Here is a 57671-nt window from a genome sequence, read left to right on the forward strand (position 1 = left end):
GCCGCTTATCCACATGATTGGCATAACCCTTACTTGTACTTGGCCCTTTAAAATTGCATTGATAAATACAGGAGCCACAGCAAATGGGTTTCTCGCCCAACTGAAACGCCGTGGCGGTGTGGATACAACCAAGAAAAACCCCCAAGCCGAATATACCTATCAAGGGCTTTTTTAGTTTATTTTGCTTTAAATTCATAAATTTACTCATATATTATTAAACAAGTAACGAATAGCAGCAATTAATGCTGCTAGAGGTTAATTATCGCTCTATAACTTATTGCGTCAAACCTCTCAGCAAATATAAAATGTGTAGGTTGCTTATCATCGCCCGAACAGCGATTATCCCCAGCCATGGGTCAGATAGAGGAATACGTCAGATGGCTATAGAACGCTGTGGCTGGGTCACATCAGATCCACTCTATATCGCTTATCACGATAACGAATGGGGCATTCCGCAGAGAAATAATCAGGCGCTGTTTGAGATGCTGTGTCTCGAAGGGCAACAAGCCGGACTTTCCTGGATAACCGTGCTGAAAAAACGTGAACACTATCGCCAATGTTTCTATCATTTTGATCCCATACGGGTGGCGAAAATGGGGCCAGAAGAAGTAGAAAAACTGATGTTGGACAGCGGTATTATCCGCCATCGCGGTAAAATTCAGGCCATTATTACCAATGCCCAAGCCTATCTGGCCATGGAAGCCAGCGGCGAAGATTTTTCGCATTTTATCTGGAGCTTTGTCGACGGTGAGCCAAAAATTAATCATTGGTGGTGTTTAGCGGAGTCGCCCGCGACCACGCCAATTTCCGATGCCATGTCAAAAGCCCTCAAAAAACGTGGTTTTAAGTTTATCGGCTCCACTATTTGCTATGCATTTATGCAGGCCAGTGGCCTGGTGAACGACCATCTGGCGAGCTGTTTTTGTCATCCGGATAATACGGTAAAATGATAAGAGCTTACCAACCTGACGATCTCGAGTCTTTGATGCAATTGTGGCTGACCAGTACAATTGCAGCACACCCTTTTATTGCCGAGCAATATTGGCACGAGAGCGCCGCATTAGTACGAAATACCTATCTTCCCGCGGCGCGTACTTGGGTATATTTACCACAAGATGTTCACCCGCAAGCCGTTGATGGCGAAAACACCATCGCTGGATTTATTAGTGTCCTCGAAGAACAACTGGTAGGCGCGCTATTTGTTGACCAATCCTATTACGGCAAAGGAGTTGGCAAAATACTGATGAATTATATTCAGCAGCACTATAACGCGCTAACTCTGGAGGTTTATCAACAAAACCACCGGGCTTATCACTTTTATCGTAAACAAGGTTTTATTGTTACTGATCTAGACCACAATGCGGAAACTAAAAGCATTATTTTAACCATGCACTGGCAACGACCATAAATATAAAACCCCGCCAATAATTCATATTACCCCCATCACATAAAATATATTTCCATTCTATAAAAAGAATAAAAAACAAATAGAAAGAAAATTAAATGACTTATTTAATCTCTATTCTCTATAGTGGCAATTGAGTTTATAAAATTTAAATTCCACCCAATGATATATGCGAGGCCATTATGTGTAAAAAATATAATTTACTCTTATTCCTCTTCTGCCTAACATCTTCACCCTTGGTGTATTCTGAGTTAGTCACATCATTTGACTATGCCACCCCACTCATAGACAACAATACAACCGCAGCCCCAATAAACGCTGCTGATAAAGTTATGTACTCTACACATGTCAAAAATAATTTATTGAATTTTAATGTGGATGAGTCTATAGGGGAAACACTATATTCCCAGCCAAAATCATCAACACCGGTTTGTTTCTACGTCGAAGATAATTTCCAAGGTGAGTCTTTTTGTCTGACGGTGCCGGAAGAAATTGATCTTTATAATATCAAAGATAACCATCTCAATGACAAAATATCTTCCATTAAAATCCCAAAGAATGTACAGGTCACTATTTATAAAAATGATAATTTTAACGCTCCCCACTATAATCTCACCGAGTCCGTTGACCTGACATGGTTAAAAAAAATGGACATGGTCGGCCAGATTAGCGCGATTAAAACTTTCAATTCCCCCGGTTTTTGCACTCAAGATTGCGTGGTGATTAAAGAAAATAAAATAGAATTAAATAATTTACTGGGAAAATACGATTCAGAATTTGGTGAAACAAATAAATTTATATTAATGAATATCGACATTAATAACGATAGCAATTTTGGTGTGGGGTTTATTCATTATCCACAAATCATTGTGGCTGGTAAAGATCTATTTTTCTATGCTGAAGATAAAAGTGAACCATTTAATATCAGGATAAGTGAAATTGCTGATAATATCTCTTTATTATTTAATTTAAATGGGAAACAACTGGGATTTCAATATATTGAAGCCAAAGGAACGGCCCCACTTAATACCCCACTTTGGATTAACACTCGATATTCATCAGAATATTTAACTGATTTATACATCGCTAATGGCATTCCTGATAATGACCAAGGAAATATGCCAGAAAACACCCCGTTATTGATGGTGAATAAAATCATTATGGCAATAAATAAGCACTCTCATCGTGATAAACGCGGAGTTTTAGGAATAGCTGGCTGTGTTGGTATCCCGCTGCTGGCCATTTATAATTTGGTGATTCAGGGGCACTGTAATCAACTTGATAAACTGGTTGGGGCGGATGAATTCTCTCACCACGATGGCGAGGGGAAAACATTAGTCGTGGCCGGTTCAGCAAAGCCCCTTCCGCCAGTAAAACAGACCACCAGCACGTCATTAGCTAAACCAGAACCCGCCATGTTAGTTTTAACACGCCTCGATACTCACCTACATAATCAGGCGGTTACGTTACCAGCTGCGGCAAAAACCTGTAAAACCTCGATAGGGGAAATCCTCTCCGCCCGCTATCCCCGTCAGACAGGAATACGATGTGGGTCTAGGCTGTCTATTCTACTGGCTGATTTTACATTCCTTTTTGGCGAAAATTTATTGACTTGGACAACCGAACATTTAAGCCAAGTTCTACAGAATATTAGGGATCATGGCACGACTGGTTATGCGGTATCTGACCAAGTAACAGAATCCAGATTGGTCGAAAGAGTGCAGACAGCCATATCTGATTTGGGATTTGCCCCATTGACCACCATGTTGGAGGAAGCTTTCAATTATGCATTATTAAATTATGCCCGCTATTTTATACATAATGAAAACCAAGAAACTTTTGCCACTCCCCAAGCAGCGCAAAGCCTCCCATTAGGAGATTATGTATTACCTTTAGCAACCTATATTCACCCAACAGAGCCACCATCCCCGCTTATTAGGGATAACAACGAATGGATTAGACCAGAAGGTGTGTATTTTGAAATTACCGTTATTCCTGGTGGCGATCAGCATATCGCCACAAATTTAACGGAGGAGATAGTTGAGGTGATTAATGATTGGCGGATATTTTACAATCAAGTTGAATATCAAGCAGATAATAACAGCACACCATTAACGAGCCACGACCGGACAATCTATGCCGCCAGAATAACCAGTAATATGCTGTATCACATGTTAACGGACAACTCTGCTGACTATCAATTTGTCGTTGTTAAACTCAAGGGGAAAATTGTGAGTGTGTTAGCCTCATTAAATGACGCCAATAATGAGGATAGCTATATTAATTTCTCTGTTACTCACCCACAGTATGTATTAAATCCTCATGAAAATGGCAGTGTTCGAGGTGCAGGAACCGCAGCAGTCAGAGAGTTAGCTCGATATCTAAAAGAAAAAGGTAAAAAAACCCTCAGCTCCCAGGTTATTTCACAGCCCTCAGCAATTGTGAAAAAAAAGCTGGGTTTCCTACATAAAGATGAACTCTAAATCCACCCTGTGTCGGTATTCATACTGGCACAGGGTTATTCCTTATTCTTATTCGACAGCAACGCGATATACACAGCGGCGTGAACCCGAGAGTATATGCTCAGTTCGCTCAACCGGTGCTTGTAATACCTCACGGAAAACATCTAATTCCGCACGACAAAATCCCTGGCAGCTAGTTGCCGCCGCGCAAATAGGACAATGGTTTTCAATCAGTAATATCGAACCATCGGCCTGAGTTTGGCACTCAGCCATATAACCCTCCTGAGAGCGAATCGCCACCAGCCGGGCCACCCGGTCACCAATATTATCGGCACCTTGCATTGCCAGGCAATATTGCTCACGAGTTTCCTGCTCACGGGTATCTATCAGTAAATTAAGGGCTTCTTCGCCTAATTTGCTTCGCACCATTCGCAATAACTGTACCGTTAACTCGCCATGGGCATCGGGAAAGCGCGCATTTCCAGCTTCAGTAAGTTGCCAAAGTTGAATAGGCCGCCCAACACCTTTTGCCTGCGCGAACGCCACCACCAGCCCATCTTTGGCTAACTTTACAAATTGTTGGCGTGCTGCTTCCCCAGTGGTGCCGAGGATTTTTCCTGCATCAGTGGCCTGCAATGGGCCGCGAGTCTTCAGCAACAGTAGCAGGCGTTCAGCAACAGACTGCGGCTGACTGGTTGAATGATCAATATTCATATCTTTCCCAGCATCATTGGTGCAATTTTGATGTTTGATTGCCAGCATAACATTTTACAAGCATATGCTTGACTTATTATCAGTGACTGGCCTAAGTTATTCCAAGAATTAACTTGTTTAACTTTAACGTAACAGTTAAACCAACTCAATAACCAGATTTTTGGCAGGATAAAAAACGTGATAATGAATGATGCAAGCCGATGGAGTGATTTGTTCTCCGGCAAAAATGCGGCTTTTGCTATAGCCCTGTCGGGTGGGGTGGTGTTGCACGCCATCAATATCTATATCGCCACGACCATTTTACCGTCCGTCGTGCTGGAGATTAATGGCCTGAGTCTCTATGCCTGGAATACCACTCTGTTCGTCACAGCATCCATTCTCGGCTCCGCGCTTTCGGCGCGCTTGCTCAGTGGCTACGGCCCGCGCAGTGCTTATCTGTTAGCTTCATTGACCTTTATGTTGGGCAGTGCCTTGTGTGCTATGGCACCCAACATGCCCCTGATGCTGGTGGGCCGCACAGTGCAAGGCTTGGGGGGCGGCTTCCTGTTTGCCCTCTCTTACGCCATGATTAATCTGGTATTTCCACAATCATTATGGCCGCGAGCTATGGCGCTAATTTCTGGGATGTGGGGGGTTGCGACCCTGATTGGCCCAGCTATTGGCGGCATATTTGCTGAAATGAATGCCTGGCGTTTTGCTTTCTGGACATTACTGCCCATTACCCTGATTTATGCCATTTTCACCTGGCGCATTCTGCCTGCGGGAAAATCAGCCAATACTGCGGCGTCAGTGTTGCCAATCACGCAATTAGTGTTATTAACCGCGATTGTGCTCACCATTTCAGCCAGCAGCATTGCCAATAGCGGCTTGATTAACATGATTGGCATGGCGGTGGCGATACTATTGCTGTTGCTATTATTGCGCATAGAATCCCGCGCCAGCATCCGCTTGCTGCCACAGGGGGCTTTGCGCCTTAATTCGCCTTTAGCGGCGCTGTACCTCACCGTCTTATTGCTGGCGATCGGCATTACCTGTGAAATTTTCGTGCCGTATTTCCTACAAACTCTGCATGGTCAGTCTCCACTGATTTCAGGCTATATTGCCGCCACCATGGCGGCGGGCTGGACACTTTCTGAGGTCATGAGTGCTGGTTGGAAAAAATCTGGCGTGCGTTTGGCGATTATCAGCGGCCCAATTATTGTATTGGTGGGCTTAGTTGCCCTGTCTATTCTGATGCCAACCGGCTCACAGGGAAGCTGGCAACATATGGCCCCCATCGCCATTGCACTGACGCTGGTCGGTTTTGGTATTGGTTTTGGCTGGCCACACTTACTGACCCGGATTTTGCAAGTGGCCGCAGAGGAAGATAAAGATATCGCCGGGGCTTCGATAACCACAGTACAAATGTTTGCTACCGCCGTGGGTGCCGCGATGGCGGGTATGGTGGCTAACCTTTCTGGCCTCAATATCCCCGGTGGGGTCATGGGGGCGGAAAATACCGCTCACTGGCTGTTTACTCTGTTCGCCATTGCGCCAGCGCTGGCCATTATCACTGCGCTACGCTGTGCCAAGATTCCCTCACCCCCTTATTCAGTGCCAAACCCCGCCCACAGCGAAACTCCCTAAATCGCAGCAATCGGCCTGCCAGCGCAGGTCGATTTTTTCATGAGCCGTAACATTATAAGGATGATTATCACTTGATCCTGTTGTACTGGTCGCTGGTATGCTGATTCTAAATCTCTTTTGTCGTTAGCTAACGGAGTTTGTGATGAAACCCTCTATCGTGCTGTACAAAAGTATTCCCCCCGATCTGCATCAGCGTTTAGCGCAACATTTCACCGTAAACAGTTTTGACGGTTTAACCCCGGATAATCAGCCCGAATTATTAGCCGCCCTGCAAAAGGCCGAGGGGCTAATCGGCGCGGGCGGTAAAATTGATCAGAATTTTTTGTCATTAACGCCGCACCTGCGGGCCGCCTCAACCATTTCTGTCGGTTATGACAATTTTGCTGTCGATGCCCTGAATCAGCGCGGCATTGTGTTGATGCACACGCCAACGGTACTGACCGAGACCGTGGCAGACACCATGATGGCCCTGGTGCTGGCCACCGCGCGCCGGGTGGTAGAGCTGGCTGAGCGCGTGAAAGCGGGCGAATGGCAAGAAAGTATTGGTGATGACTGGTTTGGGGTAGATGTTCATCACAAAACTATCGGTATTCTTGGTATGGGCCGCATTGGGATGGCGCTGGCCCAGCGCGCACATTTCGGCTTCAATATGCCCGTGCTGTACACCAGCCGCCGCCCACATGAAGAAGCTGAAAACCGTTTTGGCGCTCGCCGCTGCTCATTAGATACTTTACTGGCTGAAGTGGATTTCCTCTGCATCACTCTGCCGATGACCGAGCAAACTTACCATATGATTAGCCGTGAACAACTGGCGAAAATGAAATCCAGCGCAATCTTGATAAACGCGGGCCGAGGGCCGGTGGTGGATGAGCAGGCGCTGATTGCCGCACTGCAAGATGGCACCATTCATGGCGCGGGGCTGGATGTCTTTGAGCAAGAACCTCTGCCGCTAGATTCGCCATTGCTCAAATTACGTCAAGTCGTTGCGGTTCCACATATCGGCTCTGCAACTCATGAAACGCGTTATAACATGGCCGCCTGCGCCGTCGATAACCTGATTGCCGCACTGACCGGCACAGTGACAGAAAACTGCGTCAACCCGCAAGTGTTGAAGCCAGCATAAACACGGCCATCATCCCATTGGCCTGCTTGCAGGCCAAATTCCCCTCCTCCGCAGGCCTCCTCCCGCTAAAAATAGCCCAGGGATGAGGCGATTTTTTCACCTTCTGGCACGCTGAGATGCATAAAATTCGAATCAATTCTCAGACCCAAGGAAGATGCGCCATGAAATCTTTAATGCTCCCTTTGCTGCTCATCATGCCGCCCGCAGCAATGGCGAACTGGTCACTGCCCCATTTCCCGGCTTTTACTGAACAAGATAGCGGAGTTTTCCTGAGCAGCAGTGAGCTGACCAAAGGGGAATATTTGCTTAAATTTTATCAAGATAAGCAATGCTGGCAGCCCACTGGGCCAGTCAAGTTGAATCAGACATTTTCACTGCAACCCTGCCAAAATCAGGCCGAAATCCAATGGCGATTGTTCCGCGATGGCCAATATCAGGTGCGTATTGATACCCGCAGCGGCACACCCACACTCACTCTGAGCATCAAATCGCCGGTGGCGGAAGCTGTCAAAGTTGTGGCGCACAGTTGCCAGCGCTGGGATGGCAAGCCGGTGAGGATTGATGTCAGTAACACTTTTGCTGAAGGCGAAATGGTGCGGGATTTCTACTCCGGCCAAACGGCGAAAGTTTCCCTCGGTAAAATCACATTGCAGCCCAGCCCCGCGAGTGGCGGTTTGCTCCTGCTAGAATCGGCGCAAACCCAGCAAGCAGCGCCTTTCAGCTGGCAAAATGCCACGGTGTATTTTGCACTGACTGACCGCTTTAAAAATGGCAATCCAGACAATGACCACAGCTACGGCCGTCATGCTGATGGCCTGCAAGAAATTGGCACTTTCCACGGCGGCGACCTGGCCGGGCTAACAAAAAAACTTGATTATCTCCAACAGCTTGGCGTCAATGCGCTCTGGATAAGCTCCCCGCTGGAGCAAATTCATGGCTGGGTGGGTGGCGGCACTCAGGGGGATTTTCCCCATTATGCTTATCATGGTTATTATGGACTTGATTGGTCACGTCTGGATGCCAATATGGGCACCGAGCAAGACTTGCATAACCTGGTTGACCAAGCCCATAAACGCGGCATCCGTATTCTATTTGATGTGGTAATGAATCATGTGGGATATGCCACTCTGGCAGATATGCAGAATTACCAATTCGGGGCGCTGTATCTACAAGGTGACCAATTAGAAAAAACACTGGGCAAAAACTGGACTGACTGGGCCCCGGGTAAAGGGCAAAATTGGCATAGTTTTAATGATTATATCAATTTCAGTGATAAATCAGCTTGGGAAAACTGGTGGGGTAAAAACTGGATCCGCACGGATATTGGCGATTATGACGCCCCCGGCTATGACGATCTCACCATGTCGCTGGCATTCCTCCCGGACATCAAAACAGAATCGACTCACCCCAGCGGGCTCCCCGTGTTTTATCGCCACAAACCGGATACCGCGGCGCGCGAAATTGCCGGTGCCACACCGCGTGATTACCTCACTCATTGGTTAAGCCAATGGGTTCGCGATTACGGTATTGATGGTTTTCGGGTTGATACCGCCAAGCATGTGGAAAAGCCGGCCTGGCAACAACTTAAGCAACAAAGCACTGCGGCCCTGGCGGCCTGGAAAGCCGCTCACCCTAATCAAGCTCTGGATGATTTGCCATTCTGGATGACCGGGGAAGCTTGGGGGCATGGGGTGATGAAGAGTGATTATTACCAAAATGGCTTCGACGCCATGATTAATTTTGATTTTCAGGATCAAGCTAAACAGGCACTGACTTGTTTCTCATCCATTGACGGCACTTATCAACAAATGGCTGATAAACTGCAAAATTTCAATGTATTGAGCTACATTTCATCTCATGATACCCGGCTGTTTTTTAAAGATGATGCCCAACAATCACTGACAAAACAGCAACGTGCGGGCGATCTGCTGCTACTGGCCCCGGGGGCAGTGCAGATTTTCTATGGCGATGAAAGCGGGCGAGAATTCGGCCCCACTGGCTCCGATCCCTTGCAAGGAACGCGCTCGGATATGAATTGGCATGAACTGGCAGGTGAAAAAGGCGCGCTGTTGGCGCACTGGCAAAAAGTCAGCCAGTTCCGTGCCCGCCATCCGGCAATTGGCGCAGGCGAGCAAAAATCGCAACAAACTGCTGATTACTATGCTTTTAGCCGCCAACATCAGGGCGATAAAGTGCTCGTGGTGTGGGTTGGGGACCCAAAAGAGTAAATCAGCTTATTATTTTGCAATAACAACCCCTGCCGATATTTTCACGCGGCAGGAAGAAATATTTCCACATTGCGTCCGTTTTTATCTGCGAGTATGGTAGTCGTTTACTTACGGATAACAATAAATTTTCATTTATGAAGTTCTCACTTTTCGGCGACAAATTCACACGCTACGCGGGTATTACTAGGCTCATGGACGACCTTAATGATGGCCTGAGAACCCCAGGTTCTATCATGCTTGGCGGGGGTAATCCGGCGCATATTCCCGAGATGGATGCTTATTTCCAACAACTGTGTCAGGACATGCTGGAACGCGGGCAATTGACCGAGGCATTGTGCAATTACGATGGGCCACAAGGTAAAGATTTGCTGCTAAAAGCGCTGGCCAAAATGCTGCGTGATGAGCTGGGTTGGCAAATTGAGCCACAGAACATTGCACTGACAAATGGCAGTCAAAGCGCATTTTTCTACTTATTTAATTTATTCGCTGGCCGCTATGCCGATGGCAATCGCCGCCGGGTGCTATTCCCGCTGGCGCCAGAGTATCTCGGTTATGCCGACGCCGGTCTGGACGAGGATTTATTCGTCTCCGCCAAGCCCAATATTGAGTTGCTGCCAGCAGGGCAATTCAAGTATCACGTCGACTTCGAGCACCTCAATATTACTGACGATATTGGCCTAATATGTGTGTCTCGGCCGACAAATCCGACTGGGAATGTGATTACTGACGAGGAGTTAATTCGCCTCGATGCTATTGCTCAGCAACGCGATATTCCGCTATTGATTGATAATGCTTATGGCGTGCCATTCCCCGGCATTATCTTTTCTGACGCGACCCCACTGTGGAACCCGAATATCATTCTGTGCATGAGTTTGTCGAAACTCGGCCTGCCGGGTTCGCGCTGCGGGATTGTGATAGCCGATGAGAAAGTGATTTCGGCGATAACCAATATGAATGGCATTATCAGCCTGTCACCGGGCAGCATGGGGCCGGCTATTGCCGCCGAAATGATTGAGCGCGGTGATTTGTTGCGGTTATCCAATGAGGTCATTCGGCCATTCTATTTTGAGCGGGTGCAGCAAACTATTGCCATCCTGCGCAAATACTTGCCGCCAGAACGCTGCCTAATCCACAAGCCGGAAGGGGCGATATTCCTGTGGCTATGGTTTAAAGATTTGCCAATCAGCACCGAGTTGCTCTATCAGCGTCTGAAAAAACGCGGCGTATTGATGGTACCGGGCCACTATTTCTTCCCAGGTCTGGAATATGATTGGCCACATACCCATCAGTGCATGCGGATGAATTATGTCCCGGCACCGGAGGATATCGAAAAAGGTGTGGCGATTTTAGCTGAAGAGATTGAATTGGCATTTCAGGAAATAAAGTGATTGGCGGCAAATGGCCTGATGAGACTTAAAGCCCTTGAAGCCGCAGCAGTTATTCCTGCGGTTTCAAGGACAAAGAGCATGATTGGGCTACATTGTGGTCCAGAACAGCACCGCGAGTATCTGCGGTGACATTATTCGCAAAAACATCGCCAGCGGATAAACCGTCGCGTAAGACAATGCCGCCGCACCGCTGGTCGGGTGCAAGCCATTAGCAAAGGCCAGTGCCGGTGGGTCTGTCATTGAACCGGCTAGCATGCCGCATAATGTCAGGTAGTTCATCTTGACTAACATGCGAGCCAGAATCCCTACGGTCAGTAAAGGTATTCCGGTGATCATCGCCCCGTAACCAATCCACGCCAGCCCATCACCATTAACCAAGGTATTGATAAAATCACCGCCAGACTTCAGCCCGACCACTGACAAGAACAATACAATGCCCAGTTCGCGCAGGGCCAAGTTGGCACTCGGCGGCATAAACCAATACAATTTCCCGATGCTGCCAATTCGCCCGAGGATCAGCGCGACGACCAGCGGCCCCCCCGCTAAACCTAAACGCAGAGCGGCCGGGAACCCCGGGATAAAGAGCGGAATTGACCCTAACAACACCCCCAGACCGACACCGATAAAAACAGGCAACATCTGGACTTGTTGCAGTTTCTGTTGCGCATTACCAACAATGGCAGATACCGCCTCAATGGCTTCCGGCCGCCCGACCAAATTAAGAATGTCACCGAATTGCAAACTGGCGCTATTACTGGCGACCAGTTCAATACCCGCACGGTTTAAGCGGGTGATTACCACGTCATACTTTTGTTTAAGATTAAGGTCGCGAATTTTTTTACCCAGTACCGCTTCGTTGGTCACCACCACTCGGGCAGTTTGCAAGGTCGTACCGGCAGTAGACAAGGTGACATCCACCTCTTCCCCGACCACCAACCGCACTTTCTCCAAGGCCTCACGCTGCCCAACCAAATGCAGGTAGTCACCCAGTTCAATCACCGTCGCGGACAATGGCACCATCAGCAAGTCACCGCGTTTTAGGCGGGAGCAAACAACATCATCACTGTTGAGTAACGGCACGTCCTGTACAGACAAGCCATGCAGATTGGGGTTACGAACCGCCACATTCATCGTTTGCAGCAACTCACGGTTCTGGCCGTGACGGCTATCGAACTCTTTTGCTTCACGATCGACGTTGATTTTAAAGAACAAACGAATCAACCACATCACCAGCAAAATACCGCAAATGCCGAATGGATAGGCCATGGCATAACCCATCCCCATTTGGCTGACCAGTTGTGGTGGCGAGCCTAAATCAGTGAGGATTTGCTGTGCTGCCCCGAGCGCCGGGGTGTTGGTGACTGCACCGGAAAACACGCCCAAGATGATAGGCAGCGGTACGGCAAACAATTTATGGATAATGGCGGTCACTAGCCCGCCAACAATCACCATCAGGATAGCAAAGCAGTTAAGCCGCAACCCCGACACCCGCAGTGAGGAGAAGAACCCCGGGCCGACCTGAATACCGATGGTGTAAACAAACAGGATAAGACCAAATTCCTGAATGAAGTGCAGCATGTCGCCATTGAGCACCAATTGGTAAGTTTGTGCAAAATGGCCCACGATAATGCCGCCAAATAACACCCCGCCGATACCTAACCCCACACCATAGACTTTCCAATTACCGATCCATAACCCCAATACGGCGACCAGCGCCAACATACTGACGGTAAGGGCGATAGCACTCATAAATCACTTCCTTGCCTAAGTTTAAAAATGGGTCGGCCATGTGGGATGTCATTTCGGTCTTACATGGCCTTAAATTCTTACAATTAGTAAGGATTCTGTCAGAAGGGGGGGCTGTTGACTGTGGGATGCGCCACAAAATGCACCGGAGAGTGGGTAATCTCTCCGGTGAAAAAATAAACACGGAAAAGCTTAATGCTGAAAGGACAAAACAAGGAGAGGGGTAACTGTTACCGGCACCTCAGGCAGAGGTGCCGGTCATCATAATTACTGCTGTTCAGTTTGCTCAGTTGTCACCGGGCTATCTAATACCTGGCGCTCTTGCGGTGCCGCATTGCCAATGCTTATACGCTGTGGTTGCAGCGCTTCTGGCACTTGGCGCAACAAATCAATGTGCAGCAAACCATTTTCAAATTGAGCATTATCAACATTCAGATGCTCTGCCAAAGTAAAGGTCAATGAGAACTCTTTACGCACCAATCCTTGATGCAGGTATTCAACCTGTTTTTCAGTTGGTGCTGGCTTACCGCGCACAGTCAAACGCGGGCCTTCCACTTCAATATCCAGTTCGCTCTGTTTAAAACCGGCCAATGCCAGTGAGATACGATAGTGGTTATCGTCAGTTTTCTCAATATTGTAGGGTGGGAACCCCTGAGAATCCTGACCGCCCTGCATTGAACTGGCTAATTTATCAAAACCAATCCACTGACGAAGCAACGGTGACAAATCATAATTACGCATAAACATAACTCCTTCTTTGAAGCGAGATAAGATAATAATCAGTCACGAATTAGCGATATAAAAAAATCTAACGCAAAATACTGGCGTTATATTATTTCCCACTATCAATCCGTGACCGGTTAGCCCCCGATTACGGCAGGCCGAACTTCTTTAAATAATGTAATTCACTCACATTATTAAGCAGATTACTTAATTTCAATACGCCGTGGTTTTAAACTCTCTGGTACTAATCGCTCAAGATCGATATATAACAAGCCATTGACCAGGTTGGCACCTTTAATTTTAATGTGCTCAGCCAGCTGGAATTTACGCTCGAAGTTTCGTTCAGCGATACCTTGATACAAATAGGTTCGTTGCGCAGGTTCACTGGCATGAGAACCGCGAATAATCAACAAGTTACCTTGTGTGACAATATCCAGTTCCTGCTCTGAAAAGCCTGCCACCGCGATGGCGATGCGGTAGTTATTTTCGTCAACTAACTCGACGTTATAAGGAGGATAACCGCCATTACCTTGGTTCTGGCCGGATTCTAATAGATTGAACAGCCGGTCGAAACCGATAGCTGAACGATACAATGGTGCAAGCTCGGAATTACGCATAAAAACTGCCTCCTAAATATATTAGCAAGGGTATTATCATATTTTTCATTAAGCTTTCCATTCTGGACAAGCCCCCGGTCTGAATACCCTATCGGCGTATTCTCTCTGACCTGATAATAAAGTGGGGCTGGTCTTTTTCTTTTCAAGAGTAAAATCAAAAAAAATTCACAAGAAAAATCCCAATCAGACCTTTATTAATCTTATTATTCGATAAATGCGCTGCTATAACTTACACTTAGGCCAAGTTGCACCACAAGATGGAATCTTTGACCATAAGAACTGTCTGTAAGATGGTGTGAAAATCATGTCAAAACCTGACACTGATAGCGGGTTAATTGTCATTCACCGGTATGATGAGATCTGAATAAAACAATGAAAAATACAGTTATCCCTTTTGTTACCGGCTGTTCGCTGCTTTTGTCCGGCGGCTGCTCCAGTATTATGACCCACACCAGCAGCAGCCAGGGCTATTACTCTGGGACCGCTGCCAATGTGGCGATGCTCAAAGATGATGATACCGGTTGGGCACTGCGGCCGCTGCTTGCCGTGGATTTGCCATTCTCCGCGGTAATGGACACTTTGTTGCTGCCTTATGATTACTTACGCTCGGACAGCGAAGATAAAGTTACCAGTTCCCCACGCGAGCGTATCCGCCAGTCCGAAGCACAAAACCCGCCAGCTTCCTCTCCTGTTGATACGTCAATACAATGAGTTAGCCTGCATTTGTAGTAAAGATTTGAGCTAACCCGTCAATTTCCCGCATAAAGGCCACTTTAGCGCCATCCGGCGAAAACACCACCGCATCCGCCAGAGGGGCGACGGCACTGCGGGCGGTCAATCGCTGCAACTGGCCGGTGGTACTATCACACTGCATCACACTGTTATCACAAACAAATGCCAAGCTGTGCCCCTGTGGGTGCCAACTAAATGCTGACTGAATACCCCACTCACTGGCGGTCAATTGCCGCGGTTCTCCACCATTCGGTGAAACCAGCCACAGCTGCACCACGCCATTATCATCTTGCATTAAACAAGCAATGGCACGGCCATCAGGTGAGGTGCGCAACCAATGCCGCGGGCTGGTCGCAAGGCCGGGAAAACGCCGCCCAGCCGTGAAGGTTAGCCGCCGTTGGCTGACACCCGCGGGTGGTGCGGGCAATGTGGTCTGAGTGCCCTCCAGTGGCTCGGCCCCTGCATGAGCATAATCCCGGTCATACTCTGGTAAATCAACAAGATAAATCTCTGGGACTTTCTCACCTTGTGCCGAAAGGGTGTCGCCAATAAATGCCAGTGCCCAGCGCTGGCGAGTGCCGTCAGCTTTCAAATAGCCCTGAGAACCCACCCACCCTTCTTCATAAGCACGATTTATTTGGTCACTGCCCGCTTGTGGCGTGGGGGTGGTACGGGTCACTAGTACACAAAAATGGCTGCCATCATATTCACGTGGATGTTGCTTCGGCGGGTTAACACCATGCAGAGGCAGAGCTACGCCAACATTGCGGCAATCCAACGCGGGATCTTGCTCATGCAACACATGGTCATTATAGGTAAAACTTAGGCGGCTGCCGTCGGGGCTGAAAACATGCACATGAGTGCCACCGCGCAGTGCGCCGGGAGTGTATGGTGCCGTGATATCCATGGCATCCAGTGTTACCGCCAGTTCCCTGTCCGGTTCCGAGACAATAACACCTCGCCGATGATGGAAATCATAATGCCAGTGACTATCAGGGTGTTCCGGGCCATGGATAAACACATAACGCGCCGGCTGGTCAGGGCTTACCGTGACCACGCCAACATGCGCACCATGTTGAGCACGATAAATAACCTCAATAGCACCGGTGATACAATTAACCCGCTCAATCGTTAACCCACTAAATGTGCTGCCATTAGGCCGCACATCATAGGCCAGCCATTGGCTATCCGCAGTCCACACATTGATATTAGTGAGCTGATGCCCTCTGGGATCAAAAGTGAGTTGCTGCTCCTGTAAGGTCATGCTGGCTCCGGTCGGGATAACGCTGGCTATGATTCATTACTGTGAATTATATCATCCTAACTTCTTATTACTGTAAAACCACGCAGTAATAAATCATGGCGCTTTAGAAAAAAAAGTCTAATATGGATTTTTTATTCTAAATAAAAGTTTCCTATGCTTAGCCGATACCAGCCCATCGCCGATGCGATAGCCACACTTTTCTCACCTTATGCGGAAGTTGCCCTCCACGATTTAGCCTGCCAAAAGCTAGTTTATATCGCGAATAACTATTCACAGCGGGAATTGGGGGAAGACTCCAACCTAAGTGACCTGCAATTTGATCAGCATTCACAGGTGATTGGCCCTTACCAAAAGCGCAACTGGGATGGTCGCCAACTGCGCTCCATCAGCGCCGTGCTGCGCGATGACCATCAGCAACCTGTCGGGCTACTGTGTATCAATCTGGACATTACCGTCTTTGAAAATGCCAAAGCGGCACTGGATATATTCTTATCTGGCCATCAACTACAGCCGCAGCCAGAAGTCCTGTTCCAAGACGATTGGCAGGAGCGAATCAACACCTACACTCACCACTGGCTGCAACAGCAACAGCTCACACTGGCAACACTGAGCAATATTGATCGCCGAAAATTGATTGAAGCGCTCTATCAGCAGGGAGCATTTAACGGCAAAAATGCCGCGGGTTATGTTGCCAAGATCCTTAACATTGGCCGCGCCACTGTTTACAACCAATTGAAAAATATCAAAAACAACTATAACCAATAGATCTCGAGTGACAGGTGAGCGGCCGCTGAATGAACTTAGCGAATTGAGATAATTCAATAAGTTGAGTGAATGATGGCAGCCAACAATCCTGCGACTTGAAAAATAACCGGTATAAAAAATTCAAAGGAACCGATATGAATACCTTATTTGATGCTATTAAAGAAGCCCACCAAGTACTACGCCCGCAAGTGAGAGTGACGCCACTGGAATATAGCCCATTACTGTCCCAGCACAGCGGTTGTGAAATTTATCTCAAATGTGAGCATCTACAGCACACCGGTTCCTTTAAATTTCGTGGAGCCAGTAACAAACTGCGTTTATTAACTGACGAACAGCGCCAACGTGGTGTTATCACCGCCTCGACGGGCAATCATGGGCAAGCCATGGCGCTGGCAGGGAAACTGGCCGGGGTCAAATCCACTATTTATGCACCTGAGCAAGCTGCAGCCATAAAATTAGACGTGATTCGCGCGCTGGGTGGCGAAGTGGAACTGATCCCGGGGGATGCATTAAACGCAGAACTGGCAGCTGATCGCGCCGCACAATTGCAGGGCAAAATCTATATCTCCCCGTATAACGACAGCCAAATTATTGCCGGGCAAGGAACCTGCGGCATGGAGATGGTGGAGCAGCAGCCGGATCTCGATGCCGTCTTTGTGGCCGTCGGCGGCGGTGGGCTGATCTCCGGGATTGCCACCGTGCTGAAGAAACTCTCTGACAAGACTCAGATTATTGGTTGCTGGCCAGCGAATGCCACCAGTATGTATACCAGCCTGGAAAACGGGCAAATTCAGGAAGTGGCCGAGCAAGAAACACTGTCTGATGGCACTGCCGGCGGTGTTGAACCGGGGGCGATAACCTTCTCGCTTTGTCAGCAATTAATCGACCAGAAAGTGTTAGTCAGTGAACCGGAAATCAAAGATGCCATGCGCTTAATCGCCCGCACTGACCGCTGGATGATTGAAGGTGCCGCGGGTGTGGCCTTAGCCGCCGCGCTAAAATTGGCTCCCCACTGGCAGGGTAAAAAAGTGGCCGTCGTGCTGTGTGGGAAAAATATCGTGCTGGAAAAATACTTGGGAGCAGTCAGCAAATGATTATTTTGAATAAGCAGCAGATTCTCGACAAGTTCGATGCTGATGCCGTCACTTTGCTACTTAAAGCAGGGTTTATCGCATTTAGTCAAAAACAAGTGCAAATGCCGCCGGTACAGCATTTGTTGTTTGAGCAAGCAAACGGTGACTGCTGTATTAAAAGTGGTTATTTGCAGGGCGACAATCACTTTGTGGTGAAAGTCTCAGGCGGTTTTTATAATAATCCTGATCAAGGGCTGGCCAGTAATCAGGGGCTGATGATGGCGTTTTCGGCCCAAACCGGTGAACCACAAGCCATATTGCTCGATGAGGGCTGGCTAACCGCCCTGCGCACGGCATTGGCCGGGCGCATTGTCGCCGAACTTTGCGCACCAGCACACATCAGCGCCATGGGTATCGTCGGGACGGGTATGCAAGCGCGGCTGCATCTGATGTATCTGAAAAGTGTGATTTCCTGCCGCCAGCTATGGGTTTGGGGCCGCAGTGAAACAGCATTAGAGGAATACCGGCAATATGCTGAAGAGGAAGGTTTTGTGGTCAATACCACCTTGGATGCGGCGGAGTTAGGCCGTCACTGTCAGTTTATTGTGACCACCACCCCCAGCCGAGAGGCTATTTTACAGGCTGCGGATATTCAGCCCGGCACTCATATTACTGCGGTCGGCGCTGATGGTGCAGGTAAACACGAATTAGCCCCAGAACTCGTGGCAAAAGCCGATAAGATATTGGTAGATTCATGGGCGCAATGTACTGAATTTGGTGAAATTTCATCCGCATTTCAACAGCATATGTTAGCAAACCACAGCTTGACAGAAATAGGCACGGCTTTAGCGCAGAATAGTACTTTACGTGAAAATGAACAGCAAATTACCTTGGCAGATTTAACCGGATTAGGAATTCAAGACGTGCAAATAGTAAAAGGAATTCTAGAATAGTTCAGTGATTATTATTTTATGGCCGATAAAAGTCATCGGCCCCTTTTAATGGGTGCATGGCCCAATTCAGTTCGGTTATTGGGAGATTTGACCGGTCATTGCTTCACACTACCCCACGCCCTACTAGCATATCGCTGACGTTGGCATAACTCACCGGGCTGGAATCGAGCCACCCTAACCACTAAAAATTGAGTCGGCTCATTTGAAATCGTCATGTGGGCAAGAATGGATGACTCGCCTATGCTTTCATGACGACGTTAATTTTTGCCCCCTCATCTCCCTCTCTCATTTTTTAATGCTTCTTATGTAATAACCTTATTCATATTTGTTACTTTACTCCATTTAATAACAAGTGTGGGATAATTCCTATAGACAAATTATCTCGTCTTTTTTGATATTGTATGAATTTTCTAGTGACCGAAAAGATTATTCTGATTTATCGATTTGGTTACGATTATATAAATATCTGTGATTACAAAATTATTTGAACTATAACCTCGCCCAACGCCAATAGATCAGTAATAAACTCCAATTCAACAAGCAAAAAACAGAATAAATAACCATGTGAAATGAAACTTGCGGTTCATTAATCCATAAAGTCACCATTTACCAGATAAAAAGATTGCGCATGATTATCCACATGAGAAATGTGTGAAAAAACAATAAAAGTGAGTCTAGCTCACTTTTATATAAGTTTTTGTCGCGCCAAATTATCTATCACGCTGGCAAAACGTCTAATCCAGACGTCTGAATTTTACTAATTTTTCTAATCTAAAATAAAAATAAAAACAATCTAATGATGTCCTGTCAGAACATTATTTATTTTTAATGGATTTTACATGGCTGTTCTCTTCAATAATAACGACGTGTAGTTGGTAGAATTTTATCAACGTATTTCTTCATCTGTGGTGTTTAAATAAAGGTTATTAATATGTCTAATTTCAAGAAAAGTGCATTGGTTATTGCGTTAGTCTCTTCAGCTTTCATTTCTCAAGCATTTGCTGCGGATGAAGGTAATGGCCGCATTCATTTCACTGGCACTGTGATTGATGCGCCTTGTTCTATTGCCCCAGACTCTACTGATATCAACGTAGATATGGGACAAGTTGCGAATAAAGTATTGGAAACCGGGAATAAATATTCTCAAAACGTCCAGTACAGCATCAATTTACAAGATTGCGATTTAACTGAGCAAACAGCCGGTTCAGTCACCTACCCAGCACAATCAAAAGTGAGTGTCACATTCGGTGGTGTTTCTGATGCAACTGCTCCTGCATTACTGGCTAACACCGGTAGCGCTGGCGGTGCGGGTATTCGTCTGATTGATACTAACGGTTCATTGCTGAAAGTCGGCGACACTGGGGCTGATGTTAACCTCGTAACAGGCCCTAACCAAATTGTATTTGCCGCGCGTGTTGAAGCCACAGGTGCACCAGTTACAACAGGGACAATTGTATCCCAAGCAACTTACGCGCTGAACTATAAGTAATACCTCTTTCTGGTATTGAAATAACAGCATCGATAGCCGTTTATTTCTGGCGGTAACTAAAGGGGAGATAGCTCCCCTTTATTAACTCTTTTAGCCATAAGACAGTGATTTATTTATGCAATATCATTCAAAAAGAAAAGAAATGTTCTTTCGAATAGTGCAAATATTAACATTGGCAGGCATGAGCTTATTCCTACCTCAATGGGCTGGGGCTGTAGAGTTTAATACCAATATTATCGATGCTAAAGATCGAGATAATATCGATCTCTCTCGTTTTGAAGTTGATGATTACACGCCTCCGGGTAATTATCTGCTTGATGTTTTTATTAATGGTCGATTGTTACCAAATAGTTATTTAATAACTTATTTACCTGTTGATGAGGGTAAATCGAGCCGAGTTTGTTTGTCCCCAGAATTAGTTGACCTGTTAGGTCTATCGCCAGCCGTTCGTGAATCATTAACATTATGGAATGACGGCAAATGTGTTGCTCTTGATGAAAAAGAAGAAATAACTGCAACCTACGATAAAGAGAAACAATACTTAATTATTTCCATCCCACAAGCTTGGCTTGCCTACAGTGATCCAAATTGGGTTCCGCCATCACAATGGGATGATGGTATTACCGGTGCGTTATTAGACTACAACCTATTTGCAAGTCGCTATGCGCCAAAGAACGGCGATAGCTCGACAAATTTTAGTAGCTATGGAACTGCGGGTGCCAATATGGGGCCATGGCGGATTCGCGCTGACTACCAATATACCAATAATGAAGCTGGCGGTTCGCATTACAATAATTTTGATTGGTCGCAAGTTTATGCTTTCCGCGCCATCCCAGCGATAGGGGCCAAATTTGTTGGCGGTCAAACTTACCTCAGCTCCAGTATTTTTGACTCATTCCGTTTTCTCGGTGCATCACTTTCCAGTGATGAGCGCATGCTGCCACCGACGATGCGCGGCTACGCGCCTCAAGTCATCGGGATTGCGCGCACCAATGCCAGAGTGATTTTGAGCCAGAATGGCCGTACGCTTTATCAAACTAATGTCGCGCCGGGCCCCTTTGCCATTCAGGATATCAGCGAAGCAGTACAGGGCAACATTGATGTTCGAGTCGAAGAAGAAGATGGCCGGGTCACCACTTTCCAAGTCAGTGCTGCAACAGTGCCATTCTTAACCCGTAAAGGGGCGATTCGCTATAAAACAGCATTGGGCCGCCCTACCCAGGGCAGCAATAATTCAGTTAGTGACCCCAACTTTTTCAATGGTGAGGTTTCATGGGGGGCATTTAATGATGTGTCCTTATATGGCGGGTTGATAGCAACATCGCAGGATTACACCGCTATTGCCTTGGGTGTCGGGCAAAATTTGCATGAGTTTGGCGCACTGTCTGTTGATGTCACGCATTCACGGGCTCAATTACCCAACGAAGAGAAAAAAAGCGGCGAAAGTTATCGTGTTAACTATTCCAAACGTTTTGATCAGACCAACAGTCAGATTACGTTTGCCGGATACCGTTTCTCTGAAAAGAACTTCATGAGCATGAATCAGTATTTGGATCAGCTCAATGGCAATAATTATCTACAAAATGACAAGCAGACATATACAGTTACCGCGAACCAATATTTAGCATGGCCGGATATCACTCTGTATCTCTCAGCAACTCATAAAACGTATTGGAATGATGTTTCCAGCACTAACTATGGTGTTTCTGTGAGTAAAATATTCGATATCGGCACATTTAAAGGGATTTCAGCAACAGTTTCTGCCAATAAAGTGAGGTACCAATACGAAAATGAGAACCAGATGTTCTTCTCATTCAGCCTGCCTATTGGTACAGGGCAGCAAGTGAGCTATGACGCGCAGCATGATAAAAACAGTGGCTACTCACAGAATGTTTCTTACTTCAACAGTAAAGACCCACGAAACATCTGGCGTGTCAGTGCCGGTGGCGCTAGCCCAGAAGTGCAGCAAGGAAATGGCGTTTACCGTGGCGGCTATCAGCACCGTTCTCCTTATGGAGAGTTTGGTATTGATGGCAGCCATAAAAATAACGAATACAATTCAGTTAATACTAACTGGTACGGTTCAATTACGGCGACAGCCCACGGTATTGCTGCTCATCAAAACAAATCAGGTAATGAGCCACGGATAATGATTGATACCGGTGATGTTTCAGGGGTGTCTCTGAATAACAACTCAGCAATGACTAACCAATTTGGTATTGCAGTTGTGAATGGCATCACCAGTTACCAGCAGTCAGATATTCGAGTCGATGTACAAAGTTTGCCGGAAGATATTGAGGTTTACAGCACAGTAATTCAAAAAACGCTCACCGAAGGGGCGATAGGCTACCGAGAAATAAGAGCGGTGAAGGGCCAACAAATTATGGCCATTATCCGTCAAAAAGAGGGCAGCTTCCCACCATTGGGTGCATCAGTTATTGCCGATAAAAACGGAGCAGAAGTCGGTATTGTCGGTGATAGCGGATTAACGTATTTAGCTGGGTTAGAAGAAGGCGGGAACTTAACCGTTCAGTGGGGCAAGCAGCAGTGCAAGATAGTATTACCGAAAAATGGCGACATGAATTCAGGAAAGATTTTGCTTCCATGTCAGTAAGATGAGTGACTATTTTGAAACTTGACTCATTATTTCCAGCAATTGACCAAACACCAAGACTTATTACAATCATTAATCACAGCATAGTCGTATAAATTAGAGTGAAATAGCGCATGAAAAATATTAATAACCCTACTTGCACCCAAAAAAATCGGCAATTTAGTGCCGCCTTAGTCGGGATAACATTATTGTTGACCACCATGGTGAGTGAGGCCGCGATAAATCTGGACCGTACTCGGATTGTTTTTAATGATACCGATAAATCTGCCAGTGTTATTTTGGTGAACCAGAGCAAAACATCCCCCTATTTGGCACAGTCTTGGATAGAAGATAGTACTGGGAAAAAAGTGGATAGTCCGCTAGTAGCATTGCCGCCGATGCAACGAATTGATGCCGGACAAAAAAGTCAGGTTCGGATTATGAAGTTAGCTGACGTCAGTAAATTACCGACGGATCGCGAAACATTATTCTATTTCAATGTGCGGGAAGTTCCGCCGAAAAGTGATATGTCTAACGTGGTGCAAATTGCTATCCAAAGCAGGGTGAAATTATTTTACCGGCCTGCGGCGATCAGAGCTGATTATGGCAATATCTGGCAGGAAAAATTACAACTCACTAAGCAAGGCGAAAACCTAAAAATAAATAACCCGACACCTTATTACATTACCCTGGGATATTTAAGTCAGGACAATCGCGGCAATTTCCCTGGGTTCGATAGCGTCATGATTGCACCTTTTGGCACCGAGATGGTTAAGACCCCGGGTTACAGTGGTAGCCATTATACCATCGGTTATATGGATGATTTTGGTGGCATGAAGATGCGCACGTTTAATTGCTCTGCGACAGATTGCCAAATTCAGCCTGCTGAAAAGAAAAAATAACAGATGCGATCCGTCTCTGGCCCAGAAAAGGAATAACAATGACTCATGTGATTTTAAATAAAATGGGCCAGCTAGGCGGCTTGTTCGTGACTTTATTCGCGGCACTGCTGTTTTCACAAGCCGTATATGCGCTTGATTGCGTTGAGAAAGGCACGGGCACTGTGATTAAGCCGGCTATCCCTATCGGGCAATTAGCCATCCCTTCGAATGTGCCCGCAGGGACGAAAGTTTGGCAATCAAATGATATTACGGTCACGGCCTATTGCGATAATGTTTTAGGGTCAGTAACCGATCAGGTGTGGTTTTACTTTAATCCACTACACCAATCGCTAGGACAGGGTTTGCAATTAGGTGTCAGTTATAATGGCCAAGACTTAGAAACCAACTCGGCCCGCTTAAATACCAATACAACCCCAATAAGAACAGGGCAGAACGTCACAGTGACGGTAACTTTCCGGTTATACATTAAAGTTACCGGCAACCCGCCTTCAAGTGGTTATTATGTTGGCGCAGATAATTTTACGGTATTCCAACTTGATGGCTCAACTGGTTTAAATCTATGGCCAGGTGCAAAGAATTTACGCTACGCCTTGTCAGGATTAACGGGAGTACGTTTTATTGCCTGCGGTGCGGACTTAGTGGTTTCTCCAGCATCACAAATTGTGAATTTTGGCGTTTTCAATCGGACATTACTGCAAAACAGTGGCAATAATATTAGTCAGCCATTTTCCATCACGGCAGTGAAGCAAGGCTGTTTATCCAATTTTTCTATTCAAGCCGAATTTACCACGACCAATCCATTAATTGGTAACAATGCAGTTGATATGCGAAATGGCACCAAACTCACGATATATAACGATGCTAATCAGGCGATTGTTTACAATCAGTATGCGAATTTTGCTGAGTTAAACAATGTTACTCAGGTGACAAAAGGGTATACCGCCAGCTTAAATTCCATTGCAGGTCAAACCGTGCAATTGGGCCAATTTGATGCGACGGCCATTGTAAAGATTAACTATTACTGATATTAGCTCGTTGATTGATAGCCTCCAAGTGGCTATCAATCATAAATGGCTATCGTGACGGGCCTTAATTTAGCTGTCGCTTTGGGGTAATTTCAAAGCAATTAAATATCAAGAGACTGTAATTAAAATTGTGTAATTGCCTGTTTTTGATATGTTCACTCCAACAACGGAGACAGGCAAATTATGGACGAGAAGAAACTTAAAGCTCTCGCTGCAGAACTGGCTAAAGGCCTCAAAACCGAGGCCGATCTCAATGCGTTTTCCCGTATGCTGACGAAGCTTACCGTCGAAACAGCGCTCAATGCAGAGCTGACTGAACACCTCGGACACGAGAAAAATGCCCCAAAAACCGGTTCAAATACCCGCAACGGCTATTCATCCAAAACGCTGCTGTGCGACGATGGCGAGATTGAACTGAGCACGCCTCGTGACCGTGAAAATACCTTCGAGCCACAGCTTATCAAGAAAAATCAGACGCGTATCACGCAGATGGACAGCCAGATTTTGTCCCTGTACGCCAAAGGCATGACAACCCGTGAAATCGTCGCCACATTCAAGGAAATGTACGATGCGGACGTGTCACCCACGCTGATATCTAAAGTCACCGATGCGGTTAAAGAACAGGTTGCTGAATGGCAAAGTCGGCCTCTGGATGCGCTGTATCCCATTGTTTATCTTGACTGTATCGTGGTGAAAGTTCGTCAAAGTGGTAGCGTGATAAACAAAGCGGTGTTCCTCGCTCTCGGCATTAATACTGAAGGTCAGAAAGAACTTCTGGGCATGTGGCTGGCTGAAAACGAAGGGGCGAAGTTCTGGCTCAGTGTGCTGACGGAGCTTAAAAACCGGGGCCTTCAGGATATTCTGATTGCCTGTGTGGACGGCCTGAAAGGCTTCCCGGATGCGATAAACAGCGTGTATCCACAGACGCATATCCAGCTTTGCATCATTCACATGGTGCGCAACAGCCTGAAATACGTGTCGTGGAAGGACTACAAAGCCGTCACCAGCGGACTGAAAACGGTGTATCAGGCTCCGACAGAAGCGGCGGCACTGATGGCGCTGGATAACTTCGCGGCAACCTGGGACGATAAATACCCGCAAATCAGCAAAAGCTGGCGTGCGCACTGGGGAAATCTCAATACGTTCTTTGGCTACCCGCCCGACATCCGCAAAGCCATCTACACCACTAATGCTATCGAATCGCTGAACAGCGTGATCCGTGCAGCTATCAAAAAGCGCAAAGTGTTCCCGACAGACGACTCAGTGAGAAAGGTTATTTATCTGGCGATCAAGGATGCTTCAAAAAAATGGAGTATGCCGATCCAGAACTGGCGGCTGGCGATGAGTCGTTTTATTATCGAGTTCGGTGACCGCCTGAGCGATCACCTTTAATATGGTGGCAGTTACACAGAATTATTTACAGGGTCAATATCAAAGCACATATTTCTCAATTGCCATCGCCACACCATCTTCACTATTAGTGCCCGTCACAAACTGCGCAATTTCTTTCAGCTCAGGAATAGCATTCCCCATTGCCACCCCCACCCCGGCGTAATTAATCATGGCAATATCATTGCCCTGATCACCCAGCGCCATAATATTTTGCTGTGCAATGCCCAAGTGCTCAGCCAGCATTTTGACCCCGGTTCCCTTATCAACTCGTTTACTCAAAATTTCCAAGTAAAAAGGGGCGCTTTTCATGATAGTAAAATGCTCAAATGCTTCAGCGGGCATCAACTCTAATGCGCGGTCCAGTTTTTCTGGCTCATCAATCATCATCACTTTCGGGAAGCGCAATGTTGGGTCCATCTCTTCTACCGCCCGATATTTTAATGGAATACCAGTCAGAAGAACTTCATGCAAAGTATATTTACTGATGTCTTTGTTAGCCGTATATAAAGTATCAAAATCAAAAGCCTGGAAACTGACACCAAACTCGCGCGACAAAGCCTCAAAATAAAGATAATCCTCAAAATTGAGAGTTTCCTGCAAAATACACTCACCCGTGGCCGCTTTTTGTACTAATGCACCATTATTACTGATGCAATAATCACCACTATTTTCCATATTCAGTTCACGTAAATAACGTTGGATCCCGATATAAGGCCGCCCCGTGGCCAATACCACGCACACCCCTTTCGCCCGGGCGGCATCAATCGCCTGCTTTACCCGTGGGGTGATTTCATGCTGCGTATTCAGCAACGTGCCGTCCATATCAATAGCGATTAATTCAATAGCCATAGGTCCTCACATTTATCTAATGAATTCCACATGCTAACGCGATTCAGCGCTCAAATGCTACTAACTCCGCGCGCCGCACAACTGCCAGTAAGGTAAAAATGTGCAAGATTCAACTATCAAATAAAAAAAGCCCAGAAGCAGTTGCCTACTCTGGGCTTTTCTAGCTGAACTATAAATTATCGCATCAATAACTTATCTGATTAGATATCAATATTCGCTGCACGCAGTGCATTCTCTTCGATAAAGGCACGGCGAGGTTCAACCGCATCCCCCATCAGAGTGGTGAATAGCTGGTCAGCGGCAATGGCATCTTTCACCATAACCCGCAGCATACGGCGGCTCGTTGGGTCCATCGTGGTTTCCCACAGCTGCTCTGGATTCATTTCACCCAGACCTTTATAGCGCTGGATTGCCAAACCACGACGGGACTCTTTAACTAACCAGTCCAGTGCGTCTTCAAAACTTGCAACCGGCACACGGCGCTCGCCACGTTCAACAAAAGCATCTGCTTCAATTAAGCCGCGCAGTTTATCACCCAACAGGCAGATCTTACGATATTCACCACCATGGATGAAATCGAAGTCCAGATCATAATCGGTATCCACCCCGTGAGTACGAATCCGCAATACTGGCTCGAACAACTGGCGTTCGCGGTTTTCACGTACCACTGCGCTGTAGCTGCTGCCGTGTTGCTCTTTTTCATTCAGCAAGGCCACCAGCGACTCAATCCACTGCGTCACAATCTCTTTATCGCTCAAGTCCTCTTCTTTCAAGGTTGGCTGATAAATCAGGTTATTCAGCAGAGCACGTGGGTAACGCCGCTCCATACGAGCAATAGTTTTCTGGACACTGTAGTGCTCAGCAACCAGTTTCTCTAGATGTTCACCCACCAATGGTGGTGCATCAGCATTGATATGCAGAGCTGCGCCATCCAGTGCCAGTGTCATCTGGTACTGTTCCATCGCGTCATCATCTTTGATGTATTGCTCTTGTTTACCTTTTTTCACTTTATACAATGGCGGTTGAGCGATAAATACATGACCACGCTCAATAATTTCCGGCATCTGACGGTAGAAGAAGGTCAACAATAACGTACGGATGTGAGAACCATCTACGTCGGCATCGGTCATAATAATGATATTGTGATAGCGCAGTTTGTCCGGGTTATATTCATCCCGGCCAATACCACAACCCAATGCGGTAATCAGCGTTGCCACTTCTTGTGAAGAGAGCATTTTGTCAAAGCGCGCTTTCTCGACGTTCAGGATTTTGCCTTTCAACGGCAAAATGGCCTGATTTTTACGGTTACGGCCTTGTTTAGCAGAGCCGCCCGCAGAGTCCCCTTCCACTAAGTAGAGTTCAGACAATGCCGGATCTCGCTCCTGACAGTCTGCCAACTTGCCTGGCAAACCAGCTAAGTCCAACGCACCTTTACGACGCGTCATTTCACGCGCTTTACGCGCCGCTTCACGAGCACGGGCTGCGTCAATAATCTTACCGACCACGATTTTGGCGTCAGTTGGGTTTTCCAGCAAATACTCAACCAGTTTTTCATTCATCAGTGTTTCGACCGCGGTTTTTACCTCAGAGGAGACCAATTTATCTTTGGTCTGTGAGGAGAATTTAGGGTCTGGTACTTTCACTGAAACCACGGCAATCAAACCCTCACGGGCATCATCACCGGTGGCACTGATTTTTGCTTTTTTACTGTAGCCTTCTTTATCCATGTAGCTGTTCAGGGTACGGGTCATTGCCGTGCGGAATCCCACCAAGTGAGTCCCCCCATCGCGCTGCGGAATATTGTTGGTGAAACAGTAAATATTCTCTTGGAAACCGTCGTTCCACTGCAAGGCCACTTCTACGCCGATATCATCTTTCACGGTGGAGAAATAAAACACTTTTGGGTGGATCGGGTTTTTGTTTTTGTTCAGATACTCAACAAACGCTTTAATACCGCCTTCGTAATGGAAGTGGTCTTCTTTGTCGTTACGTTTGTCTTTCAGCTTGATTGAAACCCCGGAGTTCAGGAACGACAGCTCGCGCAGACGTTTAGCCAGAATTTCATATTGGAATTCGGTGTTATTGGTGAAAGTCTGGAAGCTCGGCCAGAAACGCACGGTAGTCCCGGTCTGGTCAGTTTCACCCACGACTTTCAATGGTGACTGCGGCACACCCATTCGGTAAGTCTGCTCGTGAACTTTACCTTCACGACGAATCACTAATTCCAGTTTTTCGGACAGGGCGTTCACAACAGACACCCCTACACCGTGCAAACCACCGGAAACTTTGTAAGAGTTATCGTCAAATTTACCGCCAGCATGCAATACGGTCATGATGACCTCAGCGGCCGATACCCCTTCCTCGTCATGCATACCGGTTGGGATACCACGGCCATCATCCTGTACGGACACTGAGTTATCCGAATGGATGGTCACCACAATTTCTTTACAGTGGCCAGCGAGGGCTTCGTCGATAGCGTTGTCCACAACCTCGAATACCATGTGGTGCAGACCGGTACCGTCATCAGTATCACCGATATACATGCCCGGACGCTTACGAACCGCATCCAGCCCTTTTAATACCTTGATACTTGAGGAGTCATAAGTATTCGACATCAACGTTTCTCGCTCATTTTTAATCCTGTGATTGAACCTCTATTTTGCCATGTTCCACGCGGAACATCTTGCCCTTTTCACCCACCATGTCAGCCACTTGTTCAGCGCTCACCGCACTGACAAAAACCTGTGCCTGGGTAGCTTTTAAACGCTCGGCCAATAAACGACGACGGCCGGTGTCTAATTCGGAAGCAAAATCGTCAAGCAGATACAGGCAACGCCGCCCGCTCTGTCGGGTGAGAAACTCACCCTGCGCTAACCGCAGTGCGCACATCAGCAGTTTTAGCTGACCACGCGATAGCAAATCCTCTACCGGCGTACCATCGGCCCGAATGCGAAAATCTGCTTTATGGGGCCCAACTGCGGTATAGGTTAGCGCGCGGTCACGCTCAAACTGGCGTTCCAGCAACTCTCCATAATCACTCTCTTTATCCCAGCCACGCTGGAAAGAGAAACTCAGGGCGAACTCTGGCAGGAACAGGGCGCATGTAGCTGAAATATCAGCCGCAATTGCGTCACTGTATGCCGCCCGCCACTCGCTAATTCGCTCAGCCAGCGGGATAATTTCCTGATCCCAAGCCCGGATTTGCGCATAGCGACTAACCTGGCGCAGCGCGGCGTTACGCTGCTTAAGTAACCTTTTCAGGTTGCTCCAGGCCGTAAAGAAACCGGGTTCATTATGAAAGCAACCCCAGTCTAGAAAAGCACGCCGAAATTTTGGCCCGCCATTCAATAAGGTAAACCCCTCAGGGGTAATCAACTGCATTGGCAGCAATTGCGCCAATTCAGCCACTTTATGACCATCAGTGCCGTCAATGCGCACTTTGGTATCGCCCTGCCGGCTCTTACTCAATCCCACCGACGATTCACGCTCATTAGCATCAACCCGGCCATGTAAAACAAACTCAGCACATTCATGACGAATCACACGACCGGCCTGCAAACTGCGAAAAGCGCGACCATGACCCAGAGTATAAATCGCCTCCAACACGCTGGTTTTGCCACTGCCGTTGGGGCCGACTAAAAAATTAAAACCCGACGCCAGCGCCAAGTCTGCCGCTTCAATATTACGAAAATCTTTTATCAGTAAACGCGTCAACGCCATGAAACTGCTTCTTATTCTTATGATCGAAGGCTTTATTGCCTCATTTCAGATCAAGGGCGTTATTGTCGCAGACAGATTGGGTGCGGCCGGCGCACAGTATCCGGAGCGTACATAAGTACATGAGGAGTACGAGCACTGCCCAATCCCAAGCTGGCAAGTAAAATAGCCCGCTATAGATCACAACCGCATTGGCATGACAACATAGGCCGCCGCCTGACTCGCACCATCTTCAATCTGTACGCTCGAGACCGAGTCGGTCAGTAATAGGCTGACATCTTCACACTTGAGTGCATTAAGTACATCAAGCACATAACTGACGTTGAAACCGATCTCCATTTCCGCCCCATCGTAGCTAACATCGAGGATCTCTTCCGCTTCTTCCTGCTCAGGGTTGTTCGCGGTGATTTTGAGCTGGTTTTGGCTAACATACAACCGCACGCCACGAAACTTCTCATTGGACAAAATGGCCGCACGAGCAAAAGCCTGTTTCAGCAAATCACAACTTGCTTTCAGTATTTTATCTGGGTTTTTCGGTAATACGCGACGATAATCCGGGAAGCGGCCATCAACCAACTTCGAGGTGAAAATAAAATCACCCACATGAGCGCGGATATTATTACTGCCGATTTGCAGGCGCAATGGCGTATCACCACCATCCAGTAATCTGACCAACTCCATCACACCTTTACGCGGCACAATCACCGAGTGTGAAGGTAGCGTTTGGCCCACTGGCATGGAACAAACTGCCAACCGGTGGCCATCTGTTGCAACAGTACGCAACTCTTCACCTTCAGTCTCAAACAGCATGCCGTTTAAGTAATAGCGCACATCCTGATGAGCCATTGAGAACTGGGTCGACTCAATCAGCCGCTTCAAGGTTGCCTGCGGTAAAGTGAATTCAACTTCACTTTGCCAATCATCCAGATTCGGGAAGTCTGCCGCGGGTAATGTTGACAGCGAGAAACGGCTACGGCCAGAACGCACCAATAGACGGTCGCCATCTAACGCGACAGTAATTTCCGCACCTTCCGGCAAACCACGCCAGATATCAAAAAACTTCCGGGCAGGCACCGTGGTCGCACCCTGCTCGTGAGGTTGAGACAGTGCCACGCGCGCCACCATCTCCATTTCCAGATCAGTACCAGTCAGCAGCAAAGAGTCTTCTGTGACTTGCAGCAACAAGTTACCCAAGATTGGCAACGTAGGGCGTCCACCCAGCGGGCTACTGACCTGTTGCAGCGGTTTTAGCAAATGCTCACGTTCAATGATAAATTTCATAGCGCTAGGAGGATAATGTTCTGATTAAGTTAGAGAAATCTTCTTTGATGTCGTGGCTTTCTTCACGCAATTGTTCAATTTTGCGGCAAGCATGCAACACCGTGGTATGGTCACGACCACCAAACGCATCGCCGATTTCAGGCAGGCTGTGGTTGGTTAACTCTTTCGCCAGCGCCATCGCCATTTGACGCGGGCGGGCTACCGAACGGGAGCGCCGTTTGGAGAGCAGGTCAGCGACCTTAATTTTATAATATTCTGCGACAGTCTTTTGAATATTATCGATAGTCACCAGTTTTTCTTGCAATGCCAGTAAGTCACGCAGCGCTTCACGTACAAAATCGATGGTAATGGCTCGGCCAGTAAAATTGGCATTGGCAATCACCCGATTCAATGCTCCTTCCAGCTCACGAACATTGGAACGCAGGCGCTTGGCAATAAAGAACGCGACCTCCCCTGGCAAGCGAATATCATTTTCATCCGCTTTCTTCATCAAAATCGCGACTCGGGTTTCCAGTTCCGGCGGCTCAATTGCCACCGTCAGGCCCCAGCCAAATCGCGATTTCAGCCGATCTTCCACCCCATTAATCTCTTTTGGATAGCGATCTGAGGTCAGAATGATCTGCTGATTACCTTCCAACAAGGCATTAAAAGTGTGGAAAAATTCTTCCTGGGAACGCTCTTTATTGGCAAAGAACTGAATGTCATCGATTAATAATGCATCAACCGAGCGATAATAGCGCTTAAATTCTTCTATTGCATTGTTCTGCAAGGCTTTAACCATATCTTGCACAAAACGCTCAGAATGCATGTAAACCACTTTGGCATTGGCTTTGCGCGCCATAATGCCATTCCCGACGGCATGTAACAGGTGAGTTTTACCTAACCCCGTACCACCATAAAGGAACAGCGGGTTATACGCGCCCCCAGGATTATCAGCAACTTGACGCGCTGCAGCACGAGCCAGTTGGTTCGATTTACCCTCAACGAAGTTATCAAATGTGTGCTTAGGGTTTACATTCGAGCGATAAGAAAGTTCAGGCTGAGCAGGCGAACTATCCCAACTCGGGCGCACAGGCGCACTGCGAGTAACCGGAGCAACAGGCGCACTAACGCTGGCTGTAACTGGATGACTGTGTGCTCTTACTGCGGGCTTACTCCCGACTTCAAAACGCAGCAAAGGAACCTCGCTGCCACAGAAATCATTCAGCAACCCATTGATATTGTTTAAGTACTTATCACGTACCCAGTCCAGTACAAAACGATTAGGGGCGTAAAGCGCCAGAGTATTGTCACTCAGTTCCGCCTGTAGGGGGCGTATCCACATACTAAATTCTGTGGCAGGTAATTCATCCTGCAATCGGGCAAGACACTGCTGCCAAAGCGAAAGTGACACGGCGGACTCCACTCGAACAAGATCAATAAAAAGAAAGAAATCAGGATTTTTTGTAACTCATCGTTTTTGACACACGCCAAAATATGGCCTGTAGCAAGCCTAAGTGACATGTGAACCGTTTTTCGGTTGTTTTTACGACTCACATCCCCCCACGATCCCGGAGTAGTGATCCCAGAGTAGTGGATGCGATCGGAATGGCGGATCATAGCGCAAAAGGAGCAATAGATCCTCCCCTTCCTCACAGATTAGATCCTTTTTATCCACAGGCCATAACTTCTGTTGGTAGTGTAACCCAGCGCACAGATTTTCGTGCCCCTCATCAGCCACGATCCCAAAATATTTCGGAATATGCTGGTATCGCCTTCCCTTATCCTGTAGCTGATCCCCATTAATCTACACAGGATCACGCGGCGATCCTTGCGATTTATCCGGGAGTCCGTATAATCCTCAGCCCTACGTGTGATGCCTGTTCTCTTGATGGCCTCGGCCAAAAAGAAACCAGCGGTGAACACGGACAGGCTCTTGGTAAACTCCCAATACAGAAAACTTCTGTGCGGGCGGGCGCAATGTCAATTGACTCAGGACTGTACAATTATTACAATCCCGCTTCTTTATATGTTGCGATTGAGGCGTCGGTGTCTTCACTCCGAGCAGCCAAACGCGTTTACTGAATCAGTAATTATTTTAAGTTTAGGTAGAAATCGCTATGAAACGCACTTTCCAACCGTCCGTATTGAAGCGCAACCGTAGCCACGGTTTCCGTGCTCGTATGGCCACCAAAAATGGTCGTCAAGTTCTGGCTCGCCGTCGTGCGAAAAGCCGTTCTCGTCTGACTGTTTCTAAGTAATAAAAGCTAACCATCTAAGTGGTTAAGCTAGCATTTCCTAGGGAGTTACGTTTGTTAACTCCCAGTCATTTTACTTTCGTCTTCCAGCAGCCACAACGGGCTGGCACGCCGCAAATCACCATCCTCGGCCGCCTGAACGAGCTGGGGCATCCCCGCATTGGTCTCACCGTCGCCAAAAAACATGTCAAACGTGCTCATGAACGTAATCGGATCAAGCGCTTAACCCGCGAAAGTTTCCGGTTGCATCAGCATACGTTACCGTCTATGGATTTTGTCGTTTTGGTGAAAAAAGGTGTGGCTGACCTCGATAACCGTGCGTTGACGGAAGCTTTGGAAAAATTATGGCGTCGCCACTGTCGCCAGGCTCCCGCATCCTGATCGGGCTCATTAGGAGCTATCAGCTCGTGATAAGTCCGCTGTTGGGGCCGCGTTGTCGCTTCCATCCGACGTGCTCTCATTACGGAATTGAGGCATTGAGCCGGTTTGGTATGATAAAAGGCAGTTGGTTAACACTGAAACGCGTATTAAAATGCCACCCTTTGAACCCAGGTGGCGATGATCCCGTGCCGCCGAAACCCGACGATAACAGAGAACACTAACGATGGATTCGCAACGCAATCTTCTACTCATCGCTCTGCTGTTCGTGTCTTTCATGATCTGGCAAGCCTGGCAAGTGGATAACAATCCACAACCAGCCGCTCAGACCACGCAACAGACTGCGAATACTGCAACCGGTGATAAAGCAAGCCAGGCCGTGCCAGGCAGTGGTCAGGGTCAACTGATTACTGTAAAAACTGATGTGCTGTCTCTGACCATTAATACCCGTGGCGGTGACATCGAGCAGGCTAACCTGTTGGCTTACCCGGATACCCTGGGTTCAGATAAAACTTTCGAATTACTGGAAACCACTCCTGCATTCATCTATCAGGCACAAAGCGGCCTGACAGGTAAAAGTGGCCCGGACAATCCAGCTAACGGCGAGCGCCCACTGTTCGAAGTGACGCAAACTAGTTTTGCATTAGCCGATGGCCAGGATGAACTGCGCATTCCATTGACCTTCACCGGTAAAGATGGCTCTGTTTTCACCAAGACTTTCGTGCTGAAACGTAATGACTATGCTATCGGTGTGGATTATCACGTTAAAAATGCCTCAGAAGCCCCACTGGAACTGACGCTGTTCGGCCAATTAAAACAAAGCATTAATTTGCCCAAACACCGTGACACTGGCAGCAATAACTTCGCGCTGCATACTTACCGTGGTACGGCTTACTCTTCTGATGAAACTAAATATAAAAAATACAGCTTTAGTGATATCGAAGATAAAAGTCTGGACATCACGACCAAAGGCGGCTGGGTTGCTATGTTGCAACAGTATTTTGCCACCGCATGGATCCCTGCTGCTAACGAAACCAACACTTTCTACTCCGCTGATTTAGGCAACGGTTTAGCTGCAATTGGCTTCAAAGGTGCACCGGTTGTGGTTCAACCAGGTGAGCAGAAACAACTGGGTGCAACCTTGTGGGTTGGCCCGGAAATTCAGGACAAAATGGCGGCCATCGCGCCACATCTGGACCTGACAGTTGATTATGGTTGGTTATGGTTTATTTCTCAGCCGCTGTTCAAACTGCTGAAATTCATTCACAGCTTTGTCGGTAACTGGGGCTTCTCCATCATTGTTATCACCTTTATTGTGCGCGGTATCATGTACCCGCTGACAAAGGCGCAATACACTTCGATGGCGAAAATGCGTTTGCTGCAGCCTAAACTGGCCGCCATGCGTGAGCGTATCGGTGACGATAAGCAGCGTATGAGCCAGGAAATGATGGCGTTGTACAAAGCTGAGAAGGTTAATCCGCTGGGTGGCTGCTTACCGCTGATCATTCAGATGCCAATCTTCCTGGCGTTGTACTACATGTTGATGAGTTCAGTTGAGTTGCGCCATGCGCCATTCATTTTGTGGATTCATGACCTGTCAGCACAAGACCCGTACTATATTCTGCCGATTCTGATGGGTATCACCATGTACTTCATTCAGAAGATGTCACCAACGACCGTGACTGACCCGATGCAGCAGAAAATCATGACCTTTATGCCGGTTATCTTCACCGTGTTCTTCCTGTGGTTCCCGGCCGGTCTGGTGCTGTACTATATCGTCAGTAACTTGGTGACTATCCTGCAGCAACAGTTGATTTATCGTGGTCTGGAAAAACGTGGTTTACACAGCCGCGATAAGAAAAAATAATCCACACCGATAATCATCAGTATCAAAGGGCGGTCAATATGACCGCCTTATTCTTTTTATAGAAACCTGATTTACACAGTCAGGTTTGTGTAAAAACAATAAGTTAAAGAGAGATATAACCATGAGCACCACTGATACTATCGTGGCACAAGCAACACCGCCAGGCCGTGGTGGCGTTGGTATTTTACGTGTTTCAGGTCGTGCCGCCGCCGCCGTCGCGCAGGCCGTGTTGGGTAAATTACCCAAACCGCGCTACGCCGATTATCTGGCGTTTAAAGATGTTGATGGCAGCACATTAGACCAAGGTATCGCTCTCTACTTTCCCGGCCCGAATTCATTTACTGGCGAGGACGTGCTGGAACTACAAGGCCATGGTGGCCCAGTCATACTGGATTTGCTGTTAAAACGCATCCTGGCCCTGCCTGGGCTGCGCATTGCCCGTCCAGGTGAGTTCTCTGAGCGCGCATTCTTAAATGACAAACTGGATTTAGCGCAAGCCGAGGCCATTGCCGACCTGATTGACGCCAGTTCAGAGCAAGCCGCTCGCTCAGCGGTCAATTCATTACAGGGCGCATTTTCTGTTCGTATCCATCAATTGGTGGAAGCACTCACTCACTTGCGCATCTACGTCGAGGCGGCGATTGACTTTCCGGATGAGGAAATTGATTTCCTTTCCGATGGCAAAATTGAAGCTCAATTGAAGGGCGTCATGGCGGATTTGGAGCAAGTGCGCACCGAAGCCCGGCAAGGTAGCCTGCTGCGCGAGGGGATGAAAGTGGTTATTGCTGGCCGCCCGAATGCCGGTAAATCCAGTTTACTCAATGCGTTAGCGGGTCGTGAAGCGGCAATAGTGACTGATGTTGCTGGCACCACCCGTGATGTATTGCGGGAACATATTCACATCGATGGGATGCCATTGCATATCATTGATACTGCAGGGTTACGTGAAGCCAGCGATAAAGTTGAGCGCATTGGTATCGAACGGGCCTGGCATGAGATTGAACAAGCTGACCGGGTGCTGTTTATGGTTGATGGCACCACAACAGATGCCACGGAGCCGGCCGCTATCTGGCCTGAGTTTATGACGCGGTTGCCACCGACGCTCCCCATCACCGTGGTGCGAAATAAAGCTGACATCACAGGTGAAACCTTAGGTCTGACCGAAGTGAATGGTCACTCACTTATTCGCTTATCAGCCCGAACCGGTGAGGGTATTGACCTGCTGCGCAACCATCTCAAGCAGAGTATGGGCTTTACCAGTAACACCGAAGGCGGTTTTTTGGCTCGTCGTCGTCATTTACAAGCGCTAGAAACTGCCGCGCAGCATCTGGTGCAAGGCCATGAACAGTTAGTAAGCGCTTACGCCGGTGAATTATTGGCCGAAGAGTTACGTTTAGCACAACAGTCGTTGAGTGAAATTACCGGTGAATTTAGCTCTGATGACCTACTGGGGCGGATTTTCTCCAGTTTTTGTATCGGAAAATGAGTGTGATGCCATAGAGGCATTTTGATAAGCTTGCTCTATGAGTCTGAGCCGTTCATCAATCTGAACTGAGTACGGCTCAAACACTTAACTCTATCTATAAATTGAGGTATCCATGATTATAAAACCACGTGTACGCGGCTTTATCTGTGTGACTGCTCATCCGGCGGGCTGCGAAGCTAACGTCAAAAAGCAAATCGACTATGTCACTGCAGAAGGCGCAATCGCTAACGGCCCCAAAAGAGTATTAGTGATTGGTGCGTCAACTGGATACGGGCTGGCAGCCCGCATTACAGCAGCATTTGGTTGTGGTGCCGATACTCTGGGGGTGTTCTTTGAACGTCCGGGTGAAGAGGGCAAGCCGGGCACCTCTGGTTGGTACAATAGCGCGGCGTTCCACAAATTTGCAGAGCAAAAAGGCCTGTACGCGAAGAGCATCAACGGCGATGCTTTCTCTGATGAAATTAAGCGCCTGACCATTGAAGCTATCAAGCAGGACTTGGGTCAAGTTGATCAAGTTATCTACAGCCTGGCCTCACCACGCCGTACTCATCCGAAAACTGGCGAAGTGTTTAACTCGACACTGAAACCCATCGGGCATGAAGTGAAGTTCCGTGGCCTTGATACCGACAAAGAAGTTATCAAAGAAGCCGTGTTGCAACCAGCCACCCAAGAAGAGATCGACAACACTGTTGCGGTAATGGGGGGTGAAGATTGGCAGATGTGGATTGATGCCCTGCTGGAAGCTGGCGTGCTGGCGCAAGGTGCGCAAACCACCGCCTTCACCTATCTGGGCGAAAAAATCACCCATGATATCTATTGGAATGGCTCCATTGGGGCGGCCAAGAAAGATTTAGATCAAAAAGTTTTAGCTATTCGCGATAGCTTATCTGCCCATGGCGGTGGCGATGCCCGTGTTTCTGTATTGAAAGCCGTTGTGACTCAGGCCAGCTCTGCCATCCCAATGATGCCACTGTATTTGTCACTGTTATTCAAAGTGATGAAAGAGAAAGGGACTCACGAGGGCTGTATCGAACAGGTGTATTCGCTGTATAAAGACAGCCTATGTGGTAGCGCACCACATATGGACCAAGAGGGCCGTCTGCGGGCTGACTACAAAGAGCTGGATCCTGAGGTTCAAGGACAAGTACAGCAACTGTGGGACCAAGTCACCAACGACAATATTTATCAGCTGACTGATTTCACCGGCTATAAGACTGAGTTCTTAAATCTGTTCGGTTTTGCTGTTGATGGTGTTGATTATGAAGCCGATGTTAACCCTGTGGTAAAAATTCCTAATCTGATTCAGGGCTAACTTCAAATTTATATCTAAACAACCCGCTGTACGGCGTGCGGCGGGTTATTCACTCTCTCATTATTGCCTTTCGTTAGACTCTTCTAATACACAATCACAAATCTCTTATGCCCATAATGGATAAGCTAAGGTCATTTTCTTCGTTTACGGATCCCCCCTGCAATGTTTGAATAATTTTATTCTTAGTTATTCAGTTCATCACTAACAGTGATAGCCCAACCTGCAAAAAATACGCTTTTATTTAAATATAATTATACAGGGAAATAATGATGAGAATGCGTTCACTGGCGATACCTTTATTAGGTTTCATTATTTTAACATCATTAAATGCCCACAGTGAGGAGAAGAAAGTCATTAAATTGGGATTTAACCCTGGCCCTTATAAAGAACAATTTGAGAAAGGTGTAGCACCTTATCTCATAAAGAAAGGTTATCATATCGAATATAAAGACTTTAATGATGGCATTCAGGTTAATAATGCCGTTAGCACTGGTGAGATTGATGGCAATATCATGCAGCATCCGATTTATCTGCAAGCTATAAATGACCGTCTACGCATTGATAACATCGGTATTGTTCAGGTACCCACTCCCCCTATGGGGTTGTATTCTGATAAACATCAAAAGAGTGATAAGCCGAAAGAGGGGGCATGGATTTCAGTCCCCAACCAGCCCTCAAATGAATACCGCGCCGCACTCTTATTGCAATCCATTGGTTGGATCAAACTCACAGATAAAATTGACCCAGCAACTTTCTCACAAAAAGATATTGCAGAAAATCCGTATCATTTAGTCATCAAGGAAATGGATAATGCCCAACAAGTCAGAGCATTACCTGATGTTGACTACGGGGCTATTCAAGGTAATTTTGCGGTTTCTAACGGTATCAAACTCACTTCCGCCTTACAACTTGAAAAACCTACAACTCAGTTTGTTAATGTGGTGACCGTTGCCGGTAAAAATAAAGACGCCGAGTTTGCCAAAGATATTATTGCAGGATATCACGCTCCTGAATTCAAAAAATATATTCTGGAAAACGAAAAGTATAGCGGTTATATGCTGCCTGATTATCTAAACTAGTGGAATAATAGATGATTGAGCTTCAGCATATTTTCAAAACCTTTGAACGCAAAGGTACTAAACTTCAGGCGCTTAATGATGTCAGTTTAACCATCGAAGATGGCGATATATATGGCATTATTGGTTACAGCGGGGCAGGGAAAAGCACATTACTGCGCATGGTCAACTCACTGGAAAGCCCAACCTCGGGAAATGTAGTGATTGATGGGAAGAATTTGCATGATTTTAGCCCTGAACAGCTTAGGCTGCTGAAAAAAAATATTGGCATGATATTCCAAAATTTTAACTTACTGGAATCAAAAACAGTTTTTAAGAATGTCGCTATGCCGCTTATTTTATTAGGAAAAAACAAAAAATTTATTCAGGAACGTGTCGCTGAACTGCTTGATTTTGTTGGGCTAAGGGATAAAAGTCACAATTTTCCTAACGAATTATCAGGTGGGCAGAAACAACGGGTGGGTATTGCCCGTGCGCTGGCAACCAATCCTTCAATTCTGTTATGTGATGAAGCAACATCATCGTTAGACCCTCAAACCACTGCCCAGATATTGTTATTACTGAAGAAAATTAATCAGCAATACAATATTACGGTTTTACTTATTACCCATGAGATGTCGGTCATTCAAAAGATTTGTAATAAGGTGGCGGTCATGGAAAACGGTAAAATTATTGAGCAAGGTTCGGTGTTGACGGTGTTTGGCCATCCAACTCATCCTACAACCCTTAATTTTGTGCGCACTGTCATCAAAGACAGTTTACCGGAGAGTGTGAAAAGGCAATTAGATAGCAGTCATGCTGGCCGTCAATTCCGCCTGGCATTTATCGGGGCGATAGCCACACAACCAGTTATAAATCAGCTTATCAAACAATATGATATTAGTGTCAATATTCTGTTCGCCAACATGTCAGAAATACAGGACACCACATTGGGCCATATGGTACTGCTATTAACTGGCGAAAATCGCATCATTGATAGCGCAGTTAATTATCTGGCAGGAACAGGGATTGATATACAGGAAATAAATTGATGATCGAAACCGCAATTACGTTAGAGCAATTTATCCAAGCGCTATATGACACCTTGGTCATGGTCAGTATTTCATTGGTGATCGGTTCTCTTATTGGTATTCCTTTAGGAATTTTACTGGTGGTGACCCGGCCGGGCGGATTAATTAAGAATCGTACTTTTTATAATATTCTTAATCCCATTATCAATATCATCCGATCACTGCCATTTATTATTCTGATGGTCGCAATTATTCCGCTCACCCGTCTAATTGTGAACACCACAATAGGAACGCCGGGCGCGATTGTGCCGCTGATTATTTTTATCGCACCGTATATTGGCCGCCTGGTGGAAAACTCACTGTTGGATGTAAACCCCGGTATTCTGGAAGCAGCAAAATCAATGGGGGCAACACCGCTACAAGCAATTTGGTATTTCTTGCTGCCCGAAGCACTGTCGTCATTAATATTGGCGCTGACCACTGCAACTATTGGCCTGATTGGTGCAACGGCAATGGCGGGGACTGTCGGGGGCGGTGGGATTGGTGATCTCGCTATTACTTATGGCTATCAGCGTTTTGATACTTTTGTCACCGTCACTACCGCCATTGTATTAATTATCACTGTACAACTCATCCAGTCGCTGGGTAATTTATTTGCTCGTAAAATTCGCCGCGAATAATTAAAACCCCCCTTTTGCTAAATAAAAGGGGGGTTCACTTTTTATGCAGCAAAGCTATATGACATTAAACCTTAAAGCCGCTAATCACACTTTCCAATTGCAAAGTTTGATCCTGCATCGCCTGAGCCGCTGCTGCCACCTGCTCCACCAGCGCCGCATTTTGCTGTGTTGAGTTATCTAACTGATTAATCGCCAGATTAACCTGCTCGATACCCAGACTTTGCTCTTGGCTGGATGCCATTATCTCATTCATTAACGCCGCTACATTGGAAACCCCATTCATCAAGTCATCCATTGTGGTGCCCGCATCCGCCACTAAATTCGTCCCAATCGCTATATCGGACACCGAATCTTCAATCAGCTTTTTAATCTCACGGGCAGATGTTGCGGAGCGCTGCGCTAAATTACGCACCTCAGAGGCCACCACCGCAAAGCCACGCCCTTGCTCCCCGGCTCTGGCAGCTTCTACTGCGGCATTCAGCGCCAGAATATTAGTTTGGAAAGCAATGCTGTCAATTACACTGATAATATCGACGATTTTCTTCGATGAGTGGTTGATTGACCCCATGGTGTCCACCACTTTCTTCACCACTGTACTGCCTTTTACTGCCACATTTGATGCTTCCATCGCCAGTTGGTTAGCATGGCTGGCGTTATCCGCATTTTGTTTCACCGTGCTGGTCAGTTCATCCATTGAAGCCGCGGTTTGCTCAATGGAACTGGCTTGATCTTCGGTCCGCGCAGATAAATCCAGATTACCACTGGCAATTTGGCGCGATGCCGATGCAATCGCCAAACTGCTTTCACCGACCTGCCGCATCATTTGCTGCAAATAGTCGATAAAATCGTTGAAACTCTGGTTAATGGCATTGAACTCCGGGCTAGTGCTTTGTGGCAAGCGCTGGGTTAAGTCAGCTCCTCCCGCTGACAGCGCGGTGATATTCTCTTTCAACACTGCCAAGCGTTTCATAAATACGCGGATAGAGAACACCAAGAACAGCAGCAATAACAACATGATGGGGATCTGCACTAACCCCAAGTGCATCAGAATGCTGTGACTCTGTTTGACCAATAAGCTGGTGGGCAGGTCAGTGACCAAATACCACGGGCTATTGGCGATTGGGCGGATAAACAGGGTGTGGGAAGTGCCATCGACGTCAAATTCACTTTCCAGCGATTTCTGGTCTTTCATCTGCGCCAATATCCGCTGTGTTTCTGCGGCCATCGGCGAGCTATTGGCAAAATCGGCCAGATTTTTTAATTCAGCTTTGCCATCGGCTAAGGCGCTGCTGCCGACAATTTTACCGTCAGCTTCAACAATCAGGATGGTGCCATTCACCCGCTGTTCCATCTCTTTAACCAAGCGGTTAAAGAAACCTAAAGTGACATCAATAGTAGAGACGCCATACACTGCGTCATCTTTATAAATCGCCATCGCGCAGTTGGTTCTCGGTTGCGGGCTGGCATCATCCTGATAGGCTTTAGCCCAAGCACAGAAGCCTTTGGGCGCATTTAAGCCATCTTTGTACCATGGTTGTTCAAAATAATTTTGCGACTCGGGTGAATTCCAATGAGTATTAACCGTTAACTTATTTTCCCCATTGCGTGCGAAGAAAGTGCTGAATTTAATCACCCCTTGCTCGCGTGTATTGGGCAATGGCCAAATCCCACCACCAAAGACATTACTGTCACCATATTGATCTACCAACCCCGGCAATAATAAGTCGATGGTATTACTGTCCATGATGGCAACAGCCTGCGTAATACTGCGGGCTTGTGCTTCCACTTTATTCATTTGCGCCGTTATTGCCGTTGCGATTTGGTCGACGCTATTGCTAATAATGGTGCTTTCAGATTGTTTGAGTTGTGGTGTCACAAAAAGCTGAATAACCACCACGGTGATTATCAGCAAGAAAATGAAAAACGCACTAACGAGTAAGGTAAATCGGGCTTGAGTGGTTTTTAGCATTATCGTGTCGCTCAATGTAAGAGAGCTGGATAGCCCCAGATCTATTAACGGCATTCCACGCAAAGACTTGATAACGGCAAGAAATGATTTTTCTGTTCCTCTCCTGCGATCACAATTTCAGCAAAATAAATCCCGCAACTGATTACTCATTTATGTGAAATTTAACCGGGTAATGGTGCAGATAGTCATTGTTTTGTCGCATAAGTTTGCCCTACTCTGGTGGTGAAATAGTGTTATTTATTGAATGGGAGTAAGTCATGTCACAGCAATCCCTTAAAATCGTTACTCTATTGGGTAGCCTGCGCAGTGGTTCCTACAATGCTATGGTGGCACGCGCGTTGCCAAAATTAGCCCCCAGCGGGGTGAGCATCGAAGCCCTACCTACTATTGGCGATATTCCGCTTTATGATGCTGATGTACAGCAAGAAGATGGCTTCCCAGCGGCGGTTCTGGCGATTGCTGAGCAGATTCGCCAAGCTGATGGGGTCATTATTGTGACACCGGAATATAACTATTCAGTCCCTGGCGGGTTGAAAAATGCCATTGACTGGTTATCGCGTTTACCTCATCAGCCGCTCGCCAACAAACCCGTGGCGATTCAGACCAGCTCCATGGGGCCAATCGGAGGGGCGCGTTGCCAGTATCATCTGCGCCAGATTTTGGTTTTCCTTGAAGCTATGGTGATGAATAAACCCGAATTTATGGGCGGGGTGATTCAAAGCAAAGTCGACGAACAAACCAAAGAGCTGACAGACCAAGCAACTCTAGACTTTCTGGCCAAACAACTTGCCGCCTTTGCGACATATATTGAACGTGTCCAAGTGAAATAAGCCCTGCGGCTGCAAAACCCCCATAGCCGCAGTAATGGGGGTTTCCTCCGAATCCCTAGTCATGTTATCAATAGCTACCTTATATTTGCGGATGCTCTTACCCCATGGCCGTTAAAATCACTGTCTGGTTTATCCTGACCCTGATATCCACTTTCTGGCTGGGTTGGTATGGGCTGAACACACAACAAGCTGCGCGTGAGGCCGATTTTCGCACCATTCACCGCGAACTGAGCCAACAGTTGGCTCAACAACAGGCGATTTTATTTTTAGCTTTGGAACCGAGCCAATTGGTGCAATTACAGCGCCATTTCCCACAGCTGGTGGCCATAAACCAAATGCCGGCCGACCCCTCCAAACCAGGCCAACTCAGCTTACACATTCAGGGGGGGGATTACCGCTTAGCCAACTCATACAGCGGCAGTGGTTTGCAGGTTAATGCCCAAAAGCTGCTGCAAATTGTCGGCTTACCGCCCCATTTTGACAGTTTGATATTACGTCATCAGCAGCAACAGCTGGCGATTTTGGGCCATGCAGCCCCCGAAAGTTTCTGGCAATGGCAAAAGCCGCTGGGAGAAGGGGCGCAATCTTTTACTTTGCTGGGTTATGCCACCCCTGTTTGGCGCGATTTACCGTGGTTTAGCGCCCTGCTGCTGTCGCTGATATCTGCCGTAGCCTTATACAGTTGGCACCGCTGGCAACAATTGGCGCAATACCGCTTACATGCCGAACAGCGCGCTAAATTTGCCGATCAAGCCAGACTTAATGCCATGGGAGAAATTGCAACTGGCATCGCCCATGAATTAAATCAACCACTTACCGCTACATTGACCTACAATCAAACAGCATTACGGCTGTTGCCGCCACAGGATGAAAAAGTGACTCCGTTGCTGGTGGCCTCTGTCGAACAAATCAAACGCATTGCTGCATTATTGGACAGACTGCGCGCCCTACTCAGCCGTGGGCAAATAAATTTACAACCGCTAGTCGTCGGCGATATCTGGCGGCGAGTGACCGTGTTGTTGAGTCAGGAAATAAGCGCGGCGAATGTCAAAATCCTAAACACTATTCCCACGAATTTGCCCACACTCCAGAGTGACCCCCTGTGGCTGGAGCAGGTTTTTCACAATTTACTCAGTAATGCCATTCACGCCCTCCAACAGACGGCCAACCCGACCATCCGCTTTACAATATATACTGAAGCTAAACAATGGGTTATTAAGATTGAGGATAACGGGCCAGGGCTGAGTCATCAGCAGTTAGATAACCTTTTCACCCCCTTTTACACCACTCGAGAGAGTGGGCTGGGGTTAGGGCTGACCTTGTGTGAAACATTGGTACAGCGTATGGGCGGTGAGATAAAAGCAAGCAACAGTGAATATAGTGGGGCCTGCTTTACCCTGACTTTTCCTCTGATTGCCGGGAGCATAGATGACAAAACACATTTATCTGATTGATGACGATGAGGGTGTTCGTGCCGCGTTGAGCGCATTACTCACGACCATGGGCTGGGAGGTTAAAGCATTCAGTCACGGCCAAACCTTCCTCGATACCTTGGTCGTGACTCAGCCCAGCTGTGTGCTACTGGATATTCGCATGCCGGGTAAAAGTGGGATGACGATATTAGAAACCATTCAAGAGCGTGATGACACCCTCCCGGTCATCATTATGACGGGGCACAGTAATGTTGAATTATGTCGCCGCGCTTTTAAAGGCGGCGCACTGGAGTTTTTGACCAAGCCGATTGATGCCGATGTATTGATTGAAACCATCAGTATGGCGCTGGAACAGCATGAACAGGCGATGCAAGCCCATCAACAGCAAGCAAGTTATCAACAGTTACTCAAGCAACTCTCTGCTCGTGAGTGGGAAGTTGCCACCCTGATTATTCAAGGGGAAACCAGTAAACAGATCGCCCATATTTTGTCGATTTCTCCGCGCACCGTCGAGGCCCACCGCGCGAATATCTTTGCCAAATTAGAGGTCAATTCGCTGGCATCACTTATTCATTACTATGGCCAGTTAATCGTCAGTCATGCTTAATAATAGGTAGATCTACGGATCAAAACGGGTAGTTAGCCGAATGTTTTTCCACCACTTTTCGCCGTAGCATAGCGTTACTGTGATGAATTCACGTCGCTAACAATAAGGATTTTATATGATCAAGCCTATTGCCCTGACCTCCGCCTTATTCATCGGCCTGATAACTCAAGCCTCTGCTGCGGGTCTGAATACTGAACGCAATATCTCACAGGCTCTGGCCACCGATTTAGCCAGCCGTACCCTCGCCACTTGCCAGGCTGATGGCTATAACGTCTCAGTCACTGTCGTTGATCGCGCGGGCATCATCAAAACGGTGCTACGCGGGGATAACGCCGGGCCACACACGGTAAAAGCCAGTGAGCAAAAAGCCTTTACTGCACTGTCGACCAAAACCCCGAGTGGGCAAGTGATGGAAAACAGTCAGAAAAACCCTGCGGCCAATAACTTGAAAGATATTCCGGGTTTCTTGCTGCTCGGTGGCGGAGTGCCGGTTAAAGCTGGGGATGAAGTGGTCGGTGCGGTCGGGGTTGCTGGCGCGCCAGGTGGGCATCTGGATGCACAATGTGCCACCAAAGCACTGGAGCAAATCAGCGCGCAGTTGAAAGCATAAGTGCTTTATTATCAATAAAATGCCGCCATCATTGACTGATGGCGGCGTTTTCACACCAATTTGCCAATCATAAATTATCAGTGATCAACAAAAACAATTTTCAGCACAAACAAGAGCGCCACCACCACCACACATGGGCTGATTTCACGCCAGCGGCCGGTACCCAATTTCATGACACAATAAGAGATGAAGCCCAGCGCAATCCCTTCAGTGATTGAGAAGCTGAATGGCATCATCACCGCGGTGACAAATGCTGGAACGGCTTCGGTCAAATCATCCCATTTCACCCGGGACAAGCTGGATGTCATCAGCACGCCGACATAAATCAGCGCACCGGCGGCAGCATAGGCAGGCACCATGCCAGCCAGCGGAGACACAAACATCACCAACAGGAATAGAATCCCGACCACCACTGCGGTTAAACCCGTGCGGCCACCAACAGACACACCCGAGGAGCTTTCAATATAAGCGGTGACTGACGACGTGCCGATAAAGGCACCAGCAACCGAGCTAATGCTGTCCACATACAGCGCCTGTTTCATGCGCGGGAACTTGCCTTTATGGTCAGTCAAACCGGCCTTATCCGTCACACCAATCAATGTCCCGGATGAATCAAACAGGTTAACTAGCATGAAGGAGAAAATAATTCCCGCCATACTAATATTCAGCGCACCGGCTAAATCAACCTGCCCAACAACCGAGGTCACACTCGGCGGCATGGAGAAAATCCCAGTATAATGTACATCACCCAGCGCCCAACCAATTAAGGTCGTCACCACAATAGAAACCAGCACCGCAGCATGAATATTGCGAGATGCTAGCACCGCAATAATAAAGAAGCCCAGCGCCCCCAGCAGCACACTGTGGGAGGTCAGATTACCCACCGTCACCAAGGTGTCCGGATTAGCGACCACGATGCCGGCATTTTTCAGCCCCATCATCGCAATAAATAAGCCGATACCACTGGTTATCCCGACGCGTAAACTCAGTGGGATATTGGCAATCATCCAATAACGGATACGGAAAATAGTAAGCAAAAGGAAACCGATTGCGCCCCAGAAAATAGCGCCCATACCGACTTGCCATGAAATACCCATCGCGCCAACCACCACAAAAGCGAAGAAAGCATTAAGCCCCATCGCCGGTGCCAGAGCGACCGGTAAATTTGCCAATAGCCCCATAAAGATGCTGCCGAAAGCAGCAATCAAACAGGTGGTGACAAACACCGCCTGCACATCCATGCCCGCAACCCCTAAAATCTGTGGGTTAACAAACACGATATAGACCATGGTCAGGAAGGTGGTGATACCCGCAATTAGCTCAGTACGGGCGGTGGTGCCGTGTTGTTTCAGTTTAAAAACACGTTCGAGCAGCCCCTGCTCAGTATCAAGGTTTGGTTTACTCATTCGAGGAGTTCCACAGAAGGGAGTGATAGTTAGAGATATCCTATAACAAAAAAACCGTTGTTTAGAGCGCGATCACCGTCTTTTTGGCTATTATTTATCAGCCATGTTGCGCAACAAGGTGCTTACGTCAGCGATTTCTTATTCAACTTATTGAATTTTATTCAGTTGATATGAATAACATTGCCAGTAAGGTAATTATGTATCGCATTCTGGGGCAGGATGGTTAAAGTGGGATGAACTGAAAACAGCATAATAAAGGATGAATTGAGTGAACCAGATTGAATGTGTCATGTTCGATTGTGATGGAACCTTGGTCGACAGTGAAGTTCTGTGTTGTCAGGCTTATGTTGTGATGTTTGCCCATTATGATATTCACTTGTCGCTGGAAGAGGTGATTAAGCGTTTTAAGGGCGTGAAACTCAATGAAATTGTCGCGCTGGTAAGCCAAGAAAACGGCCTGGATGAACCCATCGAAAAGCTGGAGAAACTTTACCGCGCCGAAGTTGCCCGCTTATTTGACGCCGAATTACAGCCTATCGCTGGCGCAAAAGCGCTATTAGAGCAAATCACCCTGCCAGTGTGCGTGGTTTCCAATGGACCGGTGAGTAAAATGCAACACTCTCTCGGCCTGACCAACTTACTGCCCTTCTTTGAAGACAAACTGTATAGCGGCTACGACATCCAACGTTGGAAGCCCGATCCGGCGCTAATTTATCATGCGGCGCAAGAGATGCAGGTCGCCGCCGAGCGCTGCATCTTGGTTGAAGACTCCGCAGCCGGAACACATGCGGGGGTCGCGGCGGGTATTCCGGTGTTTTACTATTGCGCCGATCCGCATAATCAGCCAATCCACCACCCATTAGTCACCATGTTTGATGATATGCAGCAATTGCCTGAGTTATGGCGCGCCAGAGGCTGGAACATCACTCGCAACGCATGACCGGCGGCTCAATTATGGATGACGCTGCCACATAACATCAGCGTCATCAATATGTTACCTGCCGCCCAGCCGGAAGAACCATGGGAATGGGTGCTACTGGCAGGGCTAGGTGTCGATATTGACGATCTCTGGCACGATTTACTGAAGTGACTCACCTTGTGCCAATCAACATCGTCGAAAGTTTCAGACCTAACGTTATGGCTAATAAGATACTGCGCAAAGGTATTATCCCAAGTTTTACCAACATCTAATGCCAATGCATAAGGCAGCATACTTTCGAAATAGACCACCAGTTTATCCGGCGGATCAAGTTGAAATGATGTTGGTATTATTGCCGGTTAATAGCCGTTTAATGGCACTTTGCTTATGAATAGCATGTTGGGGGGCTAAAACGGCGATTAAGCGCATTCGCCAGCAAATCCAGAGTCAGACATAAAACAAAATAGACCAACGCGACAAACAGGAAGACTTCCATCGGGTAAACCATGCTGCGATTGTTAACCTGAGTCGCCAAAAACGTCAGTTCATTTACCCCGACGATATAAGCCAATGAAGTATCCTTAATTAAAGAAATCCATTGGTTAATAAAGGATGGCACCATTATGCGTAAAGCTTGCGGCAAGATGACAAACAATAAAACCTGCCAACGATTGAATCCCAGTGATAAACCCGCCTGCCACTGCCCTGCCCCGATGGCCACAATTCCTGCTTTCACCGCGTGAGCCAGATAAGCCGCGGCAATCAGTGCTAGCGCACACACCACGGTGGTGATTTCCGGTATATCCACACCAAATACCATTGGCAGTAAAAAATATGTCCAGAAAATCAGCATAATCACCGGGATAGCACGGAAAAAACCTAAAACAGCGGCTAAAATTCCCGCCCAAGTACCGCGGGACATCGCCAGCACGACCCCCAGCACCGTGCCTAAAATAGCCGAAGCCACCCCTGCGAGTAGGCTTATCAGCAACGTCAATGCTGCTCCACCTAACGGGCCATCAGGCAACGTGCCCCACAACAAATAAGTCCAGTTATCGGCAATAATGGTAAAATCCATCTCAGTGCCCCTTAATGACAGTTCGCTGCTGACGCCACATACCCCAGGCCTCAATCAATGCAATAATCGCGATATACAACACCGTTGCCACGCCGAAAGCCTGGAACGTCCGCAATGTTTCGGTTTCCACCTGGCGAGAAGCATAAGAAAGTTCAGCCACACCAATAGCCATTGCCAGTGACGAATTTTTAATAATATTCATATATTGGCCCAGTAATGGCGGCATCGCGATTTTCAGCGCCTGCGGCAATACCACATGCCGCATAGCCTGCCACCCCGTCAATCCCAATGCATGAGCGGCGTATTTTTGCCCCTTAGCCACACCGCTTATCCCCGCCCGCAACTCTTCAGCAATAAATGCGGTGGAATAGAATGTCAGGCCAATAAAACCGGCTAAAAACTCGAAAGAAGGCCAGCCGAGGGTGAGTCCGAAGGCCGTGATTTCATGGGGAGTATTAAGCCAAGGAATCCAGGATGCAGGTAGGAATTGGCTGGCAGCAAAGTACCAAAAGAACAGCTGGATGAGCAGCGGTGTATTGCGAAACAGCGTGCTGTAGCCAATCGCAAACCATTGTAACCCTTTAAGTTCGCTGTCTCTGGCCGCCGCAAGTAAAAAACCCAACAACGTCGAAGCCACCACTGTGCAAGCAGAAATCCACAACGTCAGCAGAAAACCGTGCCACAGCCAGCCGAGATATTGCGGGGCCAGCAACCAGTCAGTGAGGTGATGTAGATTCATATATCCTTAAACCTATCTCTGCTGCTTGAAAGCAAACAGCCCTGCATCACTACAATGCAAGGCTTTTGGTGTTCTTAATTTAACCTTGAATCATGCCTTAGGCTGTTGATCCAATGGTGCAAATTTGAAATCACCACGGGGTTGAGCGGCCTTGGTTTCAGGCCCGAACCAGCGGTCATAAATTTTCGCGGCTTCGCCATCTTTTTCCAATTTAGCCAGGGTTTCGTTTACTTGAGTGGTTAAACGATCTTCCCCCTTAGGAATACCAATGCCTTGATATTCTTTGGTAATACTGAATGGTGAGATTTCGAAGTCTGCTTTTTGTGCGGCGGGAAGATTACCCAGCAACCCGACTAATTTGGCATCATCCTGAGTGATTGCTTGAACATTACCATTGCGCAGAGCAGTAAATGCCACTGGAGTATCATCGTAAGAAATGACTTTCGCTGTTGGATAACGGTCACGCAAGGTTATTTCCTGTACCGTGCCTTTATCCGCACCAATACGCAATTTGCCGATGTCTTCTGGTGTTTTCAGCACCCCTTTATGGGCGATAAATTTCTGTCCAGTGGCAAAATACGGCAAGCTGAAGTTCACTTCTTTGGCGCGATCATCAGTAATCGTGAAGTTGGCAGCAATCAGATCCACTTTTTTAGAGGTCAGTAACGGAATGCGGTTCGCTGGGTTAGTTGCCCGCAATTCAACTTTTACACCTAAATCTTTCGCAATAGCATTCGCCACATCTACATCATATCCCACCAGTTTTTTAGTCTGTGGGTCAATGTAGCCAAACGGTGGGTTGCTATCGAATACAGCAATTCGCACCACCCCTTCCTTCTTAATATCATCCAGTTTATCTGCATGAGCCGCACCAGACAGTGTGGCCAAACTGGCTAACAACGTCAGTGCCAGAACACTTTTTTTTGTGGTGAGAGATTGCTTCATTGAAAGCTCCTAAGAGGATTGAGATGTGGCGATGTGTGTAAGCTATCAATTCGGCGTTAGATCAGGAAATAATATAAAACAATATGTTTATAACTAATTAATCTCAATGAATAAATCTCATTATAATGAGAAATAAGGTGAGGTCGTTGGCAGGGATTGCGGCTGCAAATATTCAGCCAGATAAGAGAAGATAGCTTTTGGCTTTTAATTCATAAACGTGTTTTATGCAAGAGTTAATTTTGGTGTTTGCTATCATACCACCTCATCCTTCATTAAACAGGTTAATCTAATGCTTACACCCCCTCGCCCAACACCTAAAATGGTCAATGACGTTAAGTCTATTTTAGACAATAACATTGAATCATCAAAAATTAAATTTAATGGTAAAAAATATACTATTTCCATTCAAGATGGGAAGTGTGTGTCATTAACTCGCGATGATAAGAAATGGTATAAATCCGTTTGTGATTTTTTCAATCGTGGATTCACTTCAGGACAAAATGCATTTATCCCAAGGTCACATCAACTCAAAGTGGCTGTTAATGATTATCTGAGTTCAAATAAAAAAGAGCCTATTTACGCATCACTTGAAGAGGTTAAAAATGTTAACTTAGATAAATGTAAAAAAGATACTGATGACGATGCGAAAAAATTATGGAAGAGTTTAATCGAATTCAATAAAATAAATAATTACAAAACGACGTCAGGAAATGCCAATAGATATAGAGATATTTCATCAAGAGAATCAACCCAATTAAATGAAAAAATAAATGCAAATAAAATAAGCATCACTGATTGCCATATTGCTAATGCCGGTCAATACCCAAAAGATGAACAAATTGAAGATCACCTAAAAATACTGGCTGATAATAAAACCTCTTGCCTTGTCGTATTAGCATCAAATGAAGACATTAAAAAAGTTGGTTATACTGATTATTTCACCACTAACAATACCTATGCCACATCAACTTTAGTTGAAAAAAATCATAAATTAGGTTCGAAAGTACTTGCAAATATATATGTATTAGCAACAAAGAATAGCAAAGGGATATGTGTTGAGATTCCGGTGGTTCATGTAACCAATTGGCCAGATAAGAAACCAATTCCAAGGCTGGCATTAAGAGAGATGGTAAAAGTAGTGACTGATTTCAACAAGATTTTTCAAGATAAAAACAAACACCTATTGAACAACCTTGATGAAGGGAAACCTTTTGTTCACTGTAAAGCCGGTGTTGGAAGAACAGGGACATTTATTGCTGAATATTATATGTCAAATCACTCAGATAAAAATATCAGCCTAGAGAGAGTTATTGAAGATATGCGCACATCACGTAATGAAAAAATGGTTCAAACTCAAGAACAACTGAATACGCTGGTGGCTATATGTAAAGATCAAAATAGGCCGATATTTAAATCAGATGAAAAACCTAATCCAGCTATAAATGAACCTATTTACGCTAATGTAGCCCGAGCATAACATATGGATATTTACCAGCAAGTTTGTGAAGAACTCGGCATTGTAAATCTGACATTCGATGAAAATAATTTATTTATCTGCGAATTGAATTGCACAGAATCCGACAACGAATATAGCTGCCAGCTATCAATTTACCGCGATGAAATTGAACAAAGCTTATGCTTTGCGCTTTCTGGAAAAAATGAGTTACCGACGGTGATTTCCGGTGATTTTCTCACCCATTTATGTGAGCAGGCGCTACAACCTTTAAATTCAGGACTGGGCATTGGAATTTTCCCTGGCAGTCGGCTTCTCACCGTGTTTAAAAAAGTGTCTTTGGCCGGATATTATCAAGGCAGTCTTAACCAACTTTTATCGGAATTGATGACATCAATTGAGGAGTGGGATAGCCGCCTTATTACAGCTTAGTGTTGAGTTATATATTCAAAACAAGTTAGTGACCAATGGCTTATAAAAATCAGCCCCCTAATCAAGCATCAAGATACCGCTTGATTGGGGGAGTTTGTTATTTTTCAACTTTGGTGGAAAGCAGCTTTTCTAAATCATCGCCACCGAGGTGGCGGAAATCCTGACCTTTAACAAAGTAGAAGATAAACTCACAAATATTCTGGCAACGATCACCAATACGTTCAATGGAGCGGGCGCAAAACAGTGCTGTTAGCACGCTGGGTATGGTGCGCGGATCTTCCATCATATAGGTCATTAACTGGCGCACAATGCCCTCATATTCCTGATCGACCTTCTTATCTTCGCGATAAATTCGGATAGCCTCATCCAAATCCATCCGGGCGAAAGCATCCAGTACATCATGCAGCATCTGCACGGTGTGGCGGCCTAAAGACTCCAAACTGACTAACAGTGGCTGGTGCTGTTGGGAGAATTTTTCCAACGCCGTGCGGCAGATTTTATCCGCCACATCGCCAATGCGCTCTAGCTCAGAAATCGTCTTGATGATGGCCATCACCAGGCGCAAATCACTGGCGGTTGGCTGACGTTTAGCAATGATGCGCACACAGGCTTCATCAATCGCCACTTCCATCATATTGACTTTCTTGTCGCCATCAATGACCTGTTTGGCCAACTCACCGTCCTGATTATGCATGGCGGTGATTGCATCAGATAATTGTTGCTCCACCAGCCCACCCATGGTCAATACTTGGGTGCGGATATGTTCAAGTTCTGCATTGAACTGGCCGGAAATATGTTTATTAAGATTCAAGTTATCCATGACACTTCCCGTACGTATAAGTGGTCGAAATGAATGAGATCGACTCCAAAGCCATCAACCATAGCGACCAGTAATATAATCTTCCGTCTGTTTCTGCTGTGGTGCGGTAAACAGGGTATCGGTATCACTGAATTCAATTAACTCACCCAGATACATAAATGCCGTGTAATCTGAACAGCGAGCCGCCTGCTGCATGTTGTGCGTCACAATCACTACCGTATATTCAGATTTCAATTCACTAATAAGCTCTTCAATCCGGCCGGTGGAAATAGGATCAAGTGCTGAGCAAGGCTCATCGAGCAACAGCACCTCCGGGCGAATGGCGATACCACGGGCGATACATAAACGCTGTTGCTGCCCGCCAGACAAGCTATAACCACTCTGATGTAACTTATCTTTGGTTTCATTCCACAGCGCCGCTTTGGTCAAAGCCCACTGCACGCGTTCATCCATATCAGCGCGCGACAAGTTTTCAAACAGTTTCACACCAAAGGCGATGTTATCGTAAATCGACATGGGGAAGGGGGTTGGTTTTTGGAAAACCATGCCCACTTTTGCCCGCAATAAAGCAATATCTTGTTTATCCGTCAGGATATTTTGCCCATCGAGCAAGATATCACCCTCAGCACGTTGATCCGGATACAACTGATACATCTTATTGAATGTACGCAGCAAAGTAGACTTACCGCAACCGGATGGGCCGATGAATGCTGTGACCTGGTTTTTGGCAATATCCAGCGAAATATTCTTCAGCGCATGAAATTTGCCGTAGTAGAAGTTCAGATCGCGAACCTGAATTTTGCTGTTGTTGATGTCAGTAGCCATACTCATCAAGACTTCTCTCTTTTAGCCAATGCCGCCGTAGCCGCATTTTGGAATTTATTGGCGAATCGGTATTTTCTTTGCTAATTAATAGCCCGTTCTCAGCCGATTAATACTTCTTCTTAGCGAAAATAACGCGAGCCAGAATATTCAGTAGCAATACACACAGGGTTATCAAAAGCACCCCAGCCCAGGCCAGTTGCTGCCATTCACTAAACGGGCTCATGGCAAACTTAAAGATGGTAACGGGCAGGTTAGCAATAGGCTGCATCAGGTCGGTACTCCAGAACTGGTTGGAGAGCGAGGTGAACAGTAAAGGGGCGGTTTCACCCGCAATACGCGCTACCGCTAACAAGATACCGGTCAAAATACCGGAGACAGAGGCCTTCAAAGTAATGGCCGATATCATGCGCCACTTTGGTGTTCCTAAGGCGTAGGCCGCTTCGCGCAAGCTATCCGGTACCAATTTCAGCATATTTTCAGTGGTACGAATAACAATCGGCACCTGTAACAGCGCCAGTGCTATCACGCCCGCCCAGCCGGAGAAATGTTCCATCTTGGCCACCACAATGGTGTAGACAAACAAGCCGACCACAATGGAAGGTGCTGATAACAAAATGTCATTTATAAAGCGGGTAATTTCTGCCAGCCAGGATTTACGGCCATACTCAGCCAGATAAATCCCCGCCATAATACCTAATGGGGTGCCAATCACTGTCGCCCACAGAATTAACAACCCACTCCCGGCAATGGCGTTGGCTAAACCACCACCGGCGGTGTTAGGTGGCGGTGTCATCTCGGTAAACAGCGCCAAAGACATGCCATCAATACCTTTGGTTACGGTAGAGAATAAAATCCACACCAACCAAAACAGACCAAATGCCATGGTTACCATTGAAAGTATTAAGGCAATCCGATTCTTTTGACGACGCCAGGCCTGCTTTTTACGGCGGGTTTCCATCAGTGTTGCATCACTTTGCATATTCATCGTCGCCATCTTAGCGCCCCTCTTTCTTAGCCAGACGCAAAATCATTAGCTTAGACAAAGCCAGTACGATAAAGGTAATAACAAACAAGATCAGACCCAGTTCCATCAATGCGGCGGTATGTAAACCAGATTCAGCTTCGGCAAACTCATTCGCCAACGCGGAGGTAATACTGTTGCCCGGCATAAACAGCGAGAAGCTGTCGAGCTGATAGGTGTTGCCGATGATAAAGGTCACCGCCATGGTTTCACCCAATGCACGCCCCAACCCCAACATCACGCCGCCGATAACACCATTTTTGGTATAAGGCAGCACAATACGCCAAATCACTTCCCAGGTGGTGCAGCCAATGCCATAGGCCGATTCTTTCATCATCACCGGGGTTTGTTCAAATACATCGCGCATCACCGCGGCAATGTAAGGAATAATCATGATGGCTAAAATGACACCGGCAGCCAAAATACCAATACCAAATGCAGGGCCAGAGAACAGCACCCCCACAATCGGAA

52 protein-coding genes (1 of these 52 running past the window's edge) are annotated in these 57671 nt (G+C 47.0%); 33 read left to right on the forward strand and 19 right to left on the reverse strand.

What is annotated here, in order from left to right:
• Positions 1-377 precede the first annotated feature (377 nt).
• From D5F51_RS21810 to D5F51_RS21820, 3 genes are all read left to right on the forward strand, one after another.
• Positions 378-950, forward strand: coding sequence for a DNA-3-methyladenine glycosylase I (locus D5F51_RS21810; protein WP_129199042.1), 573 nt, complete (start codon positions 378-380; stop codon positions 948-950).
• Positions 947-1408, forward strand: a complete 462-nt coding sequence (locus D5F51_RS21815; protein ID WP_025376443.1) for an N-acetyltransferase — start codon at positions 947-949, stop codon at positions 1406-1408. The genes D5F51_RS21810 and D5F51_RS21815 overlap by 4 nt, the downstream gene beginning before the upstream one ends.
• A gap of 329 nt (positions 1409-1737) precedes the next feature.
• The gene (locus D5F51_RS21820; RefSeq protein WP_129199546.1) at positions 1738-3888 is read left to right on the forward strand and encodes a beta/gamma crystallin domain-containing protein; all 2151 of its coding nucleotides are present in this window, start codon (positions 1738-1740) and stop codon (positions 3886-3888) included.
• A gap of 48 nt (positions 3889-3936) precedes the next feature.
• Here D5F51_RS21820 and D5F51_RS21825 read toward each other — a convergent pair whose 3' ends face one another.
• On the reverse strand, positions 3937-4581 hold the full coding sequence (locus D5F51_RS21825; protein WP_025376442.1) for a helix-turn-helix transcriptional regulator: 645 nt from the start codon (positions 4579-4581) through the stop codon (positions 3937-3939).
• Positions 4582-4764: 183 nt separating this feature from the next.
• Here D5F51_RS21825 and D5F51_RS21830 point away from each other — a divergent pair, with 183 nt between their 5' ends.
• The 4 genes from D5F51_RS21830 to D5F51_RS21845 all read left to right on the forward strand — a co-directional run bounded on the left by D5F51_RS21830 (position 4765) and on the right by D5F51_RS21845 (position 10946).
• Positions 4765-6207, forward strand: coding sequence for an MFS transporter (locus tag D5F51_RS21830; RefSeq protein WP_162301876.1), 1443 nt, complete (start codon positions 4765-4767; stop codon positions 6205-6207).
• Positions 6208-6349: 142 nt separating this feature from the next.
• A complete protein-coding gene (gene ghrB, locus D5F51_RS21835; RefSeq protein WP_129199045.1) occupies positions 6350-7330 on the forward strand; it encodes a glyoxylate/hydroxypyruvate reductase GhrB in 981 nt (326 codons plus the stop codon).
• Positions 7331-7491: 161 nt separating this feature from the next.
• Positions 7492-9558 carry an alpha-amylase gene (locus D5F51_RS21840; RefSeq protein ID WP_129199046.1) on the forward strand — a complete coding sequence of 689 codons (2067 nt, stop codon included), beginning with the start codon at positions 7492-7494 and terminating at the stop codon, positions 9556-9558.
• A 134-nt stretch (positions 9559-9692) separates the two neighbouring features.
• Complete coding sequence (locus D5F51_RS21845) at positions 9693-10946, forward strand: valine--pyruvate transaminase (protein ID WP_087769185.1); 1254 nt, start codon at positions 9693-9695, stop codon at positions 10944-10946.
• A gap of 87 nt (positions 10947-11033) precedes the next feature.
• Here D5F51_RS21845 and D5F51_RS21850 read toward each other — a convergent pair whose 3' ends face one another.
• The 3 genes from D5F51_RS21850 to ibpA form a co-directional block, all read right to left on the reverse strand.
• Complete coding sequence (locus D5F51_RS21850) at positions 11034-12695, reverse strand: putative transporter (protein ID WP_129199047.1); 1662 nt, start codon at positions 12693-12695, stop codon at positions 11034-11036.
• Positions 12696-12959: 264 nt separating this feature from the next.
• Positions 12960-13433 carry a small heat shock chaperone IbpB gene (ibpB, locus tag D5F51_RS21855; protein WP_025376435.1) on the reverse strand — a complete coding sequence of 158 codons (474 nt, stop codon included), beginning with the start codon at positions 13431-13433 and terminating at the stop codon, positions 12960-12962.
• A gap of 185 nt (positions 13434-13618) precedes the next feature.
• Positions 13619-14032, reverse strand: a complete 414-nt coding sequence (ibpA, locus tag D5F51_RS21860; protein ID WP_129199049.1) for a small heat shock chaperone IbpA — start codon at positions 14030-14032, stop codon at positions 13619-13621.
• Between the two features lie 372 nt (positions 14033-14404).
• Here ibpA and D5F51_RS21865 point away from each other — a divergent pair, with 372 nt between their 5' ends.
• Positions 14405-14743, forward strand: coding sequence for a YceK/YidQ family lipoprotein (locus tag D5F51_RS21865; protein WP_025376433.1), 339 nt, complete (start codon positions 14405-14407; stop codon positions 14741-14743).
• A 1-nt stretch (position 14744) separates the two neighbouring features.
• Here D5F51_RS21865 and D5F51_RS21870 read toward each other — a convergent pair whose 3' ends face one another.
• Positions 14745-16028, reverse strand: coding sequence for a YidR family protein (locus tag D5F51_RS21870; protein WP_129199051.1), 1284 nt, complete (start codon positions 16026-16028; stop codon positions 14745-14747).
• A gap of 153 nt (positions 16029-16181) precedes the next feature.
• Between D5F51_RS21870 and D5F51_RS21875 the strand changes: the two genes are divergently transcribed.
• From D5F51_RS21875 to D5F51_RS21910, 8 genes are all read left to right on the forward strand, one after another.
• The gene (locus tag D5F51_RS21875) at positions 16182-16793 is read left to right on the forward strand and encodes a helix-turn-helix transcriptional regulator (protein ID WP_129199053.1); all 612 of its coding nucleotides are present in this window, start codon (positions 16182-16184) and stop codon (positions 16791-16793) included.
• Positions 16794-16927: 134 nt separating this feature from the next.
• On the forward strand, positions 16928-17887 hold the full coding sequence (locus D5F51_RS21880; protein ID WP_129199055.1) for a threonine/serine dehydratase: 960 nt from the start codon (positions 16928-16930) through the stop codon (positions 17885-17887).
• On the forward strand, positions 17884-18819 hold the full coding sequence (locus D5F51_RS21885) for an ornithine cyclodeaminase family protein (protein WP_025376429.1): 936 nt from the start codon (positions 17884-17886) through the stop codon (positions 18817-18819). The genes D5F51_RS21880 and D5F51_RS21885 overlap by 4 nt, the downstream gene beginning before the upstream one ends.
• Before the next feature lie 931 nt (positions 18820-19750).
• Positions 19751-20308 carry a fimbrial protein gene (locus D5F51_RS21890; protein WP_087769188.1) on the forward strand — a complete coding sequence of 186 codons (558 nt, stop codon included), beginning with the start codon at positions 19751-19753 and terminating at the stop codon, positions 20306-20308.
• 142 nt (positions 20309-20450) lie between these two features.
• Positions 20451-22922, forward strand: a complete 2472-nt coding sequence (locus D5F51_RS21895) for a fimbria/pilus outer membrane usher protein (protein ID WP_245994861.1) — start codon at positions 20451-20453, stop codon at positions 22920-22922.
• Positions 22923-23035: 113 nt separating this feature from the next.
• On the forward strand, positions 23036-23803 hold the full coding sequence (locus tag D5F51_RS21900) for a fimbrial biogenesis chaperone (protein ID WP_129199059.1): 768 nt from the start codon (positions 23036-23038) through the stop codon (positions 23801-23803).
• 38 nt (positions 23804-23841) lie between these two features.
• Positions 23842-24828 (forward strand): fimbrial protein, encoded by a 987-nt coding sequence (locus D5F51_RS21905; RefSeq protein ID WP_129199061.1) that lies wholly within the window; start codon positions 23842-23844, stop codon positions 24826-24828.
• A 183-nt stretch (positions 24829-25011) separates the two neighbouring features.
• Complete coding sequence (locus D5F51_RS21910; RefSeq protein WP_129195537.1) at positions 25012-26220, forward strand: IS256 family transposase; 1209 nt, start codon at positions 25012-25014, stop codon at positions 26218-26220.
• A gap of 39 nt (positions 26221-26259) precedes the next feature.
• Here the strand turns inward: D5F51_RS21910 and yidA are convergent, their stop codons facing one another.
• The 5 genes from yidA to dnaA form a co-directional block, all read right to left on the reverse strand.
• On the reverse strand, positions 26260-27069 hold the full coding sequence (yidA, locus tag D5F51_RS21915) for a sugar-phosphatase (protein WP_129199063.1): 810 nt from the start codon (positions 27067-27069) through the stop codon (positions 26260-26262).
• A gap of 200 nt (positions 27070-27269) precedes the next feature.
• Positions 27270-29684 carry a DNA topoisomerase (ATP-hydrolyzing) subunit B gene (gene gyrB, locus D5F51_RS21920; protein ID WP_025376423.1) on the reverse strand — a complete coding sequence of 805 codons (2415 nt, stop codon included), beginning with the start codon at positions 29682-29684 and terminating at the stop codon, positions 27270-27272.
• 19 nt (positions 29685-29703) lie between these two features.
• Entirely contained in the window at positions 29704-30789 is a 1086-nt protein-coding gene (gene recF / locus D5F51_RS21925; protein WP_025376422.1) for a DNA replication/repair protein RecF, read from the reverse strand.
• A gap of 177 nt (positions 30790-30966) precedes the next feature.
• Entirely contained in the window at positions 30967-32067 is a 1101-nt protein-coding gene (dnaN, locus tag D5F51_RS21930; RefSeq protein ID WP_025376421.1) for a DNA polymerase III subunit beta, read from the reverse strand.
• A 4-nt stretch (positions 32068-32071) separates the two neighbouring features.
• Positions 32072-33460, reverse strand: a complete 1389-nt coding sequence (gene dnaA / locus D5F51_RS21935) for a chromosomal replication initiator protein DnaA (RefSeq protein WP_005161100.1) — start codon at positions 33458-33460, stop codon at positions 32072-32074.
• 706 nt (positions 33461-34166) lie between these two features.
• Between dnaA and rpmH the strand changes: the two genes are divergently transcribed.
• From rpmH to D5F51_RS21985, 9 genes are all read left to right on the forward strand, one after another.
• Positions 34167-34307 (forward strand): 50S ribosomal protein L34, encoded by a 141-nt coding sequence (gene rpmH, locus D5F51_RS21945; protein WP_002220736.1) that lies wholly within the window; start codon positions 34167-34169, stop codon positions 34305-34307.
• Positions 34308-34325: 18 nt separating this feature from the next.
• Entirely contained in the window at positions 34326-34685 is a 360-nt protein-coding gene (gene rnpA / locus D5F51_RS21950) for a ribonuclease P protein component (protein WP_025380108.1), read from the forward strand.
• On the forward strand, positions 34649-34906 hold the full coding sequence (gene yidD, locus D5F51_RS21955; protein WP_087769190.1) for a membrane protein insertion efficiency factor YidD: 258 nt from the start codon (positions 34649-34651) through the stop codon (positions 34904-34906). Before rnpA ends, yidD begins: the two co-directional genes overlap by 37 nt.
• A 2-nt stretch (positions 34907-34908) precedes the next feature.
• Positions 34909-36549: a membrane protein insertase YidC gene (gene yidC / locus D5F51_RS21960; RefSeq protein ID WP_129199065.1), complete on the forward strand. Its 1641-nt coding sequence runs from the start codon at positions 34909-34911 to the stop codon at positions 36547-36549.
• A 121-nt stretch (positions 36550-36670) separates the two neighbouring features.
• A complete protein-coding gene (gene mnmE, locus D5F51_RS21965) occupies positions 36671-38035 on the forward strand; it encodes a tRNA uridine-5-carboxymethylaminomethyl(34) synthesis GTPase MnmE (RefSeq protein WP_129199067.1) in 1365 nt (454 codons plus the stop codon).
• A gap of 112 nt (positions 38036-38147) precedes the next feature.
• Positions 38148-39347 carry an enoyl-ACP reductase FabV gene (gene fabV, locus D5F51_RS21970; RefSeq protein WP_025380105.1) on the forward strand — a complete coding sequence of 400 codons (1200 nt, stop codon included), beginning with the start codon at positions 38148-38150 and terminating at the stop codon, positions 39345-39347.
• A gap of 269 nt (positions 39348-39616) precedes the next feature.
• Entirely contained in the window at positions 39617-40426 is an 810-nt protein-coding gene (locus D5F51_RS21975) for a MetQ/NlpA family ABC transporter substrate-binding protein (RefSeq protein WP_162301877.1), read from the forward strand.
• Positions 40427-40437: 11 nt separating this feature from the next.
• Entirely contained in the window at positions 40438-41454 is a 1017-nt protein-coding gene (locus tag D5F51_RS21980; RefSeq protein ID WP_025380103.1) for a methionine ABC transporter ATP-binding protein, read from the forward strand.
• Complete coding sequence (locus D5F51_RS21985) at positions 41454-42113, forward strand: methionine ABC transporter permease (protein ID WP_162301813.1); 660 nt, start codon at positions 41454-41456, stop codon at positions 42111-42113. The genes D5F51_RS21980 and D5F51_RS21985 overlap by 1 nt, the downstream gene beginning before the upstream one ends.
• Before the next feature lie 64 nt (positions 42114-42177).
• On the opposite strand, the gene D5F51_RS21990 is transcribed toward D5F51_RS21985, so the two are convergent.
• Complete coding sequence (locus D5F51_RS21990) at positions 42178-44082, reverse strand: methyl-accepting chemotaxis protein (protein ID WP_162301814.1); 1905 nt, start codon at positions 44080-44082, stop codon at positions 42178-42180.
• A gap of 257 nt (positions 44083-44339) precedes the next feature.
• Here D5F51_RS21990 and D5F51_RS21995 point away from each other — a divergent pair, with 257 nt between their 5' ends.
• The 4 genes from D5F51_RS21995 (at position 44340) to D5F51_RS22010 (ending at position 47562) form a co-directional block, all read left to right on the forward strand.
• Positions 44340-44912 carry an NADPH-dependent FMN reductase gene (locus D5F51_RS21995; RefSeq protein WP_129199075.1) on the forward strand — a complete coding sequence of 191 codons (573 nt, stop codon included), beginning with the start codon at positions 44340-44342 and terminating at the stop codon, positions 44910-44912.
• 104 nt (positions 44913-45016) lie between these two features.
• On the forward strand, positions 45017-46366 hold the full coding sequence (locus tag D5F51_RS22000; RefSeq protein ID WP_129199077.1) for a sensor histidine kinase: 1350 nt from the start codon (positions 45017-45019) through the stop codon (positions 46364-46366).
• Positions 46341-46952: a response regulator transcription factor gene (locus D5F51_RS22005; protein ID WP_129199079.1), complete on the forward strand. Its 612-nt coding sequence runs from the start codon at positions 46341-46343 to the stop codon at positions 46950-46952. Before D5F51_RS22000 ends, D5F51_RS22005 begins: the two co-directional genes overlap by 26 nt.
• A 115-nt stretch (positions 46953-47067) precedes the next feature.
• On the forward strand, positions 47068-47562 hold the full coding sequence (locus D5F51_RS22010; RefSeq protein WP_025380097.1) for a GlcG/HbpS family heme-binding protein: 495 nt from the start codon (positions 47068-47070) through the stop codon (positions 47560-47562).
• 77 nt (positions 47563-47639) lie between these two features.
• On the opposite strand, the gene D5F51_RS22015 is transcribed toward D5F51_RS22010, so the two are convergent.
• Positions 47640-48968, reverse strand: a complete 1329-nt coding sequence (locus D5F51_RS22015) for an NCS2 family permease (protein ID WP_129199081.1) — start codon at positions 48966-48968, stop codon at positions 47640-47642.
• Between the two features lie 268 nt (positions 48969-49236).
• Here D5F51_RS22015 and yieH point away from each other — a divergent pair, with 268 nt between their 5' ends.
• Both yieH and D5F51_RS22890 read left to right on the forward strand, forming a co-directional pair.
• A complete protein-coding gene (gene yieH / locus D5F51_RS22020) occupies positions 49237-49908 on the forward strand; it encodes a 6-phosphogluconate phosphatase (RefSeq protein ID WP_129199083.1) in 672 nt (223 codons plus the stop codon).
• An 18-nt stretch (positions 49909-49926) separates the two neighbouring features.
• Positions 49927-50058, forward strand: coding sequence for a hypothetical protein (locus D5F51_RS22890; RefSeq protein WP_261372997.1), 132 nt, complete (start codon positions 49927-49929; stop codon positions 50056-50058).
• Positions 50059-50272: 214 nt separating this feature from the next.
• Here the strand turns inward: D5F51_RS22890 and D5F51_RS22025 are convergent, their stop codons facing one another.
• The 3 genes from D5F51_RS22025 to D5F51_RS22035 all read right to left on the reverse strand — a co-directional run bounded on the left by D5F51_RS22025 (position 50273) and on the right by D5F51_RS22035 (position 52649).
• The gene (locus D5F51_RS22025; protein WP_162301815.1) at positions 50273-50965 is read right to left on the reverse strand and encodes an amino acid ABC transporter permease; all 693 of its coding nucleotides are present in this window, start codon (positions 50963-50965) and stop codon (positions 50273-50275) included.
• Position 50966: 1 nt separating this feature from the next.
• Positions 50967-51704, reverse strand: coding sequence for an amino acid ABC transporter permease (locus D5F51_RS22030; protein ID WP_129199085.1), 738 nt, complete (start codon positions 51702-51704; stop codon positions 50967-50969).
• Positions 51705-51794: 90 nt separating this feature from the next.
• Entirely contained in the window at positions 51795-52649 is an 855-nt protein-coding gene (locus D5F51_RS22035; RefSeq protein WP_025380092.1) for an ABC transporter substrate-binding protein, read from the reverse strand.
• 289 nt (positions 52650-52938) lie between these two features.
• Here D5F51_RS22035 and D5F51_RS22040 point away from each other — a divergent pair, with 289 nt between their 5' ends.
• Both D5F51_RS22040 and D5F51_RS22045 read left to right on the forward strand, forming a co-directional pair.
• Positions 52939-54126 (forward strand): protein-tyrosine phosphatase family protein, encoded by a 1188-nt coding sequence (locus D5F51_RS22040; protein WP_129199087.1) that lies wholly within the window; start codon positions 52939-52941, stop codon positions 54124-54126.
• A 3-nt stretch (positions 54127-54129) separates the two neighbouring features.
• Complete coding sequence (locus D5F51_RS22045) at positions 54130-54534, forward strand: hypothetical protein (protein WP_162301816.1); 405 nt, start codon at positions 54130-54132, stop codon at positions 54532-54534.
• A 97-nt stretch (positions 54535-54631) separates the two neighbouring features.
• Here the strand turns inward: D5F51_RS22045 and phoU are convergent, their stop codons facing one another.
• The 4 genes from phoU to pstC form a co-directional block, all read right to left on the reverse strand.
• Positions 54632-55354, reverse strand: a complete 723-nt coding sequence (gene phoU / locus D5F51_RS22050) for a phosphate signaling complex protein PhoU (RefSeq protein ID WP_129199089.1) — start codon at positions 55352-55354, stop codon at positions 54632-54634.
• A gap of 54 nt (positions 55355-55408) precedes the next feature.
• Positions 55409-56185 carry a phosphate ABC transporter ATP-binding protein PstB gene (pstB, locus tag D5F51_RS22055; protein WP_129199091.1) on the reverse strand — a complete coding sequence of 259 codons (777 nt, stop codon included), beginning with the start codon at positions 56183-56185 and terminating at the stop codon, positions 55409-55411.
• A 100-nt stretch (positions 56186-56285) separates the two neighbouring features.
• A complete protein-coding gene (gene pstA / locus D5F51_RS22060) occupies positions 56286-57173 on the reverse strand; it encodes a phosphate ABC transporter permease PstA (RefSeq protein WP_025380090.1) in 888 nt (295 codons plus the stop codon).
• A gap of 1 nt (position 57174) precedes the next feature.
• On the reverse strand, positions 57175-57671 hold the 3' portion of the coding sequence (gene pstC / locus D5F51_RS22065; protein ID WP_025380089.1) for a phosphate ABC transporter permease PstC. 460 nt of this gene lie beyond the right edge of the window; 497 of the gene's 957 nt are visible here — the last part of the coding sequence; its start codon lies beyond the right edge, outside the window; the stop codon is at positions 57175-57177.

Origin of the sequence: Yersinia hibernica, assembly GCF_004124235.1 — a bacterium.
In the GTDB taxonomy this organism is placed as follows: domain Bacteria; phylum Pseudomonadota; class Gammaproteobacteria; order Enterobacterales; family Enterobacteriaceae; genus Yersinia; species Yersinia hibernica.

Coding starts and splice junctions, on each gene's coding strand:
- D5F51_RS21810 (WP_129199042.1), top strand. CDS start 378: ATGGCTATAGAACGCTGTGGCTGGGTCACATCAGATCCACTCTATATC.
- D5F51_RS21815 (WP_025376443.1), top strand. CDS start 947: ATGATAAGAGCTTACCAACCTGACGATCTCGAGTCTTTGATGCAATTG.
- D5F51_RS21820 (WP_129199546.1), top strand. CDS start 1,738: ATGTACTCTACACATGTCAAAAATAATTTATTGAATTTTAATGTGGAT.
- D5F51_RS21825 (WP_025376442.1), bottom strand. CDS start 4,581: ATGAATATTGATCATTCAACCAGTCAGCCGCAGTCTGTTGCTGAACGC.
- D5F51_RS21830 (WP_162301876.1), top strand. CDS start 4,765: ATGAATGATGCAAGCCGATGGAGTGATTTGTTCTCCGGCAAAAATGCG.
- ghrB (WP_129199045.1), top strand. CDS start 6,350: ATGAAACCCTCTATCGTGCTGTACAAAAGTATTCCCCCCGATCTGCAT.
- D5F51_RS21840 (WP_129199046.1), top strand. CDS start 7,492: ATGAAATCTTTAATGCTCCCTTTGCTGCTCATCATGCCGCCCGCAGCA.
- D5F51_RS21845 (WP_087769185.1), top strand. CDS start 9,693: ATGAAGTTCTCACTTTTCGGCGACAAATTCACACGCTACGCGGGTATT.
- D5F51_RS21850 (WP_129199047.1), bottom strand. CDS start 12,695: ATGAGTGCTATCGCCCTTACCGTCAGTATGTTGGCGCTGGTCGCCGTA.
- ibpB (WP_025376435.1), bottom strand. CDS start 13,433: ATGCGTAATTATGATTTGTCACCGTTGCTTCGTCAGTGGATTGGTTTT.
- ibpA (WP_129199049.1), bottom strand. CDS start 14,032: ATGCGTAATTCCGAGCTTGCACCATTGTATCGTTCAGCTATCGGTTTC.
- D5F51_RS21865 (WP_025376433.1), top strand. CDS start 14,405: ATGAAAAATACAGTTATCCCTTTTGTTACCGGCTGTTCGCTGCTTTTG.
- D5F51_RS21870 (WP_129199051.1), bottom strand. CDS start 16,028: ATGACCTTACAGGAGCAGCAACTCACTTTTGATCCCAGAGGGCATCAG.
- D5F51_RS21875 (WP_129199053.1), top strand. CDS start 16,182: ATGCTTAGCCGATACCAGCCCATCGCCGATGCGATAGCCACACTTTTC.
- D5F51_RS21880 (WP_129199055.1), top strand. CDS start 16,928: ATGAATACCTTATTTGATGCTATTAAAGAAGCCCACCAAGTACTACGC.
- D5F51_RS21885 (WP_025376429.1), top strand. CDS start 17,884: ATGATTATTTTGAATAAGCAGCAGATTCTCGACAAGTTCGATGCTGAT.
- D5F51_RS21890 (WP_087769188.1), top strand. CDS start 19,751: ATGTCTAATTTCAAGAAAAGTGCATTGGTTATTGCGTTAGTCTCTTCA.
- D5F51_RS21895 (WP_245994861.1), top strand. CDS start 20,451: ATGTTCTTTCGAATAGTGCAAATATTAACATTGGCAGGCATGAGCTTA.
- D5F51_RS21900 (WP_129199059.1), top strand. CDS start 23,036: ATGAAAAATATTAATAACCCTACTTGCACCCAAAAAAATCGGCAATTT.
- D5F51_RS21905 (WP_129199061.1), top strand. CDS start 23,842: ATGACTCATGTGATTTTAAATAAAATGGGCCAGCTAGGCGGCTTGTTC.
- D5F51_RS21910 (WP_129195537.1), top strand. CDS start 25,012: ATGGACGAGAAGAAACTTAAAGCTCTCGCTGCAGAACTGGCTAAAGGC.
- yidA (WP_129199063.1), bottom strand. CDS start 27,069: ATGGCTATTGAATTAATCGCTATTGATATGGACGGCACGTTGCTGAAT.
- gyrB (WP_025376423.1), bottom strand. CDS start 29,684: ATGTCGAATACTTATGACTCCTCAAGTATCAAGGTATTAAAAGGGCTG.
- recF (WP_025376422.1), bottom strand. CDS start 30,789: ATGGCGTTGACGCGTTTACTGATAAAAGATTTTCGTAATATTGAAGCG.
- dnaN (WP_025376421.1), bottom strand. CDS start 32,067: ATGAAATTTATCATTGAACGTGAGCATTTGCTAAAACCGCTGCAACAG.
- rpmH (WP_002220736.1), top strand. CDS start 34,167: ATGAAACGCACTTTCCAACCGTCCGTATTGAAGCGCAACCGTAGCCAC.
- yidD (WP_087769190.1), top strand. CDS start 34,649: ATGGCGTCGCCACTGTCGCCAGGCTCCCGCATCCTGATCGGGCTCATT.
- yidC (WP_129199065.1), top strand. CDS start 34,909: ATGGATTCGCAACGCAATCTTCTACTCATCGCTCTGCTGTTCGTGTCT.
- mnmE (WP_129199067.1), top strand. CDS start 36,671: ATGAGCACCACTGATACTATCGTGGCACAAGCAACACCGCCAGGCCGT.
- fabV (WP_025380105.1), top strand. CDS start 38,148: ATGATTATAAAACCACGTGTACGCGGCTTTATCTGTGTGACTGCTCAT.
- D5F51_RS21975 (WP_162301877.1), top strand. CDS start 39,617: ATGAGAATGCGTTCACTGGCGATACCTTTATTAGGTTTCATTATTTTA.
- D5F51_RS21980 (WP_025380103.1), top strand. CDS start 40,438: ATGATTGAGCTTCAGCATATTTTCAAAACCTTTGAACGCAAAGGTACT.
- D5F51_RS21985 (WP_162301813.1), top strand. CDS start 41,454: ATGATCGAAACCGCAATTACGTTAGAGCAATTTATCCAAGCGCTATAT.
- D5F51_RS21990 (WP_162301814.1), bottom strand. CDS start 44,082: ATGCTAAAAACCACTCAAGCCCGATTTACCTTACTCGTTAGTGCGTTT.
- D5F51_RS21995 (WP_129199075.1), top strand. CDS start 44,340: ATGTCACAGCAATCCCTTAAAATCGTTACTCTATTGGGTAGCCTGCGC.
- D5F51_RS22000 (WP_129199077.1), top strand. CDS start 45,017: ATGGCCGTTAAAATCACTGTCTGGTTTATCCTGACCCTGATATCCACT.
- D5F51_RS22005 (WP_129199079.1), top strand. CDS start 46,341: ATGACAAAACACATTTATCTGATTGATGACGATGAGGGTGTTCGTGCC.
- D5F51_RS22010 (WP_025380097.1), top strand. CDS start 47,068: ATGATCAAGCCTATTGCCCTGACCTCCGCCTTATTCATCGGCCTGATA.
- D5F51_RS22015 (WP_129199081.1), bottom strand. CDS start 48,968: ATGAGTAAACCAAACCTTGATACTGAGCAGGGGCTGCTCGAACGTGTT.
- D5F51_RS22890 (WP_261372997.1), top strand. CDS start 49,927: ATGACGCTGCCACATAACATCAGCGTCATCAATATGTTACCTGCCGCC.
- D5F51_RS22025 (WP_162301815.1), bottom strand. CDS start 50,965: ATGGATTTTACCATTATTGCCGATAACTGGACTTATTTGTTGTGGGGC.
- D5F51_RS22030 (WP_129199085.1), bottom strand. CDS start 51,704: ATGAATCTACATCACCTCACTGACTGGTTGCTGGCCCCGCAATATCTC.
- D5F51_RS22035 (WP_025380092.1), bottom strand. CDS start 52,649: ATGAAGCAATCTCTCACCACAAAAAAAAGTGTTCTGGCACTGACGTTG.
- D5F51_RS22040 (WP_129199087.1), top strand. CDS start 52,939: ATGCTTACACCCCCTCGCCCAACACCTAAAATGGTCAATGACGTTAAG.
- D5F51_RS22045 (WP_162301816.1), top strand. CDS start 54,130: ATGGATATTTACCAGCAAGTTTGTGAAGAACTCGGCATTGTAAATCTG.
- phoU (WP_129199089.1), bottom strand. CDS start 55,354: ATGGATAACTTGAATCTTAATAAACATATTTCCGGCCAGTTCAATGCA.
- pstB (WP_129199091.1), bottom strand. CDS start 56,185: ATGAGTATGGCTACTGACATCAACAACAGCAAAATTCAGGTTCGCGAT.
- pstA (WP_025380090.1), bottom strand. CDS start 57,173: ATGGCGACGATGAATATGCAAAGTGATGCAACACTGATGGAAACCCGC.